The following is a 47,941-nucleotide window of genomic DNA, read 5'->3' as shown; positions in this document are numbered from 1 at the left end:
AAACCGACCCTCTCCCTTGCACCAAGAGTGTCCTGCAATCACATTCCGCAGAAGCTGCCACAGCAAACAACTTCTGCTCTTGAACTATATAACGGTGAGATAACGGAGCGCTAGTTATCAAACCGTTATTTTCCTAAGAATCTTGTGAGAGCCATCCGGGCGCCGAATTCCGGGCCGTCCCGCGCCGACGCCTCCCGCCTTCCCCCACGGCGGTTGTTCCCGTCCGACAGGATTGGGCCGTGGCGAGCGGGCACAATCGCGTCGAAGGGGAACAGTCGCGGGACGGGACGAGCCGGGCCGCGGGGCGGTCAGGAATGGGCGTGCTCGACCAGCCGGTTGGCGGTGTCGAGGCCGAGGCGCGGGGACATTCCGCTCGGCCGCTCTGCGTCGTCGAGGTTGCGGTATTCCCGGGGGGTCATGCCCACCTCGGCGAGGAACTGCCGGTTGAAGTTGGCGAGGTTGCTGTACCCCACTTCGGCGCAGATCGCCGAGACCGGCAGCTCCGAGGTCGCGAGCAGCCGGCAGGCGTTGGCGATGCGAAGCTTCTTCACGGTGTCGCTGAAGGTGAGCCCGCTCGCCCGCTTGAAGTACTTGGAAAAGGTGGGTTCCGACATGAGGGCGAGGTGCGCGGCCTCGGACATCCGGATGCGGTCGTTCAGGTTCGCGAAGATGTAGGCAAGGCCCGCCTCGACCGCCGCCTTGCCTTCCCGCCCCTCCGAGGCGGAGAACCAGGCCCGGGTCACGAGCATCTTCTCGTGCTCAGGCGCGTGGGTGAGGGTGGCCAGCAGGGCGAACAGGTGGGACAGTCGCCGGGAACCGGAGGTCTGCCCGACGAGCTCGATCTGCTCGGCGGCGTCGAGCGCGGTTTGTCCCCCGAAGATGATTCCCATCTGCGAGAGCCCGAGCAGCTCACGAACCGCGCTGAGCTCGGGCAGCACGCCGATGCAGCGCTCCAGCCACTCGGCGTCGAACTGCACCACGGCGTCCCGGCCGAGGATCACCTCGTCGGGCTCGAGGTCGCTCATCCAGTCGTGGGGGAGCTCGGATCCGATCATGGCGACCTGGCCCGGCCCGAAGGCCCCGATCTGGTCGCCGATGATGTAGCTGCCGGTGCCCTTCCTGATGAGGTGGATCTCGTATTCCGGGTGGTAGTTCCAGCGGGCGATCTCGCTCGGGTAGTCGTGTTCGAGCCAGCGGAACGACTCGCCGGGGAGCAGCGGAATCACCTCGCGAGCGGCGGGCCGGTCGATCCACCTGCTCACCCGGTTGGGCGCCTCGTGCGGCTTCGGTAACGGTTTTATCACGTCGTTGTGTCCTGTCCAAAACGTGGGGCGAGCGGGATTCCGCGGGCCTCCGGCGGGAGTCTCCCGCCAATCCGGCATTTATCGGGCCGAGACGGGGCGCGGGGGGCTCGGCAATTGTTGCCGTCGGCCCCGGCACGTCGACCGGCTTGGAAAGAAAGTATCAGAAGCGCAGAGCGTACGGACTGTTTCTCTCGATCCGTGGCGAATAGCTTTCAATCGCGGGCCACAGCACGAACGCTCGAAATCCGCACCAAGGACGCGCGGCTGGCCACTGCGCTCGCGCCGGGTCCCGGCGCGTTTCTGCACGATTCTGCACACCCCTTCCGTCGGGTCACACCCGCACGGGGCACCACGAAAGCAACGAAAACAAAGGAGTTCCAATGCTTGTCAAGAAACGCCTGTTGATCCTGGGGGCGGGCCTGGTGGTCACCACCCTCGCACTCAGCGGATGCGCGGGGGCCGGCGCGAAATCGCAGTCGGTCACGCTCACCCTCGCCACCGTGAACAACCCGCAGATGAAGGACATGGAGCAGCTCAAGGGCACCTTCGAGAAGGAGAACCCGGGCATCAAGGTCAACTTCGTGCAGATGGAGGAGGGCGACCTCCGCGCCGCGGTCACCGCCGATGTGGCCTCGGGCGCCGGCCAGTACGACGTGGTCACCGTCGGAGCCTACGAGGTTCCGCAGTGGGGCGCCCAGGGCTGGTTGAAGGACCTCACCTCGACGCTGAAGAACGACAAGTCCTACGACGTGGGCGATATCCTGCCGCCCGTGCGCGACGCCCTCTCGGTCGACGGCAAGCAGTACGCGGTGCCGTTCTACGGTGAGTCGTCCATCCTCATGTACAACAAGGAGATGTTCGCCAACGCGGGCCTCACCATCTCGGATCACCCGACCTGGCAGGAGGTCGCGGCCGACGCGAAGGCCCTCAACACGCCGGACCACGCGGGCATCTGCCTTCGCGGAAAGCCGGGCTGGGGTGACCTGTTCGCGCCGTTGACCACCGTCGTGCAGACCTTCGGTGGCGCCTGGTACGACTCCAAGTGGAAGGCGCAGGTCAACTCCCCCGCGTTCGTCGAGGGCGTCAACTTCTACGTCGACCTGCTCAAGACGGCCGGCGAGAAGGACCCGGTCTCGAACAGCTTCACCGAGTGCCTCAACCAGTTGAGCGCCGGCAAGGTGGCCATGTGGTACGACGCCTCGGTGGCGGCATCCATCCTCGAAGACCCGAAGACCTCGAAGGTGGCCGGCAAGATGGGCTACGTGCACGCTCCGGTCTACAAGACCAAGGAATCCGGATGGCTGTGGTCCTGGAACCTCGCCGTTCCGAAGACCTCGAAGAATGCCGACGCCGCGGAGAAGTTCGTGAAGTGGGCGACGAGCAAGGACTACCAGCAGCTCGTGGGCAAGACCCTCGGCTGGACCCGCGTGCCGCCGGGGGCCCGCACCTCCACCTACTCGATCCCCGAGTACAAGGAGGCCGCCAAGGCCTTCGCGCCGATCACCCTCGACGTGATGAACTCGGTCAACCCGAAGCAGCCCGGCCTCAAGCCGCAGCCGTGGGTGGGCATCCAGTACGTGACCATCCCCGAGTTCCAGGACGTAGGCAACCAGGTCGCGCAGCTCGTCGCCGACGCGATCGCCGGACGCACCACGGTGAAGGACGCCCTCGACAAGGGCCAGGACATCGCCCAGGCCGCCGGCGACAAACAGAAATAATCGCACCGCGATCGTGAGTCCCGGGGCCGGACGCATCTGCCGGCCGGCCCCGGGCCCCACCTCAACGACGAGGGAATGGCTATGACAACGACAATCGAAGTCCCCACCGCATCTCAGGTGCATCGGGCCACCCAGGCCGGGATCGCCTTCAAGAAGAAGGCCAGGGCGTCCCGGGCACTCGTGCTTCCGGCACTCGTCTTCTCCGTGATCCTCACCCAGGTGCCCTTCCTGGTCACCATCTACTTCTCGCTGCTCAACTGGAACCAGCTGCGGCCGAGCGAGATCAAGTTCGCCTGGTTCAAGAACTACGCCGTGGTCTTCACCGGCCCCGACTTTCTGCCGTCGCTGTTCGCGACCGTGGTGATCACCGGCTCGTCGGTGATCCTCTCCCTGCTGCTCGGCCTGTTCTTCGCGGTGCTACTCGACCGCAAGTTCGTGGGCCGCGGCCTCGCCCGCACCCTGATGATCACGCCGTTCCTGGTGATGCCCGCCGCGGCGGCCCTCATCTGGAAGTGGTCGCTGCTCGACGTCAACGTCGGCATGGTCAACTGGGGACTTCACCTGTTCGGCCTTCCGGCGATCGCCTGGAACACCGACCTGCCGGTGGTCACCATCATCATGATGCTCACCTGGCAGTACACGCCGTTCATGATGCTCATCCTGCTCGCCGGCCTGCAGAGCCAGAGCCGCGAGGTGCTCGAGGCCGCCTCGGTCGACGGCGCGGGCCCGTGGCGAACCTTCCAGTGGATGACCCTCCCGCACCTGCGCCAATACATCGAGATCGCGACGCTGCTCGGCTCGATCATGCTGCTGCAGGCCTTCGACCCCATCGCCATCATGACAAAGGGCACCGGCGGCACGAAGACGCTGTCGTACCTGCTCTACGAGCGGGCCTTCATCGGCCTCGATGTCGGACAGGCCGCCGCGTTCGGCGTCGTGACCGTGGCCGTGACCATCGGGGTGGCGACGATCGCCCTCCGCACGCTGTTCAAGGTATTCATCAATGGAGGAGAGCGCTGATGCGCAAGATCCGTTCCACTCTCATCACGGCGGCCACCTGGGTGCTCGTGGCGATGTTCTTCTTTCCGATCGCCTGGATGGTGTTCACGAGCCTCAAGACCGAGGGCGACGCGGCATCCATCCCGCCCAAGTTCATCGCCGCGCTGAGCTTCGACCAGTACGCCATCGTCTTCAACCGGGGGATGGGCTCGTACCTGCTCAACTCGCTCACCGCGAGCGTCGGCTCCACCCTGCTCGTGCTGCTGCTGGCCATTCCGGCGGCGTACGCGCTCAGCATCCGGCCGATCAAGAGGGTGCAGGATGTGCTCTTCTTCTTCATCTCCACCCGCTTCCTGCCGGCCGCGGCGTCGATCCTGCCCGTGTTCTTCATCCTCAAGACCATCGGGGCGCTCGACAACATCACGGCGCTCGGGCTGCTCTACGCCGCCATGAACCTGCCGATCGCGGTGTGGATGATGAGGTCGTTCTTCAACGAGGTGCCCCTGGAGATCGTGGAGGCCGCCCAGATCGACGGCGCCAACCTGCGCACGGAGCTCGTGAGAGTGGTGCTGCCGATCCTGTTGCCCGGCATCGCCGCCGTGGCCCTGATCTGCTTCATCTTCTCGTGGAACGAGTACTTCCTCGCCACCCTGCTCACCACCTTCCAGGCGCGCACCACCCCGCCGTTCCTCGCGAGCTTCGTGGACGGGCGCGGGCAGTTCCTCGCCGTGCTCTCCGCCGCGTCGACCCTCGCGGTGCTGCCGGTGATCATCGCCGGCTGGGTCGCCCAGAAGCAGCTCGTGCGCGGCCTCGCCATGGGTGCCGTCAAGTAAGCCCGTCTCCCGGTCGACAACTCGCCCCCAACAGGAAGCACGCTCCGCCATGACCAGACTCAGTGCCGAAACGCTGTCCAGCCTCCCTCCGACCGTCGCCCGGCCCGGATACGACAGGTCCACGCTCACCGCGGGCATCGTCCACATCGGGGTCGGCGGCTTCCATCGCGCCCACCAGGCCGTTGCGCTCGACCGGCTGATGAACGCCGGCCTCGCCTTCGACTGGGCGATCTGCGGGGTCGGGCTACTCGAGCCGGACCGGCGGATGAAGCAGGTCTTCGACGATCAGGACTGCCTGTACACGGTGGTGCTGAAGCACGCTGATGGCCGCCGGGAGCCGCAGGTGATCGGCAGCATTGTGGACTACCTGTTCGCCCCCGACGATCCGGAGGCCGTGATCGAGAAGATGGCGAGCCCGGAGATCCGCATCGTGTCTCTCACCATCACCGAGGGCGGGTACAACTTCGACCGGGTGACCGGCGAGTTCGACCAGACCACCCCGGGCATCGTGGCGGACCTGCGCGACGGGGCCCTGCCGACGACCGCGTTCGGCTTCGTCACGGAGGCGCTGCGTCGCCGCCGGGACCGCGGCCAGCCGGCGTTCACCGTGCAGTCCTGCGACAACATCCAGTCCAACGGCGACATGGCCAAGCGCATGTTCACCGCGTACGCGCGACTGAAGGATGCCGAGCTCGGCGCCTGGATCGAGGCGAACGTGCACTTCCCCAACGCGATGGTCGACCGGATCACCCCGGTCACCTCCGCCGAGGACATCGCCGAGACGGCCGAGCTGATCGGGCTCGACGACGCGTGGCCGGTGGTCTGCGAACCGTTCTTCCAGTGGGTGATCGAGGACGACTTCAGCCTCGGCCGTCCGCCGTACGAGCGGGTGGACGTGCAGCTCGTGCACGACGTCGAGCCCTACGAGTACATGAAGCTGCGCCTGCTCAACTCGTGCCACCAGGGCATGTGCTACTTCGGCTTCCTGGGCGGTTATCGCTACGCGCACGAGGCGACCGCCGACCCCGCCATCTCTGCATTCCTCACCAGGTATATGGACAACGAGGCGACCCCGACCCTGCGGCCGGTGCCCGGCATCGACCTCGAGGCGTACAAGCTCTCCCTCATCGAGCGCTTCTCCAATCCGGAGGTTCGGGACACTCTGGCGCGGCTGTGCGCCGAGTCGTCGGACCGCATCCCGAAGTGGCTCGTTCCCGTGATTCGCGACCAGCTGGCGAGTGGCGGTGAGATCGTCTGCGGGGCGGCCATTATCGCCAGCTGGGCGCGTTATGCGGAGGGAGTCGACGAGCAGGGCGAACCCATCGACGTGGTCGATCCGCTGCGCGACGAACTGATGGCAATTGCCGGAACCCAGCGCGAGAACCCGCTTGCCTTCATCCAGAATCGTCAGCTCTTCGGCGACCTCGCCGACGACGAACGGTTCACCACCGCCTACCTGGACGCGCTCACCTCCCTGTTCGAGCGCGGGGCGCTCGCCACGGTTCGCTCGTACTCCTGACACCCTCCAGACGAAAGGACCCATCATGGCCAACCCGAGCGCGGTTCTGCATGCCCAGGAAGACCTCCGGATCGAGGACCGCCCGGTGCCGGTGCCGGCCGCCGGCCAGGTGCTGGTGGAGGTGGGAGCGGTGGGAATCTGCGGCTCGGACGTGCACTACTTCGAGCACGGCCGCATCGGCCGCTATGTGGTCGACGCCCCGATGGTGATCGGACACGAGTCGGCCGGAGTGATCGTGGGGGCGGGGGAGGGCGTGGATCCCGCCCGCCTCGGCGAGCAGGTGGCGTTGGAGCCCGGCGTGCCCGACCGCACCTGTGCCGAGTGCCTGGCCGGTCGGTACAACCTGTGCCCGAACGTCGTCTTCTTCGCGACTCCTCCCTTCGACGGATCGATCAGCCGCTTCGTGGCGATCGACCAGTTCTTCGCGCACCCGGCGCCGGCCCCGCTCACCGTGGAGCAGGCGGCCATGGCCGAGCCGGTGTCGGTGGGGGTGTGGGCGGCCCGCAAGGCGCGGGTGGGCCCAGGCGACCGGGTGCTCGTCACCGGGGCAGGCCCCATCGGGCTGTTCGCGGCCCAGGTCGCCCGCGCCTTCGGCGCCCGGAGCGTGACCGTCACCGACATCAGCGAGTTCCGCCTCGGGGTGGCCAGCGACCTCGGGCTCACCGCACTGTCCGCGAGCGAGCAGCTCACCGACGAGTTCGACGTGCTGCTCGAGTGCTCCGGGGCCCCGGCCGCCCTCCGCGGCGGGATGAACGCCCTCGCGCCGGCCGGACGGGTGGTGCTGGTGGGGATGGGGGCGGACACCGTGAGCATCGACGTCCCCCTCGTGCAGGGCAGGGAGCTCACCATTTCGGGGATCTTCCGCTACGCGAACACCTATCCGCTCGCCCTCTCCCTGATCGCCTCGGGGGCGGTCGATACCGACCGGGTCATCACGCACCGCTTCGGTCTCGAACAGACCGAGCTCGCCCTGACGCTCGCCCGCCGCGACACGCGGTCGCTCAAGGCCGTCGTGCTGCCGTCGGCCTGAGCGGCGTCCCTCGCCGGGCGGCGGGCCTAGAAGATGTCCGGGCTCGGCGTGGAGGTGTGGCGGATCGACACGTCGGCGTGACGGTCGAAGCGGTAGCCGACCCCGCGCACGGTGCGCACGATGTCCTCGTACGCGCCGAGCTTGGAGCGGAGTCGACGCACGTGCACGTCGATCGTGCGCTCGTTGGGGGCGTCGTCGTCGCCGACCGACCAGAGCGAGGCGATGAGCTCGGCGCGTTCGATCGTGCGGCCCTCGCGCAGCACGAGGTACTGCAGCAGCTCGAACTCCTTGTAGGTGAGGGCGGCGGTCTCGTCGTCGAGCACGAGGCGCTTGCGGGAGAGGTCGATCACGACGCCGCCGCGCTCCTTCTCGGTCGCCTCCGGCTGCTGGCGGTGCTTGGCCAGGGCCGACGGGTCCTGCAGGGCGAGGCGCACGACCTCGACGTCCCGGCCGCCGGCGCCCTGCGGGGCGAGGGCGACGGCCGCGTAGGTCTCCGAGCTCGGCACGAGTTCCGCGGTGAGCCTGCGGAGGGCCTCGACGATCCGGCCGAGGTCCGTGCCGGCCTCGGCGGCCTTGAGTTCGTCCACCCCGACGTAGAGCACGAAGCCGCGGGCCTCGGTTCCGGTCGGCACGGCGCGGATGCGGGGCGACTCCGTCGCGGCCGGCGCGGCCGGGGCGGAGACGGGGGCCACCGGGGTGAGCCGGCGCGAGGACGGCTGGGGGGCGGTGAGCGGGTGCGCGAGATCGAAAGTAGCAAGAGACATGGTCGAATTCCTTGGGAGTGGTGAAGGGCCTCTAATGATGAGGGTGTGATCCTTCGGGATACTTCAGGTACTGCTGGCAAGGACGTCGCCCGTTATGAGGAGCGGACATCCCGGAGTTCCTGCCCCGCTACAGGGCCGAACTCGACAAGGAGTGGCTGATTAAGCACACATTCGACAACACATGACGATGCCGACCGGCATCATCATGCCGGCAGCCCTGGGAGCCGCGAAGGCAGTCAGGTCATGCGCGTTCATAGTCATGTAGCAACTATCTTGCATGGGCCGCCGGAAAGTCAAGCCCGCGGCGGTGTGGACGCGCGTTTCACGCCTAGACGGTGCCGTAAAGCCGATCTCCTGCGTCCCCGAGTCCGGGCACGATGTACCCCACCTCGTTGAGCCGCTCGTCGAGGGCCCCGAGCACGATGGTGACGTCCCTGCCCTCCATCGCCTTCTCCACCGCGGCGAGGCCCTCCGGCGCCGCGATGAGGCACACGGCCGTGACATCCACCGCCCCGCGGGCGAGGAGAAAGTCGATGGCCGCGATGAGGGAACCGCCAGTGGCGAGCATCGGGTCGAGCACGAAGCACTGGCGGTTCGAGAGGTCCTCGGGCAGGCGCTCCGCGTAGGTGGTGGGCTGAAGCGTCTCCTCGTCGCGCACCATGCCGAGGAAGCCGACCTCGGCCGTGGGGATGAGCTTTACCATGCCCTCGAGCATGCCCAGGCCGGCGCGCAGGATCGGCACGACGAGCGGCCGCGGCTGGCTGATCGCGAACCCGGTGGCCGTGGCGACGGGGGTCTCGACGGTGACGGTCTCGACCCGAACCCCGCGGGTGGCCTCGTACGCGAGCAGGGTCATCAGCTCTTCGGCGAGGGCCCGGAAGGTGGGCGACGGGGTGTTCTTGTCGCGCAGCACGGTGAGCTTGTGGGTGACGAGAGGGTGGTCGGCAACGTGGACTCGCATAGGCTCAATCTAGCTTGTCGGCCCATGGCGTCGGCGTACGGTTCGGGAGGTTCGTGGTGGCGGTGCCCGCGCTGTACACCGAGCGGATGCTCGAGGCCGTCGCGAGCGCGAGGCTGGCCCTGGAGCACGGCGACGTTCCGGTCGCGGCCATCGTGCTCGACGCGGACGGCACCCCGATCGGCGCCGGGCGCAACGAGCGCGAGCTGAGGCAGGATCCGACCGCCCACGCCGAGATCCTCGCCCTGCGCCAGGCGGCCGAGGCGCGGGGCGACTGGCATCTCACCGGCACGACCCTGGTCGTGACGCTCGAGCCCTGCCCGATGTGCGCCGGGGCGATTCTCGCGGCCCGCGTGCCCGTGGTGGTCTTCGGGGCCTGGGACGAGAAGGCGGGGGCGGCAGGATCGGTCTACGACCTGCTGCGGGATCGCCGGCTGCCGCACCGCGCAGAGGTCTACGGCGGCGTGGAGGAGGAGGCGTGCGCGGAGCTGCTCACCGACTTCTTCCGGGCGGCGCGCACGGAACTCTGACCGTCAGGGCTGCAGCGCGAGCCACTCCCCGAACATCGCGATCGATGCCCGCTCCATGGCCTCGCCGTGCATCGCGGCCTGGGCCCGAAGATCGTCCGGGTCGATGCCGTGGCGTTCGAGCTCGGTGAGCCCGTCGACGATCCACTCCTCGTACATCGCGCCGGTGAGCTCCGGATGGAACTGCACGGCGAGCGCGCGGTCTCCGAGGCTCCAGGCCTCGTTGCTGTACTCGGCCGAGCTGGCCAGCCGGGTGGCGCCGGACGGCAACCCGAAGGTGTCACCGTGCCACTGCATCATGGGCACGCCGGCCACGTGGCGCAGGGGCGAATCGAGACCGGCATCCGTGGGGCGCACGTCGCGGAATCCGATCTCCACCGTCTTGCCCTTGCGCACGGTCTCGCCGAGGGCCTCGGCCATCATCTGTGCGCCGAGGCAGATGCCCAGGGTCGCGCGCTCGGAGTCGAGCCGGCGCTCGAGGAAGGCGAGCTCGCGGGCGATGAACGGATGCGCATCCTTCTCGTAGACGCCCATGTCGCCGCCGAGCACGACCACCAGCGGGGCATCAGCCGCCTCGGCCGGCAGGTCTTCGCTGGTCACGTCCACGTAGTGCACCTCGTAGTCGTTCGCGAGCAGCACGGGCTCGAGGTTGCCCAGATGGGCGATCGGCAGGTGCCGGATGACGAGCGCGACCCGGGCCATGGCCTAGTCCGCCGCCTTGATGATGATCGCCTCGGTGGAGGGGTTGCCCTCGCCGGGAGCGACGTAGACGTCCGGTTCGATGTAGATCACCCGGGCGATGGGCACCGCCGCGCGCACTCTCGCCTCGAGCGCGTTGATGGCCGTGGCCACATCCGCGAGCTTCTTCTTGCCGGAGAACGCGATCTTCGCCGCGACGAGCATCTCGTCCGGGCCGAGGTAGAGCGTCTTCATGTGGATCAGGGCCTCGACCTCGTCGTCGGCGTTGATGGCGTCCCTGATGCGCTCGACGTCGGCGACGCTCGCACCCTCGCCGACGAGCAGGGTCTTGGTCTCCATGCCCAGAATGATAGCGACCAGCACGAGCAGAACGCCGATGGCCAGGGTGCCGATCGCATCGAACAGTCCGTTGCCGGTCACGATCGTGAGAAGCACGCCGAGGAAGGCGAACACGAGCCCGGTGAGGGCCGCGACGTCCTCGAGCAGCACGACGGGGAGCTCCGGCGCCTTGGAGTGGCGGATGAAGGCGACCCAGCTCTGCGTGCCGCGGGTGTGGTTCGACTCGCGCACCGCGGTGCGCAGCGAGAACGATTCGGCGATCATCGCCACGATCAGCACCACCACCGGCAGCCAGGCGTTCTCGAGCGCGTGCGGGTGCTGCAGCTTGTCGAAGCCCTCGTAGAGCGAGAAGACTCCGCCGACGCTGAACAGGATTATCGACACGACGAACGCGTAGACGTAGCGTTCGCGTCCGAAGCCGAACGGATGCTGCTGGTCGGCCTTCTTCATCGATCGCCGACCGCCGCGCAGCAGCAGGATCTGGTTACCGGTGTCGGCGAGGGAGTGCACGCCCTCGGCGAGCAGCGAGCTCGAGCCGGAGAACGCCCACGCCGCGAACTTGGTCACGGCGATGGCGAGGTTGGCGAGCAAAGCCGCGATGATCGCCCGGTTGCTGCCCTGTGTGCTCATGCGGTCAATCCTAGGATGGTGGGATGAGTACCCTCCCGACCATCGCCATTCTCGGAGCCGGTTCGATGGGCGGGGCGATCCTCTCCGGGCTGCTCGCGCCGTCCGTGACCGTGACCGGCCGCATCCGCGTCACCAACCGCACGGAGGAGAAGGCCGCCGCGCTGCGGTCGCCCGGGGTGACGTCCCTCGCCCTCGAGAGCACCCCCGAGGGCAACCTGGACGCGGTTCGCGGCGCCCGGGTCGTGCTGGTGGGAGTGAAGCCGGCGATGGTGGCGGACCTGCTGCGCGAGATCGCGCCGGCCCTGGCGCCCGACGCCATCGTGGTGAGCGTGGCCGCCGGAGTGACGACGGCCACGATGGAGGCGATCGTGCCCGGTGTGGTGCTGCGGGCGATGCCCAACACCCCGGCCGTCGTCGGACGCGGAGTCACCGGGCTCAGCGCGGGCTCCCGCTCGAGCGCGGACGACCTGGCGATCGCCCGCGCCGTGTTCGAGACCGTGGGCGAGGTGCTCGAAATCGACGAGAGCCGCATCGATGCGCTCAGCACCATCTCGGGATCCGGGCCGGCCTACGTGTTCTACCTGATCGAGCAGCTCACCGCCACGGCGGTGGGGATGGGATTCACCGAGGAGGAGGCCGCCACCATGGTGAACGGCACCTTCCTCGGGGCCGCGGAGCTGCTCGCGGCCTCCGGCGAGAAGCCGGCCGAACTGCGCCGACGGGTCACCAGCCCCAAGGGCACCACCGAGCGCGCGATCGTCGAACTCGAGGCGGCAGACCTGCGTGCCGTCTTCGACCGTGCGACCGCCGCAGCCCTGGCGCGGGCCCGGGAGCTCGCCGCCGGCTAGCGAGCGGCGGTCAGTCCTTCTGGAGCTTGGCGAAGCTCTCGATGCTGGCCGAGTCACCGCTCACGATGATCAGGTCGTGCTCGGCGACGATCGTCTCCGGGGCCGCGTAGGTGAACTCCTGGCCGGGTGACTTCACACCGAGCACGGTGATCCCGTACTTGCGGCGTACCGCTGACTCGGCGAGTGTCACTCCGAAGAGCTGCCGGGGCGGGTGCATCTTCACGATGGCGAAGTCGTCGTCGAATTCGATGAAGTCGAGCATGCGGCCGGACACGAGGTGGGCCACGCGCTCGCCGGCCTCCGCCTCCGGGTAGATCACGTGGTTGGCGCCGATGCGGGTGAGGATCGTGCCATGCGACTTGCTGATCGCCTTCGCCCAGATCTGCGGGATACCGAGGTCCACCAGGTTCGCCGTGATGAGCACGCTCGCCTCGATCGACGACCCGACCGCGACCACGGCGATGGAGAAGTCCTGCGCGCCGATCTGGCGCAGCGCATCGATGTTGCGGGCATCCGCCTGAACCGCGTGGGTCGCGATCTCCGACCAGGCCTGAACGAGCTGCGCGTCGTCGTCGATCACGAGAACATCGCGGTCGAGGCGGGTGAGCTCGCCCGCCGTGGCGGCGCCGAACCGGCCGAGGCCGATCACGAGCACGGCCGCATCGGCCGGAATGGTCTCAGCCAACGATGGGCCTCTCTTCTGCTCTGCGGAACAGCTGTCGCTGTGTTCGTGCCGCGAGCGCCGCGGCGAGAGTCACTGTACCAACGCGGCCGAGGAACATCGTGGTCGCGAGCACGTAGACGGCGGGGTCCGGCAGTTGCCCGATCAACCCGGTGGAGAGACCGCAGGTGGCGAAGGCCGAGATCACGTCGAACAGCACGAGATCCAGGGGCGCGCCGGTGACTTGAAGGATCACGGCGGTGGCGACCGCGACGGTGGTCGCGCCCCAGAGCGTCACGCTCACGGCGACGCGAAGCACGTCGGTGGGGATGCGGCGTTCGAAGGCCTCCATCTCGCTGTGGCCGCGTGCCTCGGCGACGGCGGCGAGGAACAGGATGGCGAGTGTCGTGACCTTGATGCCACCGGCGGTGGACCCCGAGCCGCCCCCGATGAACATGAGCATGTCGGTAACGAGCAGGCTCGAGCCGTTCAGCTGGGAGATGTCCACGGTCGAGAAGCCGCCCGACCTGGTCATCACGGACAGGAACAACGACTGGAGAACGCGCTGGCCGGCATCCATCTGCCCGAAGGTGGCCGGGTTGCCGAACTCGAGGGCGAAGTAGGCGATGGCGCCGAGGGCGAGCAGGATGCCCGAGGTGACGAGGGTCAGCTTGACGTGCAGTGACCACCGCTTCGGACGGCGCAGGTTGCGGGACAGCACGTAGATCACGGGAAAGCCGATGCTGCCGAGCACGACTCCCACCATGATCACGCCGAGGAACCAGACATCTTCGCTGAAGGGCGCGAGGCCGTTCGGACTGAGCACGAAGCCGGTGTTGGTGAAGGCCATCGCCGAGAAGTAGACGGACTGCCAGAGGGCGTCCGGAAGCGAGATGCCCTGGAGCAGGATGCGGGGCAGCAGCAGAACCGCGATCGCCGCCTCGATCACCACGGTGCTGATGGCGACCGTGGCCAGCAGGCCGCCGATCTCGCTCAGTCGCACGGCCTGTCCCTCCGCGACCGCCCCTCGCTGGATGCGCAGGGGGTTGCTGTCGCTCGCGGCCATGAGCTTGGCGCGCAGCCCGAGCTTGCGGGAGATGACGAGGCCGAGGATGGAGGCGAGGGTGAGCGCGCCGATGCCGCCGATCTCCACGCCGAGCAGGATGATGCCGTGGCCGACCGGGGACCAGAAGGTGGCCATGTCCACGGTGGCGAGACCGGTGACGCAGATCACTGAGACCGCGGTGAACACCGCGTCGGCGAGGGGGGTCGGCGAGGACCCGGCCCGGGAGACGGGCAGCGAGAGCAGCAGCGTGAAGGCGACGATGAGCAGGAAGAAGACGCCGATGGCGAACCTGGCCGGAAACGCCGATGCGAAATCGCCCACGGCGTTGAGTGCGCGCGCGACAACGCCGACCCGCGAAACGGACCTGATGGCCATCTGGTCCCCCGCCCTCCGTGCCGCACGCCGAGACCTGCGCAACGGATGTCATGGTACTACCCGCTCGTCGCCCGCTAACCTGAGGGAATGGCTGACATCTTTGACGTGGTTGCTGACCCGACCCGACGCGACCTCCTCCAGGTGCTCCTCGACCGCTACGTCACCTCCGACTCGGATTCCGGCGAAATCAGCGTCGGCGAGATCGTGGAGAAGATGGGGCTGAGCCAGCCGACGGTGTCGAAGCACCTCAAGGTGCTGCGGGACCACGGGCTCGTGACCGTTCGCGAGGAGGGGCAGCACCGCTACTACAGCGTCGACACGAGCCCGCTCGAAGAACTCGAGGACTGGCTGATTCCGTTTCTCAGCGCGGACTTCGACAACGACTCGGAGGCCGCGGCCTCCACCGTGTTCGCGGCGTGGTCGGGAGTGCAGGTTCCCGAGCCATTCCGGCGTGCGGCGGACACGCTGCAGCATCCGGCGGACGCGGGCACCGCGGTGGGCCGCGCCGCCGCCGCCGCGTCGTTCCAGGCCCGCACCGCCCTGCAGGACGCCTCCCACGAGGTCGAACGACGGGTGATCGAGCCGATCAAGAAGAAGCTCGGTCGCAACGACAAATAGTCGACGGCCGGCAAAGATCGCCGGACTGTTGCCGCCGAGACCCAATAGCCCCTACAGTTACGATCTAGCACTCCAGTAACACCCGTTGCGAGTGCGCACGTTCCCAATCCCGCTGGAACACAAAGGGGCACAGCCGAAATGACACGCGATCTCTCCGAGGTGCGCTTTCTCACGGTGGCCGAGGTCGCCGACATGATGCGCGTCTCGAAGATGACCGTCTATCGTCTCGTGCACTCCGGTGAGCTCCCCGCCATCCGCTTCGGCCGGTCCTTCCGCGTGCCGGAGTCGGCGGTCGTCGCGGCGGTAGACTCGCACATCGCGGACGTCGGCTGAGCCGCTCCCAGGGCAGCGGTTCGCCAGGGCCGCGGCATGCGGGTAGAATGGCCCGAGGCAATTTTTCCGCGGTTCTGAACGGGCGCGGGCGTCTGTTCGCGAAAAGTAGAAGCCAGAAATTTATGAGGTGCGTATGGGTTCAGTAATCAAGAAGCGTCGCAAGCGCATGGCGAAGAAGAAGCATCGCAAGCTGCTTCGCAAGACTCGTCATCAGCGTCGCAACAAGAAGTAGAGCACTCCAGCGAGTGACCTGCACAACATGAGCGCCAGACCCGAGTGGTCTGGCGTTTCTTGTGCGTGCCCTTCGGCTGCCGGTGCGGGCACTACTCTGGAGACGTGTCCACCGCGGTCCTGACCCTCATCCGCAAGCCGGGGTGTCACCTCTGCGACACGGCCCGCGAGGTGATCGACGCCGTCGTTCTCGAACTCGCCTCGAACGGGTCGGCTCCCGCCATCCACGTCGACGAGCTGTCGATCCTCGACGACCCGGACCTCCTGGCCCGGTACGAGGACGAGGTCCCCGTGCTGCTGCTCAACGGCCGAGTGCACAACATCTGGCGCGTCGACCCCGATCGGCTCCGTGCCGCCATCCTGGAGGCTTAGAGAATGCTCAAACACGTCGTGTGCTGGAAGATCGTGGATGCGGACAGCATCGAGTCGCTCGACGTGATCGGCAAGATCGAGGACGGCCTCCGCGCCCTCGTGGGGACGGTGCCGTCCATCCGCGCCCTCGACGTCGGTCCGAGCGTTCTGACCGGACCCAACCACTGGGATCTCGCCCTCATCGTCGACTTCGACAACGAGGCGGGCCTCGAGGAGTACCAGGTGCATCCCGCCCACCAGAAGTTGGGGGCCTACATCCGCTCCGTCGTGAGTGAGCAGGCCACCGTGGACTTCATCGCCTAAACCTCGCGAAGCTTCGCGGCGGCTTCGGCCTCGGCGCGCGAGTCGTAGACCGGCTCGTCGAGCACGTAGGCGAGAGTCTCGTCCGGGTCGACGAGCAGCAGGTCGGTGGGCTCATCGGCGGCCTGGAAGTCCGCAGAGACGAGTGGTTCGTTGTTCAGGTGCACCGTGAGGATTCCGCTGCGGGTCTCGAGCGACGGCACCTCGAGGGCACTGATCGGCCGGCCGCCGGCCCGCTCCAGCAGCGCGAAGACGGCCTCGCCGACTCCCTTGCCCGCGGAGAGGAAGGCCTTCTCGTCCACCACGGTGTAGTCGTAGCGGGTGCGCACGGTGAAGGTGAGTTCGTCCGGCGTCTCGGACTCGTCCTCGTCGTCGTCCTCGTACAGCTCGTCGAGTGCGTCGCCATACGCCGCGACGGCCTCCCAGAGCTGGCGGTCCACCTCGACCGCCGCGTCATCCTGGTCCTTCTCGGTCTCGAGAAGCTTGATGTGGCGCTCGAGGATGCCGAGGAGCTCGAGGCCCGCCGCCACTGCCGTCTTCCTGCTGTCTGGTGATCCGTTTTCCATGATGGTCACGGTAGCAGTCCGGCTACGGCAGAAGTCGCGTGGGACCGCGGAAGAGGTAGGTGACCTCGCGCAGGTTCGCCTGGTGCAGCAGGAGCATCATCACGCGGCTGAGCCCCATGCCGAAGCCGCCGTGCGGCGGCACCCCGTAGCGGAAGAAGTCGATGTAGAAGTCGAGCTCCTCCGGGTCGAGTCCCTTGTCGCGAGCCTGGGCCTCGAGCACCTCCACGCGATGCTCGCGCTGGGCGCCGGTGGAGATCTCCACCCCGTTGAAGATGAGGTCATAGCTCCGGGTGAGGCCCGGGTCGTCGTCGTGGCGCATGTGATAGAACGGCCGGATGCTCGAGGCGTAGTCGGTGAGGAAGACGAACTCGTGGCCGAAGGTCTCGAGCACGTAGGCGGAGATCTGGCGCTCGCCCTCCGGGTCCATGTCGTCGTCGTGGCGGGGAACCTCGTAGCCGCGCTCGGCGACGATGCGCTTGGCCTCGGCGAGCGGGATGCGCGGGAACGGCGTGGACGGAATCGTCACCTCCACGTCGAAGAGGGCCTTGATGGCGTCGCCGTGCTTCTCCTTGACGGCGGTGAGGCCTGCGACCAGCAGGTTCTCGTGCATGGTCATCACGTCCTCGTGGCTGTCGATCCAGCTGATCTCGGCGTCGACGCTCGTGAACTCGGTGGCATGGCGGCTCGTGAAGCTCGGGTCGGCGCGGAAGGCCGGTCCCACCTCGAAGACCTTGCCGAAGCCGGCTGGCTGAGCCATCTGCTTGAAGAACTGGGGGCTCTGCGCGAGGAACGCCTTGCCCTCGAAGTACTTGACCTCGAAGAGCTCCGCCTTGGACTCGCTGGCGCTCGCCATGAGCTTCGGCGTGTGGATCTCGATGAAGTCGTTGTCGTTCCAGTAGCCGCGCAGCGCGTGTTCGAAGGTGGTCTGCACGCGGGCGATCAGGTTCTGCTCCGGGCGACGAAGGTCGAGGAAGCGCCAGTCCATGCGCTTGTCGATGCTCGAGTCGACCGCGATCGGGGTCTCGGCGATCGCGACGGAGGCGATGCGGAGGGAGTCGAGCTTGACCTCGACGCCGCCGAGCTTCACGCGCTCGTCGTGCTTGAGCTCGCCCGTCGCGGTGAGGAAGGTGCCCTGGCTGAGGCCGGAGATGGTGTCGGCGAGTTCGTCGTCGAGGGGCGACCCGTCTTCGCCGAAGGCCCGGGGATGCACGAGCTGCACCGCGCCGGACTCGTCGCGCAACACGACGAACTGCACCTTCTTCTGGTCCCTCACCGTCTCGACCCAGCCGGAGACACTCACGGGGCCGTCATTTGCTGCGGCAAGGTTCTTGATCAGGGTGCGTTCGCTCACGGTCACCGAGTTTAGCCCGGATGCCCGAACCGGCCGATCGCGGCGTCGAGGGGGCCGGGGCTCGGGCACACTCACGGGAATCTGGCAGCGAAGCAAAACGTAGACTGGGGCGGTGGCAGCAACCCAGATTCACCTCGTCCGTCACGGCGAGGTGTACAACCCCGAGGGAATCCTCTACGGACGCCTCCCCGGCTACCACCTCTCGGAGCTCGGCAAGAAGATGGCCGCGGCCGCCGCCGCCGGACTGAGCGGGCATCCGATCGTCGGGCTCTACGCGAGCCCCCTGCTGCGAGCCCAGGAGTCCGCCAAGCCGTGGGCCGACGCGTTCGGGCTCGAGATCGTCACCGACGAGCGGCTCATCGAGCCGTTCAACAAGTTCGAGGGCGGAAGCTTCGAGTTCGGCCCGGCCGTGCTCGGCAAGCCGCGGGTGTGGCCCTGGATCGTCAACCCGTTCAAGCCGAGCTGGGGAGAGCCGTACGTGAGCGTCGCCGCGCGCATGCTCGCCGCGATGGACGACGCCTGGAACTCGGCGGACGGCGGCGAGGTCGTGATGGTGAGCCACCAGATGCCCATCGTGATGGTGCAGCGCACCCTCGCCGGCCAGAAGCTCTTCCACGACCCGCGCAAGCGCCGCTGCCGACTCTCGAGCATCACCACGGTCGAGAAGCGCGGCGACCGTTTCGTGGAGGTGGGCTACCGGGACCCGGCCGCCGACCTGCTCGCTCGGTCGATCGACCTGGGAGCGGTATGAGGCGCGCGGCCGTCGTCGCGCTCTCCGTGGCGGCGACTCTCCTCCTCGCGGGGTGCACGTCCACCGACAAGCTCGCGGTCGACTACGGCAGCGGAGCCGGAACCAGCTACACGGACGACTCCGGCGCCCCCGTGATCGTGAAGGCGTCCGACCGGGCGAAGGCCATCACCTTCACGTCCAAGGACGAGACAGGCGCGGCGGTGTCGATGGCCGACTACCTCGGCAAGGTCGTGGTGGTCAACTTCTGGTACGCGGGATGCGCCCCCTGCCGCGCGGAGGCGCCCATCCTCAACACGCTGCACGCGAAATACGCGCCGCAGGGCGTCGCCTTCCTCGGCGTGAACACCGTGGACCAGGCGGCCACCGCCCGATCGTTCGAGCAGCAGTACAAGGTGCAGTACCCCTCGGCGATGGATGTCGACAGCGGCTCGGTGCGCATCGCCTTCGCCGGGGCGATCGCCCCGACGGCCACCCCCACCACCTACGTGATCGACACGAAGGGGCGCATCGCCGCGCGCATCGTCGGCCAGCTGGAGTCGGCGTCCATCCTCAACACCCTTCTCTCCGACGCCCTGGCCGAGAGCAAGTAGTGCAGAACCCGATCTCGCAGCTCGTCTTCGGCGGCAACCTCGCCTTCGCCCTGCCGATCGCCCTGCTCGCCGGCATCATCGCGTTCGCGTCGCCCTGCGTGCTCCCGCTCGTGCCCGGCTACCTCGCCTACATCGGCGGGTTCGCGGCAACGAAGGAGAAGAACGGTCGTGGCCGCCTCGTTCTCGGCGTCGGCCTGTTCGTGCTCGGCTTCAGCGTGGTGTTCATCGCGCTCAACGTGCTTTTCGCGGCCGCCGGCACCCTGCTCATCCCGTGGATCGACCTCATCACGCGCATCGCCGGGGTGCTGCTGATCGTGATGGGGCTCGTCTTCATCGGGCAGTTCAGCTTTCTGCAGCGCACCTTCAAACCGGAGTGGCGCACCACGACCGGCCTCGGCGGGGCGCCGCTGCTCGGCGTGGTGTTCGGTCTCGGCTGGTCGCCGTGCCTCGGCCCGACGCTCGCCGCGGTGTCCCTGCTCAGCGCGGACAGCGGCAGCGTATGGCGTGGCCTGCTGCTCGGCGTGTTCTACTGCCTCGGCCTCGGCATCCCGTTCCTGCTCGTGGCCTTCGGACTCAACTGGGTCACCGGAAGTGTGGCCTGGCTCAAGCGCCACATCCGCCTGATCAACATCATCGGCGGCTCGCTCCTCATCGCGATCGGAACACTCATGGTCACCGGCGTCTGGCGCATCCTGGTCTCCGACCTGCAGGCGGTGATCTCGAGCTTTGTCCCGGCCCTCTGATCACATCGACTCACCGGCGCCGCGCCCCCGGGGCGACGACGTTGCGCAGCCCAGGCTCGGCCCGATCGGCTACCTGCGGTTCTTCTGGCGCCAGCTCACGAGCATGCGCACCGCGCTGTTCCTGCTGCTGCTGCTGGCCATCGCCGCGGTTCCCGGCTCGCTCTTCCCCCAGCGCAGCTCGGACCCCAACGGCGTGACGCTGTACTTCACCACCAACAAGGCGCTCGCTCCGGTTCTCGACAAGCTCCAGCTCTTCGACGTCTATACCTCGGCCTGGTTCTCGGCCATCTACCTGCTGCTGTTCATCTCGCTGATCGGCTGCGTGATCCCGCGCACGATCTTCCACCTGAAGGCGCTCGCGTCCGCGCCGCCCAGGACCCCGGCCAGGCTCGACCGGCTCGGGGCGTTCCGGGCGTTCGAGGTCGCGCCCGACCAGACGGATTCCGCGGGTGCGCCGATCACGGCGGCGTCGGCGACCGAGGCGGCGCGCGCGATGCTGCGCGGCTCCGGCTATCGCGTGCGGCTGTTCGACGGCCCGGCGTCCTCGGCCGGCGGGAGCCTGTCGGTGACGGCCGAGCGGGGCTACCTGCGGGAGACCGGCAACCTCGTCTTCCACATCGCGCTGATCGGGATCCTGCTCTCGGTGGGCATCGGGGGAGGCTTCGGCTACACGGGGCAGAAGGTGCTCGTGACCGGCCAGGCGTTCGCCAACGTGCGGCTCACCTACGACTCGTTCAGCCCCGGGCGCTTCTTCACCGACTCGGCCCTCGTGCCCTACCGGCTCATCCTCGACAAGTTCTCGGCCAAGTACGAGGAGCAGAACCGGAACGCCTACGGGCAGCCGATCGACTACACGGCGAACGTCACCACCTACGACGCGGCCGGCACGGCCACGAAAGAGGTGATCAAGGTGAACGACCCGCTGCGCATCGGTGGAAACGAGATCTACCTGCTCGGCAACGGTTACGCGCCCTCGATCACGGTTCGTGACCCGAAGGGCAAGGTCGTGTTCTCGGAGTCCGTGCCCTTCCTGGCCCAGGACGCCAACCTCACCTCCATCGGCATCGTCAAGATCCCGGACGGACTCTCCAGCCAGGTGGGGATGCGCGGCTTCTTCTACCCGACCGCGGCCAAGAACGAGGCGGGCACCTTCTCGTCCACCCATCCGGACCTGCGGAATCCCATGCTCTCCCTGGTGCTCTACACTGGGGATCTCGGCATCAACCAGGGCACCCCCAAGTCGGTCTACTCGCTCGACAGCGACACGATGACCGAGGTCGCCGGACCAGGGGCCGCCTCCGGCACGGGCGCACTGCGGCTCACCCCCGGGCAGACGGCTCAGATTCCCGGCGGACTCGGCTCGATCACCTTCGACAACGCGGCGCCCAAGTCGGATGCCGCCGACCTCGAGAAGAGCGTGCCGCGATTCGCCTCGTTCGACGTGCACCGCGACCCGACCCAGGGCTGGGTGCTGTTCTTCGCCATCTGCGTGCTGCTCGGACTGCTCACCTCGCTCTTCATTCCGCGCCGCCGCGTGTGGGTGAAGGTCATCGAGCAGGACGGCGGCCGGCTGCGGCTCGAATACGCGGGACTCGCCCGCGGGGAGGACCCGGGGCTCGAGTCGGCGGTGGCGGAGATCGCCGAGCGGCACTCCCAGCGCCTCGGGCTTAGGCTGACATCGTGACCGAACAACTGGCATCCTTCTCGCTCGTCGCGATCTACTCCGCGATGGCCGTCTACCTCTTCGCGTTCATCGCGTTCACGCTCGACCTGGCCAAGCGTTCCGCGGAGACTCCGGCGGCCGTGACGGCCGCGCCGGCGGCGCGGGTCGGCCAGCTTTCGAGCGCTGGCGGCACCGCCACCCTCGAGCGCCCGGCGGCACCGGTTCCGCCCACGGTCCAGCGCCGGTCCGGTCGTTTCGAGCGGGTCGCCTACGCGCTCACCATCCTCGGCTGGCTCCTGCACGTGGCGGGAACCGTGCTGCGCGGAGTCGCCGCGCACCGCGTGCCGTGGGCAAACATGTTCGAGTTCAGCCTCACGGCATCCGCCATCATCGTCGGCGTCTTCATCGTCGTGCAGGTGTGGCAGGACCTGCGCTTCCTCGGCGCGTACATCACCGGCTTCGCGCTGATCGTTCTCGGCTTCGGCACCGTCGGCTTCTACGTGAGCGTCGTGCCGCTTCCGCCGGCCCTGCAGTCATACTGGCTCGTGATCCACGTCTTCGTGGCCACCCTCGGCACCGCCTTCTTCGCGATCGGCGCCGGGCTCTCGCTCGTGCAGCTGATCCAGTCGAGGCGCGAGGCGAACAAGTTCGCCGGCCTCAAGTTCCTCGACACGGTTCCGGGCTCGGTCGCCCTCGAAAACCTGGCCTATCGCGTGATCGTGGTCGGCTTCGTCTTCTGGACGTTCACCCTCATGGCCGGCGCGATCTGGGCCGAGCACGCGTGGGGCCGGTACTGGGGCTGGGACACGAAGGAGGTCTGGACCTTCATCATCTGGACGATCTTCGCCGGCTACATCCACGCCAGGGCGACGCGCGGATGGCGCGGCTCACGCTCGGCATGGCTCGCGATCATCGGCTTCTCCGCCGTGATGTTCAACTTCACGATCGTCAACCTCTTCTTCAAGGGACTGCACGCGTACAGCGGCCTGATGTCCTAGCTGTACCGCCCAGGGACGTCGGGCGCGGGTTGTGCAGGACGGAGCCGCCGTCCCCGGGCGCCCACCCCGCAGACTCCAGTTGTGCAGGACGGGTTGTGCAGGACGGCTCGGGCGGATAGCAAGGACGATCGGTGCAGAACCAACGGGAGTGTCCTGCAGACCGGGACCGTTCGGGTCGCCACACCCTGCCGTGTCCTGCACGACCTGTCTTTCCTGAGCTGTCGTGCTCAGGCTGTCCTGTACAGGGTGTCCTGCAGAACCAGAGTCTGCGGGGTGGGCACCCACGCCTGCCGGCACCGTCCTGCAGAACACGGCCCGACCGACGCGGTGCCCGAGGTCACCGCGCCGTCGGCGCGATGGCGTCCGCGCAGGCGGCGAGGTCCTTGCGCAGCTTCACGCGGCGCTTCTCGGGGATGGCGGAGATCATCCGCTTCTCCACCTTGCGCACGGACTCCGCGGCGGCGTGCAGCTGCGCGCGTCCCTCTGGCGTGAGCTGGGTGGGTCTGGCCCAGCCGGTGGCCACGGTGTCCGGGCGGGTCACGAGCCCGCGCTGCTGCAGGCCGCGGAGCACGAGGTTCATCGACTGGCGGCTGACGAAGGCGCCGCGGCCCAGCTCGGCGTTGGACAGGCCGGGATGCCGGCCGAGCAGCTCGAGGCAGGAGAACTGCGCGACGGTGAGGTCGAACGGGCGCAGCACCTCTTCGGTCGCGAGGTGCAGCGCCTTGGCCGACTGCTTGAGCACGTAGCCCAGCGACTCGGTGAGATGGCCCACCCGATCCTGTTCCTTCATGTCAACATTCTGACACGTCGGGGTGCGGCGACCGGGAGGCCGACCAGCCGGGTGAGTCGCTCAGGCGAGCAGTTCGCGCACCCGGGGGGCGACGACCGTGCCGTAGAGCTCGATGCTCGACATGAGCTTCTCGTGCGCGAGCGTGCCGTTCGAGTACTTGAGGTCGAACCGGTCGAGGCCGAGGGCCCTCGCGGTACCGGCGATCTTCTGCGCGACGGTCTCTGGTGAGCCGACGTAGAGCGATCCGGTGTCCGCCTCCTGTTCGAAGGACTCGCGGGTCATCGGGCCCCAGCCGCGCTCCTTGCCGATGCGGCCGACCATCTCCGAGTGGTGGGGCCAGAGCTCCTCGCGGGCCTGCTCGTCGGTCTCGGCGATGTGGCCGGGCGAGTGGACGCCGATCTTCGGGGTGGGCTGCCCGAACTGGGCGAGGGCGCGGTGGAACAGGTCGACGTACGGCGCGAAGCGGGCGGGCTCTCCGCCGATGATGGCGAGCATGAGGTTGAAGCCGTAGCGGGCGGTGCGCACGACGGACTCCGGGCTGCCGCCCACGCCGATCCAGGTGGGGAGCAGTCCGTTCTCCACGGTGGGAAAGACCGACTTGTCGACGACCGGCGAGCGGACCGTGCCCGACCAGTTCACCGGCTGCTGTTCGCGAACCGCGGCGAAGAGCTCCAGCTTCTCTTCGAAGAGCTGCTCGTACTGGGCGAGGTCGAGTCCGAAGAGCGGGAACGACTCGGTGAACGACCCGCGCCCGAGGATCACCTCGGCGCGACCGCTGGAGATGCCGTCGAGGGTCGCGAAGCGCTGGAACACCCGGATCGGGTCATCCGAACTCAGGACCGTGACGGCCGTGCCGACGTGGATTCGCTCGGTCTGGGCGGCGATGGCGGCCAGCACCACCTCGGGAGCGGACACAGCGAAGTCCTTGCGGTGATGCTCTCCGACGCCGATGTAGTCGAGTCCGACCCGGTCGGCGAGCACTCCCTGGGCCACGAGGTTGCGCAACACCTGGGCGTAGGGCACCGGGGTGCCGTCCACCTCATTCGTCACGTCGCCGAAGGTGTCGATGCCGAGTTCGAGCTGCTGCGCCATGGTGTTCTCCGAGGTCTTGTTGTATGCGAATGCATGGACATGAACATCGTCATGGGCAACGCTATTCCCGGCGGGCATCCGCCGGCGAGTCTAGGCCGGCAGAAGCGCGTAGCAGCGTTCCAGCCTGGCCGTCCACCAGGCGGTACGTACGGGGTCCGCGGCGTGCGCGTCGAGCAGGGCGAGGCTCGGCACCACGCGGCGCACGTCGATCGACCCGGCCACCGGCACGAGCGAGTCTTCGGTCACGTCCGAGGCCAGCAGGCTCACGGTCGCGAGTCCGCAGTCGTAGGCGAGTTCGGGCACGGCGGCGGCGAGGTACGCGCCCATCGAGATGCCCACGGAGGTCTCCAGGGCGCTCGAGACGACGACGGGGAGCCCGGCCTGCGCGGCGATGTCGAGGGCGCGGCGAATGCCACCGAGGGGCTGCGCCTTGATCACGAGCAGATCCGCGGCCTTCGCCCGTGCCACCTCGAGCGGATCGCTCGACTTGCGCACGCTCTCGTCGGCGGCGATCGGCATGCCCATGTACTTGACCCGCGTGCGGATGTCGGCGAGCTCGTCCACGGTCGGGCAGGGCTGTTCGACGTATTCCAGGTCGTACGGCGCGATGGCATGGATGGCGTGCTCGGCCTCATCCACGTTCCAGCCGCCGTTCGCGTCCAACCGGATGCGCCCCTCTGGGCCCAGGTACTTACGGGCCGCGGCGACCCGGGCCACGTCGTCGGCGAGCGTCTGGCCGGGTTCCGCCACCTTCACCTTGATGGTGCGGCAGCCGGGAAAACGGTCGAGGACGGCGGCGACGTCCTGGGCGGCGACGGCGGGAAGCGTGGCATTCACGCGGATGCTGCTGCGGAAGATCGCCGGCGCCGGGGTCCAGCCGAAGTCGATCGCCGCCGCGAGCCAGGCCGACGACTCCTCGTCGTCGTATTCGAGGAACGGCGAAAACTCGGTCCACCCGGCCGGCCCCTCGAAGAGCATGACCTCCCTCGTGTCGATCCCGCGAAACCTCGAAGTCAGTGGCAGGGAGACGACGCGCGCGGTGGAAAGGATGTCAGACAGCGTCGGCAGCATGTGCCCAGTCTGCACCCCCCGGCGTGCCTTAGTCTGGGCGCATGTCGACCGAGTCGTTCGAGTGGGCCAGGCGGCAGTGGCCCGGGCTGGCCGCGTTCGCGCTCGTGGTGCTGCTCATCGCGGTGGAGGCGGTCGCGGTGTCGATCGGCTCGACCGGACAGTGGACCACCGCGACCGTGCTCGCGTGGACCGTCATCGCGCTGACGATCGTCTCCTTTCTCGGCGGACTCGCGGCGGTCGTGCTGCGCCGCGGGCGGCGGTGGGGTGCCGTGGCGGCGATCCTGAGTGTCGTAGCGAATCCGCTCGTGCTCGTCTGGCTGTTCCGCGCCCTGGGCAACTCGTAGGCTTGCCCCATGACTGAGGTCTCCGAACTGTTCGATCCGAGCGCGTGGAAGCCGGTGGCCGGTTTCGGCTCGCTGACCGACATCACCTACCACCACGACACGGCCGGGCGGGTGGCGCGAATCGCCTTCAACCGGCCGGAGGTGCGCAACGCGTTCCGGCCGCACACCGTCGACGAGCTGTATTCGGCCCTCGACGATGCCCGCCAGAACTCGCGGATCGGCGTGGTGCTGCTCACCGGCAACGGCCCGAGCGCCAAGGACGGCGGCTGGGCGTTCTGTTCGGGCGGCGACCAGCGCATCCGGGGCCGCGACGGCTACCAGTACGCCGACGGGTCGACGAGCACCGGCCGCCTGCACATCCTCGAGGTGCAGCGGCTGATCCGCTTCATGCCCAAGGTCGTCATCGCCGTGATCCCCGGCTGGGCGGCCGGCGGCGGCCACTCCCTGCACGTGGTCTGCGATCTCTCCATCGCGAGCGCGGAGCATGGAAAGTTCAAGCAGACGGATGCCGATGTGGGGTCGTTCGACGGAGGCTACGGCAGCGCGTACTTCGCCCGCCAGGTCGGCCAGAAGGCCGCGCGGGAGGTGTTCTTCCTCGCCAGGGAGTACGACGCGAGGCGTGCCCTCGAGATGGGTGCGATCAACGCCGTGGTGCCGCACGCCGACCTGGAGAAGGTGGCGCTCGAGTGGGCGAACGAGATTCTCGGCAAGTCGCCGACGGCCATCCGCATGCTCAAGTTCGCCTTCAATGCGGTCGACGACGGGATGGTCGGGCAGCAGGTGTTCGCCGGGGAGGCGACCCGGCTGGCCTACGGCACCGACGAGGCGGTGGAGGGCAGGGACGCCTTCCTCGAGAAGCGCGAACCGGACTGGTCGCCGTTCCCCTGGCAGTTCTAGTGCGAACGGGCCTTCAAATGCGCACGGGGGCGCGGTGAGCCGGCCGCTCCGGGTGGTGCCGGCCGACGACCCCGTCGTGGTGCTCGAGGCCCTGCGCGACGCGCTCGCCGGAGGCGCGGCGGTGCTTCCCGGGGCGCCGAGCAACGGCCTGCCAGCGACTGTCGAGCAGCGCGTGGCCCTCGTCGTGGAGACGAGCGGCTCCACGGGCGTCCCGAAACGAGTCGCGCTGGCGGCCAACGCCATCCTCGGCAGCGCCGCCGCCTCGGAGGCCTCGCTCGGCGGGCCCGGCCAGTGGCTGCTCGCCCTGCCCGCGCACTACATCGCGGGCATCAACGTGCTCGTGCGCTCGATCTCCGCCCAGACCGAGCCGGTGGTCATGCCGCCCGGGCACTTCGACGCCGTCGCCTTCGCCGCGGCGAGCGGGCGGCTCGACGGCGAGCTGCGGTTCACCTCGCTCGTGCCGGCCCAGCTCGCCCGGCTCGTCGACGCAGCGGAGAACGACCTCGGGGTGCTCGAGGCGCTGCGGCGCTTCGACCGGATGCTCGTGGGCGGCCAGGCCACGCCGCCGCAGCTCGTGGGGCGGGCGCTCGAGTTGGGCCTCAACGTCACTCGAACCTACGGCTCGAGCGAGACTTCGGGGGGCTGCGTGTACGACGGAGTGCCGATCGGCACGGCCCAGGCCAGGATCGAGAACGGGCAGGTGGAGCTCGCCGGACCGATGCTCGCCGAGGGCTACCTCGGCGATCCGGAGCGAACGGCGGCGGCCTTCCACGAGGCGGACGGCACCCGCTGGTACCGCACGGGCGACACCGGCGAGATCGTCGACGGCGTGCTGACCGTGACCGGGCGGCTCGACGGAATCCTCATCTCCGGCGGGGTCAAGGTGTCGCTCGAGGCGATCGAGCGGGTCGTGCGCGGCCTGGACGGCCTCGCGGATGCCGTGGCGGTGCGCGCGCCGAGTGTCGCCTGGGGCGAGGTGCCGGTGGTCTTCAGCACGGGGGTGCTGCCGCTCGCCGAACTGCGCTCGGCCGTGGCCGAGACGCTCGGCGCGGCCTCCGCCCCGGCCGCCATCGTGCGACTCGACGCCATCCCGCTGCTGTCGAGCGGCAAGCCGGACCGCGTGGTGCTGGCCGAACTCGCGGCGGCCTCGGCCGGAGTCGAACCGCGGCGTCAGTAGGATTTGTGCGTGGCTAACGCGAGCAGACCCGTCCAGAGACGAATCGACCCGGAGAAGGTTCCGCGCCCCGGCCAGGGCGGCAAGGGCGGCAAGAGCGGAAAGAGCGGCAGACCGGGCGGCCAGCCGCCCCGCGTGGCCGTGCGCAAGGCGAGCGCCTCCGATTGGATCGGCGGGGCGAGGCTGCGCACGCTCCCCCTGGCGGTGTCCCCGGTCGCGCTGGGCACCGCATCCGCGTTCCTCCTCTCGAATCCGGGCTGGCACTGGGTGCGGGCGCTTCTCGCCCTGGTGGTGGCCGTGTCGCTGCAGATCGGCGTCAACTACGCGAACGACTACTCCGACGGCATCCGCGGCACAGATCGCTACCGAGTCGGCCCGTCGAGGCTCACCGGCAGCGGAGCGGCCAAACCGCGCACCGTGCTGGCCGTCGCGCTCGCCTTCTTCGCGCTCGGCGGGGTCGCCGGCGTCGTTCTCGTGGTGCTTTCGGGCTTCTACTGGTTGCTTGCCGTGGGCGCGGTGTGCATCGTCGCCGCCTACTTCTACACGGGAGGCAAGCACCCGTACGGCTACTACGGGCTCGGCGAGGTGTTCGTCTTCGTGTTCTTCGGCCTCGTCGCCACCGCCGGAACCACCTACACCCAGGTCGGCACGGTCAACACCGAGAGCTGGCTCGCCGGCACGGCAGCCGGCCTCCTCGCCTGCGCGGTGCTCATGGTCAACAACCTGCGGGATCTCGAACAAGACAGACTGGCCAAGAAGCGCACCCTCGCGGTGCTCGTCGGCAACCGCGCGTCTCGGGTGCTGTTCACCGTGTTCGTGACGATCCCGTTCGTGATCCTGGTCTTTTTCTGCGTGTTCTACGACAAGGCGCCGTACGTGTTCTTCACCCTGCTCGTGGCGATTCCCGCGGTGATCATCACGCTCACGGGTAAGACGGCGCCGGAGTTCATCCTCGCGCTCAAGCTCACGAGCCTCACCGCGCTGCTCTTCGGGCTAGGCCTGGCGGCTGCCATCGCCTTCTAGGCGGTCGAGCATCTCGTTCTCGAGTTCGTTGTCGGCGTCCCGGTCCTTGGCTGCGCGGATCTCGACGATGCTCTTCGCCACGGCATCCCGCTGGGGGCGAAAGAAGATGTACGACACGCACAGGCCGATCACCGCGGCCACGATCGCCGCGATCCAGCCGGTGACACCCACCAGCAGCAGCGCGGCGAGCACGACGGCGAAGATGCCGACCCTGATCGCGGTGTAGACCAGCCACTGGCGAGACGATTTCACGCCTTCCAGTCTAGGCACCGTGACTGTACGATTTGCCCTGCAGTAATCAGGATCGCGGCTTACAATCTGGGCATGACCCGCCTCGCCCTAATCCTCTTGATTGCCTATCTGGCGTTCACGATCTTCGCCCTGATCGACGTGATCATGACGAGCGGGACCCGCGTGCGCGCACTGCCGAAGTATCTCTGGGCCGCGATCGTGCTGCTCGTCCCGGTGATCGGCGCCGTGCTGTGGTTCACCATTGGCAAGGACCGTTCGTCGCGCAGCCCGGCCCAGCGCCAGTCGCGCGGGCCGATCGCCCCGGACGACGACCCGGAATTCCTGCGCCGGCTGGGCGAAGACAAGCAGCGCGAGGAGCGCATCCGCCAACTCGAGGAGCGCCTCGCCGAGCTGGACGACGACCAGAACAACAGCAAAGACTAGTGGCGGCGGAGCGGCCGGACGCGAACCCGGCAACGGAGTTTGCGGTGGCGATTCTCGGCGAGCTGGTTCGTCGCGGCGTGCGGGACGTCGTGTTGTGCCCCGGGTCCCGGTCGCAGGCGCTCGCCCTCGCCGCGGCGGCGTTCGAGCAGGCCGGCCTGATTCGCCTGCGGGTGCGCATCGACGAGCGCGTCGCCGGCTTCCTCGCGCTCGGGCTCGCCGTCGAGACCCGCACGCCGGTGCTCGTGATCACGACGTCGGGCACCGCGGTGGCGAACCTGCACCCCGCCGTGCTGGAGGCGCACCACTCCGGCGTTCCGCTCATCCTCTTCACCGCCGACCGGCCGCTCGAGTTGCGCGGGATCGGCTCCAACCAGACCAGCGAGCAGGTGGGCATCTTCGGGCCCGCGGTCACCTGGGTGCGCGATGTCGAGGCACCGAGCCACACCGGCTTCGATCCGGACTACCCCGGCCAGGTGGCGCACGAGGCGTACTCCGCGGCAGCCGGCCACTCCTCGACGCCGGGACCGGTGCAGCTGAACCTCGCCTTTCGCGAGCCGCTCTCGGGGCCGGTCGGCCGGCTGCCGCACCTCGACGAGCACCAGTGGCCCGAGCCGACGCTCCGGCGCGGGCTCGAGGTGGAGCACGCTCCGAACACCGTGGTCGTCGCCGGGCACGGCGCCGGACCGCAGGCGGAGGCGCTGGCCCGGTCGATCGGCGTGCCGCTGATCGCGGAGGTCTCCAGCGGCTCCCGGTTCGGCCCGAACCTCGTGGGCTCCTACCGTGACCTGCTCTCCGACCCCGAATTCGGCGGTCGAGTGGAGCGTGCGATCGTGTTCGGGCACCCCACCCTCAGCCGCGAGGTGCCCGCCCTGCTCGAGCGAGACGGCGTGACCGTGCGGGTGATCCGGGCGCCGGGCGCCGAGCCGTACAACCCGGGGCGCCGGGCGAGCAGCGTGCACGACTTCGCCAGCCACGACGGCGGCCCCGACGACTCGCTCGGCGCGCGCCGCTGGCTCGGCACCTGGGTGCAGGCGGGCCGTGAACGGCTCCTGGCCGACGTGCCGCAATCCGAGCCCGTGCCCGCCGAGGAACGCGCGGGTGACTTCGCGCGGGAGCAACTGGCCGCCTTCCGCGAGCCCATCACCCGGCGCCTCCTCGTGGAGACCGTGTGGCGTCTCACCTGGCCGCACGATCGGCTCGTGCTCGGCGCCTCCAGGCTCATCCGGGTGGCGGATGCCGTGGTGCAGGGCAAGAAGATCGCCGTGCACGCCAACCGGGGCCTCGCCGGCATCGACGGCACCATCTCGACCGGTCTCGGCATCGCCCTGGCGAGCCAGGACCCGGGCCTCGACCCGGGTGGGGCATCCGGCGGCACGCTGGGCGTGACCAGGGTGCTGCTCGGCGACCTCGCCGTTCTGCACGACGCCGGAGGGCTGCTCTTCGGGCTGGGCGAGGCACGCCCGCGCATCCAGGTGGTGGTCGGCAACGACGGCGGCGGAACGATCTTCGACGGCCTCGAGGTGGCGGCGACGGCCCCCCGGGACGCGCTGGACCGGGTGCTCTACACCCCGCAGTCGGTCGACCTGCGCGCCCTGGCCGCGGCCTACGGCTGGGAGTACCGCACCGCGACCACCCGCGGCGAACTCGACGTGGCGCTCGCGGCATCCGACTCCCCGACCCTCGTCGAGGTGCCGCTGGTTCGCTAGCGAGTACCATCGGCGCATGGAACTGACCTGGACCTCCGACCCCGCGCCGCTGCTCACCGTGAGGCCGGGATTCAGCCTGGCCGAGGTGGACACCTCATCGACCCCGGGCATCTCGGCGTCCAAGAAGACCGGCGCCGCGATCCTCGAACAGAACCGCGCCGAACTGGACGACCTTCAGGAGCGGTTGTGGGCCGAGAGCCGGTTCGAGGGCAGGCGCTCGGTGCTGCTGGTGCTGCAGGCGATGGACACCGCCGGCAAGGGCGGCATCGTCAAGCACGTGATCGGCGGCATCAGCCCCCAGGGCGTGCAGGACTACGGATTCAAGAAGCCCACGCCGGAGGAGCTCTCCCACGACTTCCTCTGGCGCGTGCGCAAGCGGCTGCCGACGCCCGGCATGATCGGGGTGTTCGACCGCTCGCACTACGAAGACGTGCTGGTCGCGCGGGTGCACAGCCTCGTCGAACCGGCGGTGATCGAGCAGCGCTACGAGCTGATCCGCGAGTTCGAGCGGGAGGTCGCGGCGAGCGGCACCACGATCGTCAAGGTCATGCTGCACATCAGCCAGCACGAGCAGAAGCAGAGGCTGCTCGAGCGACTGGAGCGCGAGGACAAGCACTGGAAGTTCAACCCGGGCGACATCGACGAGCGTGAACTCTGGCCGCAGTACATGGATGCCTACCAGCGGGCGCTCGAGGAGACGTCAACCGACACCGCCCCCTGGTTCGTGGTGCCGGCCGATCGCAAGTGGTACGCGCGGATCGCCGTGCAGCGGATCCTGCTCGATGCGACGCGCGCGCTCCGACCGCAGTGGCCCCTCGCGGACTTCGACGTCGACGCCGAGAAGGCGCGGCTGCTGGCCAGCTGACGGTCCGAACGGCAGCTCGCCTACACCGTTACGGACCTTCGCATCTGGCCGTCGTCGGCCTTTTGGCGGTGCCGCCCGCGTCGGTCGGGCGGTGTTCTGCAGGACGGGGCTCGGAGGTTGGGCGCCTACCTCGCAGACTCCAGTTGTGCAGGACAGCGTGTGCAGGACGCGGCAGGGGTGTGGTGACCCGAAGGATCCCGGTCTGCAGGACGCTCCCGTCGGTTCTGCACCTGTCGTCCTCGCTTTCCACCCGGGCCGTCCTGCACAACCGCTACTGCAGTCCTGCACAACCCGTCCTGCACAACTGGAGTCTGCGGGGCGGACACCCGCAAGTCGCCAGAACGTCCTGCACAACGCGTCCTGCACAACTGGAGTCTGCGGCGCACCGCATCCAGTGCGGCTACGCGAGCGCCTCGACGATCGGCCGGAACTTGAGCCTGGTCTCCACCAGCTCGCGTTCCGGCACCGAGCCCGCGACGATGCCGGCGCCCGCGTAGGCGGTGACCGTGCCGTCCGGGTCGACCTGGGCACTGCGCAGCGCGACCGCCCACTCGCCGTCGCCATCCGCCCCGACCCAGCCGACCGGCCCGGCGAAGCGGCCCCGGTCGAACGGCTCGAGCTCGTCGATCAGGCGGAGGGCCTCCACGGTGGGAGTGCCGGCGACCGCCGCCGTCGGATGCAGCGCCGAGATGAGGTCGAGCGAGGTGGAGCCGTCGGTGAGCTCGCCCTCCACATCGCTCGCCAGGTGCCACAGGTTGGGGAGCTTGAGCGTGAACGGCATCTCGCTCGCCGTGACGTTTGGACTGTGACTGCGCAGGGACGCCAGCACGTTCTGCACGGCGAACTGGTGCTCGTCCTGGTCCTTGGCCGAGGTGGCGAGAGCGGTGGCGGCGTCCTCGTCCGACCGCTCGTCGCTGCCGCGCGCCGCGCTCCCCGCGAGCACCCGGGCCGAGACCGACCCGTCGTCGACGCTCACCAGGGTCTCCGGGCTCGACCCGAAGAAGCCGTCGATGCTGAAGGTCCAGCAGTCGCGGTAGCCGAGGGCGAGAGCCTCGATGGCGCGGCGGAGGTCGGCGCCGGGCGGCATCGATCCCACGAGCTCCCGGGCGATCACCACCTTGCTCAGGTCGCGGTTGCAGATGCGGTCGACGGCGGCGGCGACCGCGGCGCGATAGCCGTCGGCATCGAGAGTGCCGGGGCGCAGGGCGACCGTGAACGGTCCGCCGTATGGCTGCATGGGCGGCACGACAGGGTCGGGAAGGGCGCCGACTCCGATGCGCGTGACCCAGCTCTGGTCGGTGTCCCGCCCGATCACGATCGACGGCACGATGAGAACACTCGTGCGCCGAGACCGGTCGGAGAAGGCGAAGCTACCCATGGCGATCAGTCCGGTGCCGGTGCGGGAGAGCGGGTCGGTCACCGTCGCGGCGGCGACCACTCGCTGCCAGGCCTCCGCGGCATCCAGCATGCGGCGCTCGCCGGTGAACTCCAGGCGCAGCGCCTCGCCGTGGCCGACGAGGCCGTAGCCGCGGCGTGTCCAGAGAAGCGGATTGCCCCGGTCGAGCAGGGGAACGAGGGGGCCGAGATCGTCCGTCTCGATGGTTTCGACGACGAGGGAGGGTACGGGGGTCTCGACGCTCGAGGGCTCGGAACCGGTCACCTGCCAAGACTAACCCGGCGAAACCGAGTGCCAGCGGAGCGCCGGATTCGCTGAACTAGACTGGGCGAGTGGCCAAGGCAGATTTGAGCAAGCAACCGGACGAGGTTGCCGCGATGTTCGACGGGGTCGCGAAACACTACGACCGCACCAACTCCGTGCTGTCGATGGGCAATTCGCTCATCTGGCGCATCGCGACGGTGCGCGCCGTGGCCCCGCAGGCCGGTGAACGCGTGCTGGACATCGCCGCGGGCACCGGAACCAGCTCGGCCGCCCTCGCCAAGAGCGGCGCGGATGTCGTGGCCGCCGACTTCTCGCCGGGCATGATCGAGGTGGGCCGGGTGAAGCACCCCGGCATCACCTTCGTGCAGGCGGACGCCATGGCGCTGCCGTTCGGCGACAACGAGTTCGACGCGGTGACGATCTCCTTCGGCCTGCGCAACATCGAGGACCCGAAGAAGGCCCTCGCCGAGATGTACCGGGTGCTCAAGCCGGGCGGACGACTCGTGATCTGCGAGTTCTCGAAGCCGCCGCGGGCCCTCTTCCGCGCCGGATACTCGGCCTACATGAAATACATCATGCCGGCCGTCGTCGACGCGGCCAGCTCGAATCCCGAGGCGTACACCTATCTCGCCGACTCGATCAGGGAATGGCCGGACCAGGTCACCCTGAGCCAGTGGATCCGCGGTGCCGGTTTCACGCGCGTCGCCTACCGCAACCTCACGGTCGGCGTCGTCGCTCTCCATCGCGGTCGCAAGCCGGCCCGCGTGGTCAAGCCGCGGGCAAAGCGCACGAGCACTCCGCGGGCGACGGCCAAACCGACAGACACTGGCGCTCCGAAGCCCTAGGGGTTCTGGCGTAATGCGGACGGACAGGTGACACAGTGAATCCGAGCGTGCCCCACGGGCGTCGTGGGAACAGCCTCAACTCGGCCCTCGGCCTGGGCGAGAGGCTCTTCTCGTCGGCAAGCGAGCGCAGGTTCGCCCAGGCCATCGAGGAGGGCCTCGACGAAGTGGAGGCCGGGCTCCTCAGGGAGATGTCGTTCGCCGACGACCTGGCGGATGTGACCAGCCGGTACCTGCTCGAGGCCGGCGGCAAGCGTGTTCGCCCCACGCTCACTCTGCTGACCGCCCAGCTCGGCACCGGCAACAACAAGAAGGTGATCAGCGCCGCCCAGGCGCTCGAGATCACGCACCTCGCCTCGCTCTACCACGACGATGTCATGGACGAGGCGAACATGCGCCGCGGGGTGGCCAGCGCCCAGAACGTGTGGGGCAACTCCGTGGCGATCCTCACCGGCGACCTGCTCTTCGCCCGGGCGTCGAAGCTCATGTCCGGGCTCGGCGAGCGGGCGATCAGCCTGCAGGCCGACACCTTCGAGCGGCTCTGCCTCGGCCAGTTGCACGAGACCATCGGACCGCGGGCCGGCGACGACCCGATCGAGCACTACCTTCGCGTGCTCGCCGACAAGACCGGTTCGCTCATCGCCGCCGCAGGCCAGATGGGCGTCATCTTCGGCGGTGCTCCGGAGGAGTACCAGGCACCGGTGATGGTCTTCGGCGAGAAGATCGGCATCGCGTTCCAGCTCATCGACGACGTGATCGACCTCTCGCCGGCGGCGGACGGCACGGGAAAGACGGCGGGCACCGACCTGCGCGCCGGTGTCTCCACCCTTCCCCTGCTCTACCTGCGCGACCTCGCCCGAAGCGACGTCGACGCTGCCGACCTGCTCACCCGCATCGAGCGCGACATCAACGCCGTGGTCTATGCGGAGGGTGAGGCGAGGCCGGAAGACGCGGAGCTGTCCGCCGCGATCGGCGAACTCCGCGACCACGCCGTGACCCGCAAGACCCTCGACGAGGCGCATCGCTGGTCGCGCGAGGCGGTGGAGGCGCTCGAGCCGCTGCCGAACGGCCCGGTGAAGAAGGCCCTCACCCGTTTCGCCGAGAGCATCGTCGAACGGTCCCACTGACCGACACCCCACCCCAACCGATGGAGCAGTAGACAGAATGACGAAACTGAGGCTCGCCATTGTCGGGGCAGGACCGGCCGGAATCTACGCCGCGGACATCCTGCTCAAGACCGAGCGCAACTTCGACGTGTCGATCGACCTCTTCGAACAGCTTCCGGCGCCGTACGGCCTCGTGCGCTACGGGGTGGCGCCGGATCACCCGCGGATCAAGGGCATCATCACGGCCCTGCGCGAGGTGCTGGACACGGGCAGGATCCGGCTGTTCGGCAACGTGCTCTACGGGCGGGACATCACCCTCGACGACCTCAAGAAGCACTACAACGCCGTGATCTTCTCGACCGGGGCCGTTCGCGACGCCGACCTGGACATCCCAGGCATCGACCTGCCGGGGAGCTACGGCGCCGCCGACTTCGTCAGCTGGTACGACGGGCACCCCGATGTCTCCCGCGAGTGGCCGCTCACCGCGAGGGAGGTGGCGGTTGTCGGCAACGGCAATGTGGCGCTCGACGTGGCTCGCATGCTCGCCAAGCACGCCGACGACCTGCTGCCGACCGAGATTCCGGACAACGTCTACGAGGCGCTCAAGGACTCCGCCGTCACCGACGTGCACGTGTTCGGCCGGCGCGGGCCGATGCAGGTGAAGTTCACGCCGCTCGAGCTTCGCGAGCTCGGCGAGCTCCCCGATGTGGACATGGTGGTCTACGAGGAGGACTTCGACTACGACGAGGCCTCCCGCGCCGCGATCGCGAGCAACAAGCAGGTCTTCGTGATCGACAAGGTCTTCACGAAGTGGCGTGCGCGGGAGGCGGGCGCCGCCTCGCGCAGGCTGCACCTGCACTTCTACGCCAAGCCCGTCGAGGTGGTCGGCCACGACGCCGTGGAGGCGTTCCGGTACGAGCGCACGGCGCCGGATGCCGAGGGCGGAGTGCGCGGCACGGGCGAGATCCGCGAGGTGGCCGTGCAGGCCGTCTACCGTGCGGTCGGCTACTTCGGCTCCCCGCTCGACGGCATCCCGTTCGACGAGAAGCGCGGGGTGATCCCCAACCGCGAGGGCCAGGTTCTGGACGACCACGACCAGCTGGTGCACGGCGTCTACGCCACCGGCTGGATCAAGCGCGGCCCGGTCGGGCTCATCGGGCACACCAAGAGCGACGCGATGGAGACGATCCGGCACCTGGTCAACGACCAGGCCGACTGGTGGATGCCCGCGCACCCGGACGAGGCGTCGATCGTGGCGCTGCTGGAGAGCCGCGGCATCGAGTACACCAACCTCGGCGGCTGGCACTCGCTCGACGAGTTCGAGAAGGCGCTCGGCGAGCCCCTCGGGCGGGCGCGGGTGAAGGTGGTGCCCCGGGACGAGATGGTCGCCGTCTCGCGCGGCTCGAACTAGCCTGGCGCCGGGTCACTGCACGGCGGCGGTGAGCCTGGCGGTGTCGTCGAGCACCTTCGAGCGCCGCGGTCGGTCGAGCCATTCCTCCAGCGTCAGCTCGCGGCACTCCTCGCGATACGACTCCTCGACCTCGCGCATCTGCCGCACGATGTCGGCGCCCTGCATCATCACCGAGATCTCCAGGTTGAGCGTGAAGGAGCGCATGTCCATGTTGCTCGAGCCGATCACGGCGACCTGGTCGTCGATGGTGAAGTGCTTGGCGTGCAGGATGGTGGGCGCCTTGAACAGCCAGATGCGCACCCCCGCCCGGAGCAGCGCCTCGTAGTAGCTGCGCTGCGCGTGGAACACGAGCGGCTGGTCGCCGATCTCCGAGACGAAGAGCTGAACATCCAGGCCCCGGTAGGCGGCATTGGTGATCGCATAGAGCATGGAGTCGTCCGGCACGAAGTACGGGCTCGTCACGATCACCTTCTCCTGGGCGCTGTAGAGCAGCGCGTTGAAGAGACGAAGATTGTTCTCGAGGTCGAAGCCCGGGCCGCTCGGCACGACCTGGGCATCCATCGTCTGGCCGGCCCCGGGCCTCGGCACACCCGGCGCCTCGCGCAGCAGGAGCTCGTCGGTCTCGCTGTACCAGTCGGTGACGAAGAGGGCGTTGATGCCGGCCACGATCGGACCCTCGTAGCGCACCATGAAGTCCTTCCACTTCAGGCCGCGTCTCAGGTTGCCCGGCTTGTTGTATGTGCGATCGATGAGGTTCTGCGAGCCGGTGAACGCGATCCGCCCGTCGATCACAAGGAGCTTGCGGTGATTGCGCAGGTCGGGCCGCAGGTAGGCTCCGCGGAACGGCTGCACGGGGAGCATGAGGTGCCAGTCGACCCCGATCTTCTTCAGCTGGCGGATCGTGCGGCGATAGCCGGGCGAACGGAAGGACGCGACGTGGTCGAGCAGCACGCGCACCTTCACCCCGCGTGCGACGGCCGCCTCGAGGGCCTCGAAGAATGGGGTTGTCGATGCGTCGTAGCTCACGATGTAGAACTCCACATGGATGAACCTGGTCGCCTCGCCCAGCGCGGCGGTCATCGCCGCGAGTGACTTCGAGTATTCGGTGAAGAGATCGGCGGTGTTGCCGCCCACGAGCGGCATCGACCCGAGGGTGCGGTTGAGCTCGACGATCGGGTCGAGCCAGGGCGGGAACGGCGGATCGCGCACGACGTCGTCCATGCCCTCCGTCGTGTCGAGGATGTAGGTGTTGATCTCCTCCTGCTTGTCCCGCCGGCTCCGGGGCAGGCGGGTGCTGCCGAACAGCAGGAACAACACGATGCCGACGGGAGGAAGGATGAAGATCGCGAGCAACCAGGCCATGGCCGTCTGCGGCTTGCGGTTCTGCGGCACGACGATCACCGCGATCACGCGGATCGAGATGTCGATGATCAGCGCGATCGTGGTGAAGGCGGAGCTGGTGAAGAAGGCGACGAGGGCGGTGAGCACGGGGTCGGGTGGGGCGGCTCAGCGGAAGTTGACGAATTGCAGGTCGATGTCGAGGTCGGCGCCCTTGAGCATCGCCATCGTCGTCTGGAGGTCGTCGCGGCTCTTCGAGGTGACGCGCAGCTCGTCGCCCAGGATCTGGGCCTTGACGCTCTTGGGCCCGTCGTCGCGGATGAGCTTGGACACCTTCTTGGCGTCATCGGAGGAGATCCCGTTCTTGAGCGAGACCTCGATGCGGTACTCCTTGCCCGAGGGGTACGGGTCGCCCGCGTCGAGGCTGCGCAGGCTGATGCCGCGCTTGATGAACTTCGCCTCGAGCACCTCGAGCACGGCCTTCACCCGATCCTCCGACGACGCCTTGAGCAGGAGCTTCTCGCCGCTCCAGTCGACCTCGGCGCCCACGTTCTTGAAGTCGTAACGCTGCGCGATCTCCTTCTGCGCCTGGTGGAGGGCGTTGTCGGCCTCCATCTTGTCGACCTTGCTCACGATGTCAAACGTTGGATCAGCCATGGCAGCAGTTTAACGGGCGCCGCCCGGCATGATGGGAGCACAATGCGAATTCTCTGGTCGGTGCTGCTCGCCGTCGGCGCCGTCGCCGTCGGCGTCGCGGTGATCGCCGGCATCGTGATCCTCGGGGCGCCGCAGCCGGGCGCCGACGTGGCGGCGCCCGCCGGTCCCGCGGCGCGCTGGGCGCCGGCCGCGCCCGTCGCGCTTTCCGCCTCGCCGGCGGCGGTCGGCGTGGCCGGGTTGGCGGCGGCCGGCTGGATCGCGAAGGTTTCGGCGGCATCCGGCATCCCGGCGAGGGCGCTCGAGTCCTATGCCGGCGTCGCGATCCAGATGAGCGGGGCGAGCCCGGGCTGCGACATCGGCTGGAACACCCTCGCCGGCATCGGCGAGGTGGAGTCGCACCACGGCACGATCTTCGGGGGGTCGATCGACGCGGGCGGCCTGGTCGGCCCACCCATCTACGGCGTTCCGCTCGACGGAGGGTCGTTCGCGAACGTGCCGGACACCGACAAGGGCGCGATCGATGGGGATGCGACGATCGATCGCGCGGTCGGACCGATGCAACTGATCCCCGGCACGTGGCGCAACTGGCACACCGATGCCAACGGCGACGGGCGCGAGGACCCGCAGAACATCGACGACGCCACGATGGCGGCGGCGCACTACCTCTGCCGGGCGAGCCCGGCGATGGGCGCGGAGGAGGGGTGGCGTGCCGGGGTGCGCGCATACAACGGGTCTGACCAGTACGTGGCCGACGTGGCCCGATATGCGGCGTCCTACGCCACCCTCGCGGCCAAGGCCGCGCCGGTCAGGTGAACTAGGACGGCTGAACCGGTCCCTCCGAATCAGGCCCCGCGAATCAAGCTCTGCGAACTAATACGTGCGGGACCGCATCGCCGTGCTCGACCGCACGATGAGCTCATAGGGCAGCGCGGTGTTGAGCGTGCCCTGGGCGCGCAGACTCGGGTGCAGCTGCTCCATGAGGATCTCCACGGCCTTCCTGCCCTGCAGCTGCGGAAACTGCGCGATCGTGGTGAGGCCGAAGAAGTCGCTCAGTTCGTGGTCGTCGATACCGATCACCGAGATGTCGTCCGGCACCCGAAGGCCCAGGTCGCGCGCGGCGAGGATCGTGCCGATGGCCATCTCGTCCGAGGCGGCGAAGACCGCGCTCGGTCTCTTGCGCGGATTGCCGAAGAGCTGCTTGCCGGCCGCGTAGCCGCCGCGGATGGTGAAGTCGGCCCGCTGGAAGAGCTCCGGGTCCGGCGAGATCCCCGCGGCCTGCAGCGCGGCCTCGTAGCCCACCCGCCGGTTCGTGGGCAGGTGGAAATCGCGCTCGGACTGCTCGTTGCCTCCGATGTGGCCGATCGAGGTGTGCCCGAGGGACAGCAGGTGCTCGGTGGCGAGGCGCGCGACGGAGACGTCGTCGATGCTCAGCGTGCGCACCCCGGCGAGCGGTCCGCCGACGCCCACGATGGGCTTGTTGATGTTGAGCAGGCCGGTGAGCTCGGCCGGGGTGAGCTCGAGCGAGATCGCGATCACCGCATCCACTCTCTTGCGCAGCAGGAAGTGCTCGAAGACGCTCCGGCGCTCGTCGCCGCCCCCGCCGAGGTTGTAGAGAGTGAGGTCGTAGCCGTTGGCGAGCAGCGCGCTCTCCGCGCCCTCGATCACCGAGCTGTAGAACCACTTGTTGAGGAACGGGATCACGACCCCGACATTGCGGGTGCGTCCGGTCGCGAGGCTCGAGGCGTTCGAGCTCACGACGTAGCCCAGCGCCTCGGCGGCCTCGGCGACCCGAGCCCGGGTGGACAGGGACACGTGGCCGTTGCCGCTCAGCGCGCGCGACACCGTCGCGGTCGAGACTCCGGCGAGCTCGGCGACCTCCTGGATGCCGGCCATCGAAGCTCCTCTGCTTGTACGCGCGCAACAGCCAGAATCCTACTGGTTGGCTGCGCGCGCGGGTGATTCTCCTGCGGCGCGCTAGCCTGTATCCTTGTTAAGCGCGATCCGATCGAATCCCCGTGATTCGCCGGTCGCACATGGCAAGTTACCCAAGTGGCCAAAGGGATCTGACTGTAAATCAGCCGTCTTAGACTTCGTGAGTTCGAATCTCGCACTTGCCACAGCAACACCACAGGTACACGGCCCGCGTCTGACGACCGGGCCGTTTGCCGTTTCAGCACCACCGAAGGGCGACCATGACCGTCGAATCGACGAATGCGGCGCTCCTCGCCGTGGCGAGGGATGTTGCGATCGAGGCCGGCAAACTCGCCAGGCGACGCCGATCCGAGGGCGTGCAGGTGGCCGCGAGCAAGTCGTCGCTCGAAGACGTGGTGACGCTCGCGGACCGCGAGACGGAGGCGCTCATCCGGGCCCGGCTGTTCGAGGCGCGAGGGGACGACGGGTTCTTCGGCGAGGAGAGCGCGGCGGGTTCCGGCTCGAGCGGGCTCACCTGGATCGTCGACCCGATCGACGGCACCGTCAACTACCTCTACGGCATCCCGCATTACGCGGTGAGCATCGCCGTCGTCGAGGGCGAGCCGGATCCGGCCACCTGGCGGGCCCTGGCCGGCGTGGTCATCAACCCGGCCACCGGGGAAGTCTTCAGCGCCACCGACGGGGGAGGCGCCCGTCTTGGCGACCGGCCGATCGCCGTCGCCCCGCCCGTGGAGCTGTCCCAGGCCCTCGTCGGCACGGGCTTCGCCTACCTCGCCGCGATCCGGGCCGAGCAGGCTGCGGTGCTCGTGGGCCTCATCGACCAGGTGCGCGACATTCGCCGGATGGGCACCGCATCGCTCGACCTCTGCGCCGTCGCCTGCGGTCGGCTCAACGCATACTACGAGCGCCAGTTGAGCCCGTGGGATCACGCCGCGGGCGCCCTCATCGCCCGGGAGGCCGGCGCGCGGGTCGGCGGTCTTCGCGGCGCGGCGGCATCCCGGGAATTCGTGCTGGCGGGGGAACCCGCGCTCGCGGCCCGCCTCGAGGATGCCCTCATCCGGCTCGGCGCCTAAGCCTCGGAGGATTGCTCACGGTTGTCTGATGGGGGGTGGATGACTTACCCTTTATGAATTCGTTATAAAGCGGTCCGATTCGACCGCACCGAAACATTTTGCTGGTTGCGTGTGATACAACGCGGATCCGCTCATGGAGGAAAGCCCCGTTGTCATTGCTCGCCATTCTCGCCGTGCCGGTGCCGAGCGACCTCGCTCGGAACGCGCTGGGATGCGGTGACCGATGAGCGGCATCACTCCAGGATCCGGCGATTCGCCGTTCCCCACACGCCGTGAGCTTCGCGAGCGGGCAGCCAGGCCGACCGGGAGAGCGGCGGCCACCGTGCCCACGAAGGCCACTGCCCAGAAGGCGCCGACCAGCGAATCCCGGAAGGCGCAGCCCACGCGCCAGCCGTCCAGGATGGCGCGCCAGGTCGCCGCATCCACCGCACCACGTAAGTCGCGCCAGCCCAAGGGCCGGCTGCTGAAGAGGCTCGTCAGCCTCAGCGCGATGCTCGGCGCCGGGGCTCTCCTCGTGGCCACCTCGCTTCCCGCGATGGCGCTGCAGGGCAGTGCCGCCGACGCCCTCGACGCCGTCTCCCAGGCTCCCGTGCGCACGCAGACCCTCGCCGTCGACAAGAAGGTGCTTGTGCAGGCGCCGACGCGTGACGCATACACCGTGGTCTCGCTCGCGCAGAAGATCCGCGTCTCGTACACCCACGGGAGCTTCGACTACACGAACGACCCCAACGGCACCATCCAGTGGCCGTTCCCGGTGGCCGTGCCGATCTCGAGCGGTTTCGGGCCGCGGATTGCGCCCTGCGGCGGATGCTCGAGCTTCCACGAGGGCGTGGACTTCACGCCAGGCTCCGGCGTGCCGATCGGCGCCATCGCCGACGGCGTGGTGAGCCTCGTCAGCTCCTCCGGCGCGTACGGCAACCACGTGATCATCGATCACGTGGTCAACGGCCAGAAGGTGCAAAGCCTCTACGCGCATATGCAGACCGGCTCGGTGACGGTGGCGGTCGGCGACGTCGTGAAGGTCACCCAGGTGATCGGCAAGGTCGGCAGCACCGGAGAATCGACGGGCGCACATCTGCACCTCGAGATCCACCTCGACGGCACCCCGGTCGACCCGTTTGCCTGGCTCAAGGCAAACGCCAACTGACCTTCCGGCCACTGGCGCCCCAACGGGGTACTGGCCATCCGCTTCTCGGTTGGATAGCCTAGGCAAATGTGAGCGCTGCCAAATGTTGGCGGCGATCGTCGAATTCACGACGATCACGGCTGACGCAGACTCACTCGCCGCCGAGCCGCCCTGAGGAGTCCACGACGTGTCCGAGCCGCTTCCGCAGTCCAGACGGGACCTGCGTGAGCGGAAATCGCTGGGGCGGGGCACCCCGCGCGCGGTCGCTCCACCAGCCAGGGCAGCCGCGGTCAGACCGTCGAGACGGCTTCTGCCCAGGCTCCTGAGCATCGGCGCGATGCTGGGCGCCGCGGCGCTGCTGGTGGCGACCTCGCTTCCGGCGAACGCGTTTTATCGTGCGCCGGTCGAGGCGTCCCTCACCGCGAAGTCCGCGCCGGCGCAGGTGTTCGAGGTGAAGAACGAGGTCGTGGTGACGACCCCGGCGCGCGACTCGTACACCGTGGTTTCTCTCGTCAAGAAGGTCGCGGTAATGAAGGCCACCGCGGCGACCAGGTCATTCTCCTACTCGAACGACCCGAACGGCACCATCCAGTGGCCATTCGCCGTGGCCGTGCCGATCGCGAGCGGCTTCGGCGAGCGGCTGGTCGCCAACTGCGGATACTGCTCAACCTTCCACGAGGGACTCGACTTCACGCCGGGCGCCGGGGCCCCGATCCAGTCGATCGCGGATGGCGTGGTGAGCCTCGTGCAGGAGGATCGCGGCGGTCTCGGCAACCACGTGATCATCGACCACGTGATCAACGGCAAGAAGGTGCAGAGCGTCTACGCCCACATGCTCACCGGGTCGGTGCGGGTCACCGTCGGCCAGGTCGTCAAGGTGGCCGAACTGGTGGGACAGGTGGGGAGCACCGGCGCCTCCACCGGCGCTCACCTGCACCTCGAGATCCATCTCGCCGGCACTCCCGTCGACCCGTTCGCGTGGCTCAAGGCCAACGCGAACTAGGGCGACGGTAGCGCCGCCCGTTAGACCCGCAGCCAGACGGCGGTGTCGTTCGGAACGGTGTTGCCGGTGAACGGCTCCGAGGCGAGCACGACCACGCCCTCCGGCAGGGCGGGCTCCGTGCCTCCCGTGTTGGCGATCACCACGATGTTGCCGTTGCGGAACGCGACGACAGTCTCGGGGTAGCCCGGCAGCCACTCCAGCTCACCAAGACCGAGGTCGTGTTCGGCACGCACCGCGAGGGCGGTGCGGTAGAGCTCGAGGGTGGAGTCTGGCACGCCGCTCTGCGCATCGCGCGCGTACGGGCCCCAGTCGGCCGGCTGGGGCAGCCAGCTCGCGCCCACCGTGCTGAAGCCGTAGGACGGGCTGTCGGACTCCCAGGGGATCGGCACGCGGCATCCGTCGCGCCCGTAGCGCTCGTGGTTGGTGCGGAACCAGGTGGGGTCCTGGCGGGCGGAATCCGGCAGGTCGATGACCTCGGGCAGGCCGAGCTCCTCGCCCTGGTAGATGTACGCGCTGCCCGGCAGCGCGAGCATGAGGGCGGTGGCGGCGCGGGCGCGGGTGAGCCCGAGGGCGCGCACGGGCTGGCCGGGCGACTTCGGGCCGATTCCGTGGCCCTGGGGGTTGGGCGCCGTGAGCGCCAGGCGGGAGGCGTGGCGCACCACGTCGTGGTTGGAGAGCACCCACGTGCTCGGCGCCCCCACCCCGGTGAACGCCTCGAGTGACGCGTCGATCACGCGGCGCATGGTCGGACCGCTCCACGGAGTCTCGAGGTAGGAGAAGTTGAAGGCCTGGTGCATCTCGTCCGGCCGCACCCAGCGGGCGAGCTTGGCGAGCGGCTCCACCCAGGCCTCCGCGCAGAGCACGCGGTCGCCCTCGTACTCCTCGAGCACGGTGTGCCAGTCCCGGTAGATCTCGTGTACCCGGTCCTGCGCCCAGTAGGGCGGCGTGGGCGGGTCGTAGTCCGCGTGCGCGAGAATCTCCGGTTCGAGACCCACCGCACCGCCGCCCATGCTGCCGCCGGATTCCGGGGCCGTGTAGTCGGGGAGGCCGGCCTCCTTGATCAGGCCGTGGGCGACATCCACCCGGAAGCCGTCGACTCCCCGGTCGAGCCAGAACCGAAGGATGTCGCGGAACTGGTCGCGGACCCACGGATTCTCCCAGTTGAGGTCCGGCTGGGAGGTGTCGAAGATGTGCAGGTACCACTGGCCGGGAGTGCCGTCGGCCCTGGTGAGCCTGGTCCAGGCCGGCCCGCCGAACACGGATTCCCAGTTGTTGGGCGGCAGCTCGCCAGTGGCGCCCTTGCCCTCGCGGAAGATGTACCGGTCGCGTTCCGGGCTGCCCTCCCCGGCGGCGAGCGCCTCGACGAACCAGGTGTGCTGGTCGGAGGTGTGGTTGGGAACGAGGTCCACGATCACCTTGAGGCCGAGCTCGTGGGCGCGGCGTTCCATCGCCTCGAAGTCCGCAATGGTGCCGAAGAGGGGATCGACGTCGCAGTAGTCCGCGACGTCGTAGCCGCCGTCCTTCTGGGGGGAGGTGAAGAAGGGCGACAGCCAAATCGCGTCCACACCGAGGTCGACGAGGGCCGGCAGTCGATCGGCGATCCCAATGAGGTCGCCGATGCCGTCGTCCCCCTGCCCGTCGGCAAAGGAGCGCGGGTAGATCTGGTAGATGACGGCGGAACGCCACCATTCGTTGCCCATAGTCATGCGAAAACCCTAGGGCATGCGAGTGGCCGGAATGTAAGCGGTTGCATCCGAGATCGGCGGCGCCCAGGCATTCGTCCCGCGGCGGCAGTGGCGATGAAAGCGTTTGCAGAGATATCGAGAACGACTCGGAAATTCGCGGAGTTAGTGGGGAATAATCCGATTCCGACCGTGCGTCCCGGGAAAAGGCTTTTGTTCACGGTCGTGTATCGATGCGGTCGTCGTGTTGCGAATGGTTCGCTGGCTTGCTTTACATGTAAACGCTTGCACAAAGCCTCCGGGAGAACGCCCTCTCGCCACTGCGCTGAGGGGTTCATTTCCCACTCTCACAGAAGAAAGGCACACCAATGAAGGTGACCAAACGTTCCTGGCTGGGCATCGCCACGCTGACGATCGCGGCTCTCGCGGCCACGACGCTCGCGGGCTGCTCGTCCTCCTCGACCACGGGGAGCGACCTCTCCAAGAGCGGGGCGAGCACGCTCACCCTCTGGGTCGACACCCAGCGCGCCCCGGCTCTCAAGGCCGTCGCGGCGCAGTTCAAGAAGGACACCGGCGTCACGGTGAAGCTCGTCGTGAAGGACTTCGCCACCGTCGACCAGGACTTCATCAGCCAGGTTCCCACCGGCAAGGGCCCGGACATGATCGTCAGCCCGCACGACAAGCTCGGTGCCTACGTGAAGAACGGTGTCGTCGCCCCGCTCGAGCTCGGCGACAAGTCCGGGGAGTTCGCCAAGGTCGCCATCCAGGCCGTCACCTACGAGGGCACCGTCTACGGCCTGCCGTACTCGATCGAGAACGTGGCGCTGCTGCGCAACACCGCGCTCGCCCCCTCCGCGGCGAAGACCTTCGACGAGGTCATCGCCAACGGAAAGGCAGCCATGGCGGCCAGCCCGGCCACGGTGAAGTACCCGTTCCTGCTCGGGCTCGACCCGAAGCAGGGTGACCCGTACCACATGTACCCGTTCCAGACCTCGTTCGGGTCGTCGGTCTTCGCCCAGAACGCCGATGGCACATACGACCCGTCCAAGCTCACGCTCGGCGACGCGGCCGGCCTCAAGTTCGCCGCTGCGGTCAAGCAGTGGGGTGCCGCGGGCATTCTCAACCGAACATCACGGGCGACATCGCGATCGACGCGTTCAAGAAGGGCGAGTCGGCGTACTACCTGACCGGCCCGTGGAACGTGCCGGCCATCAAGGAGGCCGGAGTCAAGTACGCGATCGACGCGCTTCCCTCGGCCGGCGGCCAGACCGCCAAGCCGTTCCTCGGCGTGAACGCCTTCTTCATCAGCTCGAAGAGCAAGAACAAGATCGCGGCGACCAAGTTCCTGGTCGCCTACCTCGGCTCCAACGCCGTGCAGGAGGAGCTCTACAAGGTGGGCGGGCGTCCGCCGGCCCTCACGAGCGCCTACGAAGCCGTCTCGAAGACGGATGCCGACGTCAAGTCGTTCGGCAGCATCGGCCTCGACGGTGTTCCCATGCCGGCCATCCCCGAGATGGCGTCGGTCTGGGCGGACTGGGGAGCGGCCGAACTGCAGCTCACCAAGGGTGACGGCGACCCGGCCACCGTGTGGACCACCGCGGCCACGAACGTCGCAGCCAAGATCAAGGGCTAGACCCGAGTCCTCGCGACAGTTCTCCCTCGTCGCGATTGTGCCCGGGCGACGGTGC

The 47,941-nt window shown here is 68.5% G+C and carries 51 protein-coding genes and 1 tRNA gene; 34 read left to right on the top strand and 18 right to left on the bottom strand.

The window, feature by feature from the left end; genetic code table 11:
* Window positions 1–308 precede the first annotated feature (308 nt).
* Complete coding sequence (locus ACHZD8_RS17395; protein ID WP_394771689.1) at window positions 309–1,262, bottom strand: AraC family transcriptional regulator; 954 nt, start codon at window positions 1,260–1,262, stop codon at window positions 309–311.
* A gap of 422 nt (window positions 1,263–1,684) precedes the next feature.
* On the opposite strand from ACHZD8_RS17395, the gene ACHZD8_RS17390 reads away from it, so the two are divergent.
* From ACHZD8_RS17390 to ACHZD8_RS17370, 5 genes are all read left to right on the top strand, one after another.
* Window positions 1,685–3,022: an ABC transporter substrate-binding protein gene (locus ACHZD8_RS17390; protein ID WP_394771688.1), complete on the top strand. Its 1,338-nt coding sequence runs from the start codon at window positions 1,685–1,687 to the stop codon at window positions 3,020–3,022.
* 81 nt (window positions 3,023–3,103) lie between these two features.
* The gene (locus ACHZD8_RS17385) at window positions 3,104–4,042 is read left to right on the top strand and encodes a carbohydrate ABC transporter permease (RefSeq protein WP_394771687.1); all 939 of its coding nucleotides are present in this window, start codon (window positions 3,104–3,106) and stop codon (window positions 4,040–4,042) included.
* Window positions 4,042–4,854, top strand: a complete 813-nt coding sequence (locus ACHZD8_RS17380) for a carbohydrate ABC transporter permease (protein WP_394771686.1) — start codon at window positions 4,042–4,044, stop codon at window positions 4,852–4,854. Before ACHZD8_RS17385 ends, ACHZD8_RS17380 begins: the two co-directional genes overlap by 1 nt.
* Window positions 4,855–4,903: 49 nt before the next feature.
* Window positions 4,904–6,373 carry a mannitol dehydrogenase family protein gene (locus tag ACHZD8_RS17375; protein WP_394771685.1) on the top strand — a complete coding sequence of 490 codons (1,470 nt, stop codon included), beginning with the start codon at window positions 4,904–4,906 and terminating at the stop codon, window positions 6,371–6,373.
* A 25-nt stretch (window positions 6,374–6,398) separates the two neighbouring features.
* Complete coding sequence (locus tag ACHZD8_RS17370; protein ID WP_394771684.1) at window positions 6,399–7,403, top strand: NAD(P)-dependent alcohol dehydrogenase; 1,005 nt, start codon at window positions 6,399–6,401, stop codon at window positions 7,401–7,403.
* A 26-nt stretch (window positions 7,404–7,429) separates the two neighbouring features.
* Here the strand turns inward: ACHZD8_RS17370 and ACHZD8_RS17365 are convergent, their stop codons facing one another.
* Window positions 7,430–8,167 (bottom strand): winged helix-turn-helix domain-containing protein, encoded by a 738-nt coding sequence (locus tag ACHZD8_RS17365; protein ID WP_394771683.1) that lies wholly within the window; start codon window positions 8,165–8,167, stop codon window positions 7,430–7,432.
* 328 nt (window positions 8,168–8,495) lie between these two features.
* On the bottom strand, window positions 8,496–9,128 hold the full coding sequence (upp, locus tag ACHZD8_RS17360) for a uracil phosphoribosyltransferase (RefSeq protein WP_394771682.1): 633 nt from the start codon (window positions 9,126–9,128) through the stop codon (window positions 8,496–8,498).
* Between the two features lie 86 nt (window positions 9,129–9,214).
* Here upp and ACHZD8_RS17355 point away from each other — a divergent pair, with 86 nt between their 5' ends.
* On the top strand, window positions 9,215–9,655 hold the full coding sequence (locus tag ACHZD8_RS17355; protein WP_147782065.1) for a nucleoside deaminase: 441 nt from the start codon (window positions 9,215–9,217) through the stop codon (window positions 9,653–9,655).
* A gap of 3 nt (window positions 9,656–9,658) precedes the next feature.
* On the opposite strand, the gene ACHZD8_RS17350 is transcribed toward ACHZD8_RS17355, so the two are convergent.
* Both ACHZD8_RS17350 and ACHZD8_RS17345 read right to left on the bottom strand, forming a co-directional pair.
* On the bottom strand, window positions 9,659–10,354 hold the full coding sequence (locus tag ACHZD8_RS17350) for a glutamine amidotransferase (protein WP_394771681.1): 696 nt from the start codon (window positions 10,352–10,354) through the stop codon (window positions 9,659–9,661).
* Window positions 10,355–10,357: 3 nt separating this feature from the next.
* Window positions 10,358–11,320: a cation diffusion facilitator family transporter gene (locus tag ACHZD8_RS17345; RefSeq protein WP_394771680.1), complete on the bottom strand. Its 963-nt coding sequence runs from the start codon at window positions 11,318–11,320 to the stop codon at window positions 10,358–10,360.
* 23 nt (window positions 11,321–11,343) lie between these two features.
* Here ACHZD8_RS17345 and proC point away from each other — a divergent pair, with 23 nt between their 5' ends.
* Window positions 11,344–12,168, top strand: coding sequence for a pyrroline-5-carboxylate reductase (gene proC / locus ACHZD8_RS17340; RefSeq protein WP_394771679.1), 825 nt, complete (start codon window positions 11,344–11,346; stop codon window positions 12,166–12,168).
* A 10-nt stretch (window positions 12,169–12,178) separates the two neighbouring features.
* Here proC and ACHZD8_RS17335 read toward each other — a convergent pair whose 3' ends face one another.
* Entirely contained in the window at window positions 12,179–12,853 is a 675-nt protein-coding gene (locus ACHZD8_RS17335; RefSeq protein WP_394771678.1) for a potassium channel family protein, read from the bottom strand.
* Window positions 12,846–14,270: a TrkH family potassium uptake protein gene (locus ACHZD8_RS17330; protein WP_394771677.1), complete on the bottom strand. Its 1,425-nt coding sequence runs from the start codon at window positions 14,268–14,270 to the stop codon at window positions 12,846–12,848. The genes ACHZD8_RS17335 and ACHZD8_RS17330 overlap by 8 nt, the downstream gene beginning before the upstream one ends.
* An 87-nt stretch (window positions 14,271–14,357) precedes the next feature.
* On the opposite strand from ACHZD8_RS17330, the gene ACHZD8_RS17325 reads away from it, so the two are divergent.
* The 5 genes from ACHZD8_RS17325 (at window position 14,358) to ACHZD8_RS17305 (ending at window position 16,127) form a co-directional block, all read left to right on the top strand.
* The gene (locus ACHZD8_RS17325; protein ID WP_394771676.1) at window positions 14,358–14,888 is read left to right on the top strand and encodes an ArsR/SmtB family transcription factor; all 531 of its coding nucleotides are present in this window, start codon (window positions 14,358–14,360) and stop codon (window positions 14,886–14,888) included.
* A gap of 138 nt (window positions 14,889–15,026) precedes the next feature.
* Window positions 15,027–15,221, top strand: a complete 195-nt coding sequence (locus ACHZD8_RS17320) for a helix-turn-helix domain-containing protein (protein WP_147781902.1) — start codon at window positions 15,027–15,029, stop codon at window positions 15,219–15,221.
* Between the two features lie 133 nt (window positions 15,222–15,354).
* Window positions 15,355–15,453, top strand: coding sequence for a 30S ribosomal protein bS22 (locus ACHZD8_RS17315; protein ID WP_003792170.1), 99 nt, complete (start codon window positions 15,355–15,357; stop codon window positions 15,451–15,453).
* A gap of 104 nt (window positions 15,454–15,557) precedes the next feature.
* On the top strand, window positions 15,558–15,824 hold the full coding sequence (locus tag ACHZD8_RS17310; protein ID WP_394771675.1) for a glutaredoxin family protein: 267 nt from the start codon (window positions 15,558–15,560) through the stop codon (window positions 15,822–15,824).
* A gap of 3 nt (window positions 15,825–15,827) precedes the next feature.
* Window positions 15,828–16,127: a Dabb family protein gene (locus tag ACHZD8_RS17305; protein WP_394771674.1), complete on the top strand. Its 300-nt coding sequence runs from the start codon at window positions 15,828–15,830 to the stop codon at window positions 16,125–16,127.
* Here ACHZD8_RS17305 and ACHZD8_RS17300 read toward each other — a convergent pair.
* Together ACHZD8_RS17300 and aspS are read right to left on the bottom strand one after the other, a co-directional pair.
* The gene (locus ACHZD8_RS17300; RefSeq protein WP_394771673.1) at window positions 16,124–16,699 is read right to left on the bottom strand and encodes a hypothetical protein; all 576 of its coding nucleotides are present in this window, start codon (window positions 16,697–16,699) and stop codon (window positions 16,124–16,126) included. The genes ACHZD8_RS17305 and ACHZD8_RS17300 overlap by 4 nt on opposite strands.
* Before the next feature lie 13 nt (window positions 16,700–16,712).
* Window positions 16,713–18,041, bottom strand: coding sequence for an aspartate--tRNA(Asn) ligase (gene aspS / locus ACHZD8_RS17295; RefSeq protein WP_394771672.1), 1,329 nt, complete (start codon window positions 18,039–18,041; stop codon window positions 16,713–16,715).
* Window positions 18,042–18,153: 112 nt separating this feature from the next.
* Between aspS and ACHZD8_RS17290 the strand changes: the two genes are divergently transcribed.
* From ACHZD8_RS17290 to ccsB, 5 genes are read left to right on the top strand one after another with little or no spacing between them, the layout of a single operon-like run.
* Window positions 18,154–18,792 (top strand): histidine phosphatase family protein, encoded by a 639-nt coding sequence (locus tag ACHZD8_RS17290; RefSeq protein ID WP_394771671.1) that lies wholly within the window; start codon window positions 18,154–18,156, stop codon window positions 18,790–18,792.
* Window positions 18,789–19,382: a TlpA family protein disulfide reductase gene (locus ACHZD8_RS17285; RefSeq protein WP_394771670.1), complete on the top strand. Its 594-nt coding sequence runs from the start codon at window positions 18,789–18,791 to the stop codon at window positions 19,380–19,382. Before ACHZD8_RS17290 ends, ACHZD8_RS17285 begins: the two co-directional genes overlap by 4 nt.
* The gene (locus ACHZD8_RS17280) at window positions 19,382–20,125 is read left to right on the top strand and encodes a cytochrome c biogenesis CcdA family protein (RefSeq protein WP_394771669.1); all 744 of its coding nucleotides are present in this window, start codon (window positions 19,382–19,384) and stop codon (window positions 20,123–20,125) included. The genes ACHZD8_RS17285 and ACHZD8_RS17280 overlap by 1 nt, the downstream gene beginning before the upstream one ends.
* Complete coding sequence (locus tag ACHZD8_RS17275; protein WP_394771668.1) at window positions 20,109–21,809, top strand: cytochrome c biogenesis protein ResB; 1,701 nt, start codon at window positions 20,109–20,111, stop codon at window positions 21,807–21,809. Before ACHZD8_RS17280 ends, ACHZD8_RS17275 begins: the two co-directional genes overlap by 17 nt.
* Complete coding sequence (gene ccsB / locus ACHZD8_RS17270; RefSeq protein WP_394771667.1) at window positions 21,806–22,786, top strand: c-type cytochrome biogenesis protein CcsB; 981 nt, start codon at window positions 21,806–21,808, stop codon at window positions 22,784–22,786. The genes ACHZD8_RS17275 and ccsB overlap by 4 nt, the downstream gene beginning before the upstream one ends.
* Window positions 22,787–23,123: 337 nt before the next feature.
* Here the strand turns inward: ccsB and ACHZD8_RS17265 are convergent, their stop codons facing one another.
* From ACHZD8_RS17265 to ACHZD8_RS17255, 3 genes are all read right to left on the bottom strand, one after another.
* Entirely contained in the window at window positions 23,124–23,576 is a 453-nt protein-coding gene (locus ACHZD8_RS17265) for a MarR family winged helix-turn-helix transcriptional regulator (protein ID WP_394771666.1), read from the bottom strand.
* 60 nt (window positions 23,577–23,636) lie between these two features.
* Window positions 23,637–24,668 (bottom strand): LLM class flavin-dependent oxidoreductase, encoded by a 1,032-nt coding sequence (locus tag ACHZD8_RS17260; protein WP_394771665.1) that lies wholly within the window; start codon window positions 24,666–24,668, stop codon window positions 23,637–23,639.
* Window positions 24,669–24,758: 90 nt separating this feature from the next.
* Window positions 24,759–25,739, bottom strand: coding sequence for an o-succinylbenzoate synthase (locus ACHZD8_RS17255; protein WP_394771664.1), 981 nt, complete (start codon window positions 25,737–25,739; stop codon window positions 24,759–24,761).
* Window positions 25,740–25,780: 41 nt separating this feature from the next.
* On the opposite strand from ACHZD8_RS17255, the gene ACHZD8_RS17250 reads away from it, so the two are divergent.
* The 4 genes from ACHZD8_RS17250 to ACHZD8_RS17235 all read left to right on the top strand — a co-directional run bounded on the left by ACHZD8_RS17250 (window position 25,781) and on the right by ACHZD8_RS17235 (window position 29,177).
* Window positions 25,781–26,083, top strand: a complete 303-nt coding sequence (locus ACHZD8_RS17250; RefSeq protein WP_394771663.1) for a hypothetical protein — start codon at window positions 25,781–25,783, stop codon at window positions 26,081–26,083.
* Window positions 26,084–26,092: 9 nt separating this feature from the next.
* A complete protein-coding gene (locus ACHZD8_RS17245; RefSeq protein WP_394771662.1) occupies window positions 26,093–26,980 on the top strand; it encodes a 1,4-dihydroxy-2-naphthoyl-CoA synthase in 888 nt (295 codons plus the stop codon).
* Between the two features lie 34 nt (window positions 26,981–27,014).
* Window positions 27,015–28,157: an AMP-binding protein gene (locus ACHZD8_RS17240; RefSeq protein WP_394771661.1), complete on the top strand. Its 1,143-nt coding sequence runs from the start codon at window positions 27,015–27,017 to the stop codon at window positions 28,155–28,157.
* A gap of 138 nt (window positions 28,158–28,295) precedes the next feature.
* Window positions 28,296–29,177 (top strand): 1,4-dihydroxy-2-naphthoate polyprenyltransferase, encoded by an 882-nt coding sequence (locus ACHZD8_RS17235; RefSeq protein WP_394771690.1) that lies wholly within the window; start codon window positions 28,296–28,298, stop codon window positions 29,175–29,177.
* On the opposite strand, the gene ACHZD8_RS17230 is transcribed toward ACHZD8_RS17235, so the two are convergent.
* A complete protein-coding gene (locus tag ACHZD8_RS17230) occupies window positions 29,148–29,429 on the bottom strand; it encodes a DUF4229 domain-containing protein (RefSeq protein ID WP_394771660.1) in 282 nt (93 codons plus the stop codon). The genes ACHZD8_RS17235 and ACHZD8_RS17230 overlap by 30 nt on opposite strands.
* 72 nt (window positions 29,430–29,501) lie before the next feature.
* On the opposite strand from ACHZD8_RS17230, the gene ACHZD8_RS17225 reads away from it, so the two are divergent.
* From ACHZD8_RS17225 to ACHZD8_RS17215, 3 genes are read left to right on the top strand one after another with little or no spacing between them, the layout of a single operon-like run.
* Window positions 29,502–29,852, top strand: a complete 351-nt coding sequence (locus tag ACHZD8_RS17225; RefSeq protein WP_394771659.1) for a PLD nuclease N-terminal domain-containing protein — start codon at window positions 29,502–29,504, stop codon at window positions 29,850–29,852.
* A gap of 44 nt (window positions 29,853–29,896) precedes the next feature.
* On the top strand, window positions 29,897–31,558 hold the full coding sequence (gene menD, locus ACHZD8_RS17220; protein WP_394771658.1) for a 2-succinyl-5-enolpyruvyl-6-hydroxy-3-cyclohexene-1-carboxylic-acid synthase: 1,662 nt from the start codon (window positions 29,897–29,899) through the stop codon (window positions 31,556–31,558).
* Window positions 31,559–31,574: 16 nt separating this feature from the next.
* Entirely contained in the window at window positions 31,575–32,423 is an 849-nt protein-coding gene (locus ACHZD8_RS17215) for a polyphosphate kinase 2 family protein (protein ID WP_394771657.1), read from the top strand.
* Between the two features lie 400 nt (window positions 32,424–32,823).
* Here the strand turns inward: ACHZD8_RS17215 and ACHZD8_RS17210 are convergent, their stop codons facing one another.
* Window positions 32,824–34,083: an isochorismate synthase MenF gene (locus ACHZD8_RS17210; RefSeq protein ID WP_394771656.1), complete on the bottom strand. Its 1,260-nt coding sequence runs from the start codon at window positions 34,081–34,083 to the stop codon at window positions 32,824–32,826.
* A gap of 68 nt (window positions 34,084–34,151) precedes the next feature.
* Here ACHZD8_RS17210 and ACHZD8_RS17205 point away from each other — a divergent pair, with 68 nt between their 5' ends.
* The 3 genes from ACHZD8_RS17205 to ACHZD8_RS17195 are packed head-to-tail and all read left to right on the top strand — an operon-like array spanning window position 34,152 to window position 37,442.
* On the top strand, window positions 34,152–34,928 hold the full coding sequence (locus ACHZD8_RS17205; protein WP_394771655.1) for a demethylmenaquinone methyltransferase: 777 nt from the start codon (window positions 34,152–34,154) through the stop codon (window positions 34,926–34,928).
* A gap of 35 nt (window positions 34,929–34,963) precedes the next feature.
* A complete protein-coding gene (locus tag ACHZD8_RS17200) occupies window positions 34,964–36,052 on the top strand; it encodes a polyprenyl synthetase family protein (RefSeq protein ID WP_394771654.1) in 1,089 nt (362 codons plus the stop codon).
* Between the two features lie 37 nt (window positions 36,053–36,089).
* Window positions 36,090–37,442 (top strand): FAD-dependent oxidoreductase, encoded by a 1,353-nt coding sequence (locus ACHZD8_RS17195; RefSeq protein ID WP_394771653.1) that lies wholly within the window; start codon window positions 36,090–36,092, stop codon window positions 37,440–37,442.
* 12 nt (window positions 37,443–37,454) lie between these two features.
* Here ACHZD8_RS17195 and cls read toward each other — a convergent pair whose 3' ends face one another.
* Window positions 37,455–38,930, bottom strand: a complete 1,476-nt coding sequence (gene cls / locus ACHZD8_RS17190; RefSeq protein WP_394771652.1) for a cardiolipin synthase — start codon at window positions 38,928–38,930, stop codon at window positions 37,455–37,457.
* A gap of 18 nt (window positions 38,931–38,948) precedes the next feature.
* Entirely contained in the window at window positions 38,949–39,437 is a 489-nt protein-coding gene (locus ACHZD8_RS17185) for a YajQ family cyclic di-GMP-binding protein (RefSeq protein WP_394771651.1), read from the bottom strand.
* Window positions 39,438–39,479: 42 nt separating this feature from the next.
* On the opposite strand from ACHZD8_RS17185, the gene ACHZD8_RS17180 reads away from it, so the two are divergent.
* Window positions 39,480–40,250 (top strand): lytic murein transglycosylase, encoded by a 771-nt coding sequence (locus tag ACHZD8_RS17180; RefSeq protein ID WP_394771650.1) that lies wholly within the window; start codon window positions 39,480–39,482, stop codon window positions 40,248–40,250.
* 57 nt (window positions 40,251–40,307) lie between these two features.
* Here ACHZD8_RS17180 and ACHZD8_RS17175 read toward each other — a convergent pair whose 3' ends face one another.
* Window positions 40,308–41,330, bottom strand: coding sequence for a LacI family DNA-binding transcriptional regulator (locus ACHZD8_RS17175; protein WP_394771649.1), 1,023 nt, complete (start codon window positions 41,328–41,330; stop codon window positions 40,308–40,310).
* Between the two features lie 142 nt (window positions 41,331–41,472).
* Between ACHZD8_RS17175 and ACHZD8_RS17170 the strand changes: the two genes are divergently transcribed.
* The 4 genes from ACHZD8_RS17170 to ACHZD8_RS17155 all read left to right on the top strand — a co-directional run bounded on the left by ACHZD8_RS17170 (window position 41,473) and on the right by ACHZD8_RS17155 (window position 44,571).
* A tRNA-Tyr gene (locus tag ACHZD8_RS17170) sits at window positions 41,473–41,554 on the top strand.
* Window positions 41,555–41,629: 75 nt separating this feature from the next.
* A complete protein-coding gene (locus ACHZD8_RS17165) occupies window positions 41,630–42,442 on the top strand; it encodes an inositol monophosphatase family protein (protein ID WP_394771648.1) in 813 nt (270 codons plus the stop codon).
* 223 nt (window positions 42,443–42,665) lie between these two features.
* On the top strand, window positions 42,666–43,589 hold the full coding sequence (locus ACHZD8_RS17160) for a M23 family metallopeptidase (RefSeq protein ID WP_394771647.1): 924 nt from the start codon (window positions 42,666–42,668) through the stop codon (window positions 43,587–43,589).
* A 166-nt stretch (window positions 43,590–43,755) separates the two neighbouring features.
* A complete protein-coding gene (locus tag ACHZD8_RS17155; RefSeq protein WP_394771646.1) occupies window positions 43,756–44,571 on the top strand; it encodes a M23 family metallopeptidase in 816 nt (271 codons plus the stop codon).
* Between the two features lie 20 nt (window positions 44,572–44,591).
* Here the strand turns inward: ACHZD8_RS17155 and ACHZD8_RS17150 are convergent, their stop codons facing one another.
* Window positions 44,592–46,277 (bottom strand): glycoside hydrolase family 13 protein, encoded by a 1,686-nt coding sequence (locus tag ACHZD8_RS17150; protein ID WP_394771645.1) that lies wholly within the window; start codon window positions 46,275–46,277, stop codon window positions 44,592–44,594.
* Window positions 46,278–46,621: 344 nt separating this feature from the next.
* On the opposite strand from ACHZD8_RS17150, the gene ACHZD8_RS17145 reads away from it, so the two are divergent.
* Both ACHZD8_RS17145 and ACHZD8_RS17140 read left to right on the top strand, forming a co-directional pair.
* A complete protein-coding gene (locus ACHZD8_RS17145; protein WP_394771644.1) occupies window positions 46,622–47,440 on the top strand; it encodes an extracellular solute-binding protein in 819 nt (272 codons plus the stop codon).
* Window positions 47,353–47,886 carry an extracellular solute-binding protein gene (locus ACHZD8_RS17140; protein ID WP_394771643.1) on the top strand — a complete coding sequence of 178 codons (534 nt, stop codon included), beginning with the start codon at window positions 47,353–47,355 and terminating at the stop codon, window positions 47,884–47,886. The genes ACHZD8_RS17145 and ACHZD8_RS17140 overlap by 88 nt, the downstream gene beginning before the upstream one ends.
* The last annotated feature ends 55 nt before the right edge of the window (window positions 47,887–47,941 follow it).

Source organism: Lacisediminihabitans sp., assembly GCF_043726815.1.
GTDB lineage: Bacteria > Actinomycetota > Actinomycetes > Actinomycetales > Microbacteriaceae > Lacisediminihabitans.
This window is presented reverse-complemented; position numbering and strand designations above follow the sequence as displayed.

Coding starts and splice junctions, on each gene's coding strand:
- ACHZD8_RS17250 (WP_394771663.1), top strand. CDS start 25,781: ATGTCGACCGAGTCGTTCGAGTGGGCCAGGCGGCAGTGGCCCGGGCTG.
- ACHZD8_RS17185 (WP_394771651.1), bottom strand. CDS start 39,437: ATGGCTGATCCAACGTTTGACATCGTGAGCAAGGTCGACAAGATGGAG.
- ACHZD8_RS17175 (WP_394771649.1), bottom strand. CDS start 41,330: ATGGCCGGCATCCAGGAGGTCGCCGAGCTCGCCGGAGTCTCGACCGCG.
- upp (WP_394771682.1), bottom strand. CDS start 9,128: ATGCGAGTCCACGTTGCCGACCACCCTCTCGTCACCCACAAGCTCACC.
- ACHZD8_RS17355 (WP_147782065.1), top strand. CDS start 9,215: ATGCTCGAGGCCGTCGCGAGCGCGAGGCTGGCCCTGGAGCACGGCGAC.
- ACHZD8_RS17330 (WP_394771677.1), bottom strand. CDS start 14,270: ATGGCCATCAGGTCCGTTTCGCGGGTCGGCGTTGTCGCGCGCGCACTC.
- ACHZD8_RS17285 (WP_394771670.1), top strand. CDS start 18,789: ATGAGGCGCGCGGCCGTCGTCGCGCTCTCCGTGGCGGCGACTCTCCTC.
- ACHZD8_RS17320 (WP_147781902.1), top strand. CDS start 15,027: ATGACACGCGATCTCTCCGAGGTGCGCTTTCTCACGGTGGCCGAGGTC.
- ACHZD8_RS17245 (WP_394771662.1), top strand. CDS start 26,093: ATGACTGAGGTCTCCGAACTGTTCGATCCGAGCGCGTGGAAGCCGGTG.
- ACHZD8_RS17345 (WP_394771680.1), bottom strand. CDS start 11,320: ATGAGCACACAGGGCAGCAACCGGGCGATCATCGCGGCTTTGCTCGCC.
- ACHZD8_RS17145 (WP_394771644.1), top strand. CDS start 46,622: ATGAAGGTGACCAAACGTTCCTGGCTGGGCATCGCCACGCTGACGATC.
- ACHZD8_RS17325 (WP_394771676.1), top strand. CDS start 14,358: ATGGCTGACATCTTTGACGTGGTTGCTGACCCGACCCGACGCGACCTC.
- ACHZD8_RS17265 (WP_394771666.1), bottom strand. CDS start 23,576: ATGAAGGAACAGGATCGGGTGGGCCATCTCACCGAGTCGCTGGGCTAC.
- ACHZD8_RS17225 (WP_394771659.1), top strand. CDS start 29,502: ATGACCCGCCTCGCCCTAATCCTCTTGATTGCCTATCTGGCGTTCACG.
- ACHZD8_RS17350 (WP_394771681.1), bottom strand. CDS start 10,354: ATGGCCCGGGTCGCGCTCGTCATCCGGCACCTGCCGATCGCCCATCTG.
- ACHZD8_RS17165 (WP_394771648.1), top strand. CDS start 41,630: ATGACCGTCGAATCGACGAATGCGGCGCTCCTCGCCGTGGCGAGGGAT.
- ACHZD8_RS17215 (WP_394771657.1), top strand. CDS start 31,575: ATGGAACTGACCTGGACCTCCGACCCCGCGCCGCTGCTCACCGTGAGG.
- ACHZD8_RS17390 (WP_394771688.1), top strand. CDS start 1,685: ATGCTTGTCAAGAAACGCCTGTTGATCCTGGGGGCGGGCCTGGTGGTC.
- ACHZD8_RS17150 (WP_394771645.1), bottom strand. CDS start 46,277: ATGACTATGGGCAACGAATGGTGGCGTTCCGCCGTCATCTACCAGATC.
- ACHZD8_RS17180 (WP_394771650.1), top strand. CDS start 39,480: ATGCGAATTCTCTGGTCGGTGCTGCTCGCCGTCGGCGCCGTCGCCGTC.
- ACHZD8_RS17385 (WP_394771687.1), top strand. CDS start 3,104: ATGACAACGACAATCGAAGTCCCCACCGCATCTCAGGTGCATCGGGCC.
- ACHZD8_RS17160 (WP_394771647.1), top strand. CDS start 42,666: ATGAGCGGCATCACTCCAGGATCCGGCGATTCGCCGTTCCCCACACGC.
- ACHZD8_RS17260 (WP_394771665.1), bottom strand. CDS start 24,668: ATGGCGCAGCAGCTCGAACTCGGCATCGACACCTTCGGCGACGTGACG.
- ACHZD8_RS17195 (WP_394771653.1), top strand. CDS start 36,090: ATGACGAAACTGAGGCTCGCCATTGTCGGGGCAGGACCGGCCGGAATC.
- ACHZD8_RS17305 (WP_394771674.1), top strand. CDS start 15,828: ATGCTCAAACACGTCGTGTGCTGGAAGATCGTGGATGCGGACAGCATC.
- ACHZD8_RS17255 (WP_394771664.1), bottom strand. CDS start 25,739: ATGCTGCCGACGCTGTCTGACATCCTTTCCACCGCGCGCGTCGTCTCC.
- ACHZD8_RS17315 (WP_003792170.1), top strand. CDS start 15,355: ATGGGTTCAGTAATCAAGAAGCGTCGCAAGCGCATGGCGAAGAAGAAG.
- ACHZD8_RS17365 (WP_394771683.1), bottom strand. CDS start 8,167: ATGTCTCTTGCTACTTTCGATCTCGCGCACCCGCTCACCGCCCCCCAG.
- ACHZD8_RS17370 (WP_394771684.1), top strand. CDS start 6,399: ATGGCCAACCCGAGCGCGGTTCTGCATGCCCAGGAAGACCTCCGGATC.
- proC (WP_394771679.1), top strand. CDS start 11,344: ATGAGTACCCTCCCGACCATCGCCATTCTCGGAGCCGGTTCGATGGGC.
- ACHZD8_RS17375 (WP_394771685.1), top strand. CDS start 4,904: ATGACCAGACTCAGTGCCGAAACGCTGTCCAGCCTCCCTCCGACCGTC.
- ACHZD8_RS17380 (WP_394771686.1), top strand. CDS start 4,042: ATGCGCAAGATCCGTTCCACTCTCATCACGGCGGCCACCTGGGTGCTC.